42 protein-coding genes and 2 tRNA genes (2 of these 44 cut by a window edge) are annotated in these 57671 nt (G+C 56.1%); 21 read left to right on the top strand and 23 right to left on the bottom strand.

Annotated features, from left to right (window positions below):
• The 11 genes from NZ823_02670 to NZ823_02620 form a co-directional block, all read right to left on the bottom strand.
• A protein-coding gene (locus NZ823_02670) for an acyl-CoA dehydratase activase (GenBank protein ID MCS6804030.1) crosses the window boundary here: on the bottom strand, positions 1-733 show its beginning. 1436 nt of this gene lie to the left of the window's left edge; the window shows 733 of its 2169 coding nt (coding positions 1-733); its start codon is at positions 731-733; the stop codon falls past the left edge of the window.
• An 84-nt stretch (positions 734-817) separates the two neighbouring features.
• Complete coding sequence (locus tag NZ823_02665; GenBank protein ID MCS6804029.1) at positions 818-2326, bottom strand: hypothetical protein; 1509 nt, start codon at positions 2324-2326, stop codon at positions 818-820.
• A 91-nt stretch (positions 2327-2417) separates the two neighbouring features.
• Positions 2418-3032 (bottom strand): TetR/AcrR family transcriptional regulator, encoded by a 615-nt coding sequence (locus NZ823_02660; GenBank protein ID MCS6804028.1) that lies wholly within the window; start codon positions 3030-3032, stop codon positions 2418-2420.
• Between the two features lie 347 nt (positions 3033-3379).
• Complete coding sequence (gene rho, locus NZ823_02655; GenBank protein MCS6804027.1) at positions 3380-4639, bottom strand: transcription termination factor Rho; 1260 nt, start codon at positions 4637-4639, stop codon at positions 3380-3382.
• 134 nt (positions 4640-4773) lie between these two features.
• Positions 4774-5370: a ribosome biogenesis GTP-binding protein YihA/YsxC gene (gene yihA / locus NZ823_02650; protein ID MCS6804026.1), complete on the bottom strand. Its 597-nt coding sequence runs from the start codon at positions 5368-5370 to the stop codon at positions 4774-4776.
• A 129-nt stretch (positions 5371-5499) separates the two neighbouring features.
• Positions 5500-7920, bottom strand: a complete 2421-nt coding sequence (gene lon, locus NZ823_02645) for an endopeptidase La (GenBank protein MCS6804025.1) — start codon at positions 7918-7920, stop codon at positions 5500-5502.
• Positions 7921-7938: 18 nt separating this feature from the next.
• Positions 7939-9171 carry an ATP-dependent Clp protease ATP-binding subunit ClpX gene (clpX, locus tag NZ823_02640; protein MCS6804024.1) on the bottom strand — a complete coding sequence of 411 codons (1233 nt, stop codon included), beginning with the start codon at positions 9169-9171 and terminating at the stop codon, positions 7939-7941.
• 42 nt (positions 9172-9213) lie between these two features.
• A complete protein-coding gene (clpP, locus tag NZ823_02635) occupies positions 9214-9822 on the bottom strand; it encodes an ATP-dependent Clp endopeptidase proteolytic subunit ClpP (GenBank protein MCS6804023.1) in 609 nt (202 codons plus the stop codon).
• Between the two features lie 82 nt (positions 9823-9904).
• A complete protein-coding gene (tig, locus tag NZ823_02630; protein MCS6804022.1) occupies positions 9905-11221 on the bottom strand; it encodes a trigger factor in 1317 nt (438 codons plus the stop codon).
• A 72-nt stretch (positions 11222-11293) separates the two neighbouring features.
• A tRNA-Leu gene (locus NZ823_02625) sits at positions 11294-11379 on the bottom strand.
• A gap of 90 nt (positions 11380-11469) precedes the next feature.
• Positions 11470-11545: transfer RNA gene (locus tag NZ823_02620), tRNA-Lys, on the bottom strand.
• A gap of 449 nt (positions 11546-11994) precedes the next feature.
• Here NZ823_02620 and NZ823_02615 point away from each other — a divergent pair.
• From NZ823_02615 to NZ823_02560, 12 genes are all read left to right on the top strand, one after another.
• Positions 11995-13578 (top strand): hypothetical protein, encoded by a 1584-nt coding sequence (locus NZ823_02615; GenBank protein MCS6804021.1) that lies wholly within the window; start codon positions 11995-11997, stop codon positions 13576-13578.
• A gap of 659 nt (positions 13579-14237) precedes the next feature.
• On the top strand, positions 14238-14762 hold the full coding sequence (locus tag NZ823_02610; protein ID MCS6804020.1) for a DUF177 domain-containing protein: 525 nt from the start codon (positions 14238-14240) through the stop codon (positions 14760-14762).
• Between the two features lie 13 nt (positions 14763-14775).
• Entirely contained in the window at positions 14776-14958 is a 183-nt protein-coding gene (rpmF, locus tag NZ823_02605; protein ID MCS6804019.1) for a 50S ribosomal protein L32, read from the top strand.
• Between the two features lie 7 nt (positions 14959-14965).
• Positions 14966-16003, top strand: coding sequence for a phosphate acyltransferase PlsX (gene plsX / locus NZ823_02600; protein MCS6804018.1), 1038 nt, complete (start codon positions 14966-14968; stop codon positions 16001-16003).
• Complete coding sequence (locus NZ823_02595; protein ID MCS6804017.1) at positions 16000-16986, top strand: ketoacyl-ACP synthase III; 987 nt, start codon at positions 16000-16002, stop codon at positions 16984-16986. Before plsX ends, NZ823_02595 begins: the two co-directional genes overlap by 4 nt.
• Positions 16987-16989: 3 nt before the next feature.
• The gene (gene fabG, locus NZ823_02590) at positions 16990-17733 is read left to right on the top strand and encodes a 3-oxoacyl-[acyl-carrier-protein] reductase (GenBank protein ID MCS6804016.1); all 744 of its coding nucleotides are present in this window, start codon (positions 16990-16992) and stop codon (positions 17731-17733) included.
• Positions 17734-17886: 153 nt separating this feature from the next.
• Entirely contained in the window at positions 17887-18129 is a 243-nt protein-coding gene (acpP, locus tag NZ823_02585) for an acyl carrier protein (GenBank protein ID MCS6804015.1), read from the top strand.
• A 27-nt stretch (positions 18130-18156) separates the two neighbouring features.
• Entirely contained in the window at positions 18157-19404 is a 1248-nt protein-coding gene (gene fabF / locus NZ823_02580; GenBank protein MCS6804014.1) for a beta-ketoacyl-ACP synthase II, read from the top strand.
• Between the two features lie 111 nt (positions 19405-19515).
• Positions 19516-20295, top strand: coding sequence for an electron transfer flavoprotein subunit beta/FixA family protein (locus NZ823_02575; protein MCS6804013.1), 780 nt, complete (start codon positions 19516-19518; stop codon positions 20293-20295).
• Positions 20292-21287 (top strand): electron transfer flavoprotein subunit alpha/FixB family protein, encoded by a 996-nt coding sequence (locus NZ823_02570; protein ID MCS6804012.1) that lies wholly within the window; start codon positions 20292-20294, stop codon positions 21285-21287. The genes NZ823_02575 and NZ823_02570 overlap by 4 nt, the downstream gene beginning before the upstream one ends.
• A 29-nt stretch (positions 21288-21316) precedes the next feature.
• Entirely contained in the window at positions 21317-22153 is an 837-nt protein-coding gene (locus NZ823_02565; protein ID MCS6804011.1) for a lysophospholipid acyltransferase family protein, read from the top strand.
• Positions 22154-22558: 405 nt separating this feature from the next.
• Positions 22559-23491: a hypothetical protein gene (locus tag NZ823_02560; protein MCS6804010.1), complete on the top strand. Its 933-nt coding sequence runs from the start codon at positions 22559-22561 to the stop codon at positions 23489-23491.
• An 87-nt stretch (positions 23492-23578) separates the two neighbouring features.
• Here NZ823_02560 and NZ823_02555 read toward each other — a convergent pair whose 3' ends face one another.
• The 6 genes from NZ823_02555 to arcC form a co-directional block, all read right to left on the bottom strand.
• Positions 23579-24511: a VWA domain-containing protein gene (locus NZ823_02555; protein MCS6804009.1), complete on the bottom strand. Its 933-nt coding sequence runs from the start codon at positions 24509-24511 to the stop codon at positions 23579-23581.
• Positions 24502-25767 carry an NAD(P)/FAD-dependent oxidoreductase gene (locus NZ823_02550; GenBank protein MCS6804008.1) on the bottom strand — a complete coding sequence of 422 codons (1266 nt, stop codon included), beginning with the start codon at positions 25765-25767 and terminating at the stop codon, positions 24502-24504. Before NZ823_02550 ends, NZ823_02555 begins: the two co-directional genes overlap by 10 nt.
• A gap of 5 nt (positions 25768-25772) precedes the next feature.
• Positions 25773-26822 (bottom strand): hypothetical protein, encoded by a 1050-nt coding sequence (locus NZ823_02545; protein MCS6804007.1) that lies wholly within the window; start codon positions 26820-26822, stop codon positions 25773-25775.
• 62 nt (positions 26823-26884) lie between these two features.
• Positions 26885-27622 carry a formylglycine-generating enzyme family protein gene (locus NZ823_02540; protein ID MCS6804006.1) on the bottom strand — a complete coding sequence of 246 codons (738 nt, stop codon included), beginning with the start codon at positions 27620-27622 and terminating at the stop codon, positions 26885-26887.
• The gene (gene argF / locus NZ823_02535; protein ID MCS6804005.1) at positions 27622-28554 is read right to left on the bottom strand and encodes an ornithine carbamoyltransferase; all 933 of its coding nucleotides are present in this window, start codon (positions 28552-28554) and stop codon (positions 27622-27624) included. Before argF ends, NZ823_02540 begins: the two co-directional genes overlap by 1 nt.
• Before the next feature lie 12 nt (positions 28555-28566).
• On the bottom strand, positions 28567-29514 hold the full coding sequence (gene arcC / locus NZ823_02530) for a carbamate kinase (protein ID MCS6804004.1): 948 nt from the start codon (positions 29512-29514) through the stop codon (positions 28567-28569).
• A 281-nt stretch (positions 29515-29795) separates the two neighbouring features.
• On the opposite strand from arcC, the gene NZ823_02525 reads away from it, so the two are divergent.
• From NZ823_02525 to NZ823_02505, 5 genes are all read left to right on the top strand, one after another.
• Positions 29796-31151, top strand: a complete 1356-nt coding sequence (locus NZ823_02525; GenBank protein ID MCS6804003.1) for a cyclic 2,3-diphosphoglycerate synthase — start codon at positions 29796-29798, stop codon at positions 31149-31151.
• A gap of 207 nt (positions 31152-31358) precedes the next feature.
• Complete coding sequence (locus NZ823_02520) at positions 31359-32300, top strand: gamma-glutamyl-gamma-aminobutyrate hydrolase family protein (protein ID MCS6804002.1); 942 nt, start codon at positions 31359-31361, stop codon at positions 32298-32300.
• Positions 32301-32396: 96 nt separating this feature from the next.
• Positions 32397-34037, top strand: coding sequence for an aminotransferase class III-fold pyridoxal phosphate-dependent enzyme (locus NZ823_02515; protein MCS6804001.1), 1641 nt, complete (start codon positions 32397-32399; stop codon positions 34035-34037).
• A gap of 126 nt (positions 34038-34163) precedes the next feature.
• Positions 34164-35639, top strand: coding sequence for a tetratricopeptide repeat protein (locus NZ823_02510; GenBank protein MCS6804000.1), 1476 nt, complete (start codon positions 34164-34166; stop codon positions 35637-35639).
• A 218-nt stretch (positions 35640-35857) separates the two neighbouring features.
• Positions 35858-36544 carry a ribonuclease HII gene (locus NZ823_02505; GenBank protein MCS6803999.1) on the top strand — a complete coding sequence of 229 codons (687 nt, stop codon included), beginning with the start codon at positions 35858-35860 and terminating at the stop codon, positions 36542-36544.
• On the opposite strand, the gene NZ823_02500 is transcribed toward NZ823_02505, so the two are convergent.
• The 5 genes from NZ823_02500 to NZ823_02480 all read right to left on the bottom strand — a co-directional run bounded on the left by NZ823_02500 (position 36490) and on the right by NZ823_02480 (position 51516).
• The gene (locus tag NZ823_02500; protein ID MCS6803998.1) at positions 36490-37779 is read right to left on the bottom strand and encodes a SpoIID/LytB domain-containing protein; all 1290 of its coding nucleotides are present in this window, start codon (positions 37777-37779) and stop codon (positions 36490-36492) included. The genes NZ823_02505 and NZ823_02500 overlap by 55 nt on opposite strands.
• A 32-nt stretch (positions 37780-37811) precedes the next feature.
• Positions 37812-39680: a hypothetical protein gene (locus NZ823_02495; protein MCS6803997.1), complete on the bottom strand. Its 1869-nt coding sequence runs from the start codon at positions 39678-39680 to the stop codon at positions 37812-37814.
• A 19-nt stretch (positions 39681-39699) separates the two neighbouring features.
• Positions 39700-47160, bottom strand: coding sequence for a tetratricopeptide repeat protein (locus tag NZ823_02490; GenBank protein MCS6803996.1), 7461 nt, complete (start codon positions 47158-47160; stop codon positions 39700-39702).
• Positions 47157-49529: a VIT and VWA domain-containing protein gene (locus NZ823_02485; protein MCS6803995.1), complete on the bottom strand. Its 2373-nt coding sequence runs from the start codon at positions 49527-49529 to the stop codon at positions 47157-47159. Before NZ823_02485 ends, NZ823_02490 begins: the two co-directional genes overlap by 4 nt.
• A gap of 148 nt (positions 49530-49677) precedes the next feature.
• Entirely contained in the window at positions 49678-51516 is a 1839-nt protein-coding gene (locus NZ823_02480) for a hypothetical protein (GenBank protein MCS6803994.1), read from the bottom strand.
• A 400-nt stretch (positions 51517-51916) separates the two neighbouring features.
• Here NZ823_02480 and NZ823_02475 point away from each other — a divergent pair, with 400 nt between their 5' ends.
• The gene (locus tag NZ823_02475) at positions 51917-53623 is read left to right on the top strand and encodes a S8 family serine peptidase (GenBank protein MCS6803993.1); all 1707 of its coding nucleotides are present in this window, start codon (positions 51917-51919) and stop codon (positions 53621-53623) included.
• A gap of 257 nt (positions 53624-53880) precedes the next feature.
• On the opposite strand, the gene NZ823_02470 is transcribed toward NZ823_02475, so the two are convergent.
• Positions 53881-55296 (bottom strand): sodium:solute symporter, encoded by a 1416-nt coding sequence (locus NZ823_02470; GenBank protein ID MCS6803992.1) that lies wholly within the window; start codon positions 55294-55296, stop codon positions 53881-53883.
• A gap of 635 nt (positions 55297-55931) precedes the next feature.
• Between NZ823_02470 and NZ823_02465 the strand changes: the two genes are divergently transcribed.
• The 3 genes in view from NZ823_02465 to NZ823_02455 are tightly spaced (at most 21 nt apart) and all read left to right on the top strand, a layout consistent with a single transcriptional unit that may run on beyond the window.
• Entirely contained in the window at positions 55932-56324 is a 393-nt protein-coding gene (locus NZ823_02465; GenBank protein MCS6803991.1) for a pilus assembly protein, read from the top strand.
• Positions 56227-57549 (top strand): pilus assembly protein TadG-related protein, encoded by a 1323-nt coding sequence (locus NZ823_02460; protein MCS6803990.1) that lies wholly within the window; start codon positions 56227-56229, stop codon positions 57547-57549. The genes NZ823_02465 and NZ823_02460 overlap by 98 nt, the downstream gene beginning before the upstream one ends.
• A gap of 21 nt (positions 57550-57570) precedes the next feature.
• Positions 57571-57671 carry the start of a pilus assembly protein gene (locus NZ823_02455; protein ID MCS6803989.1) on the top strand. It continues 373 nt past the right edge of the window, so only the first 101 of its 474 coding nucleotides appear in the window; it begins with the start codon at positions 57571-57573; its stop codon lies beyond the right edge, outside the window.

Genomic DNA, 57671 nt, shown 5'->3' with positions numbered 1-57671 from the left:
CCACTTTTCTCTCTTGCCAGAGTTTGCTGAGGTGATGCCGCCATGCTTCCTGTAAGCCACGGAAGAAAAGATTCGGTCCACCCAGCAGCAAGACTTCCGGCAACGGCGTGTTGCCCTTGGTTAAGGTCGCCAGGTTTTGATAAACCACAGCCTCAAACAACGACGCAATGATCTCTTCAATGGAGACGCCCGCTTTCAACAACGTGTTGGCGTCGGCTTCAGCGAAGATGCCGCACTTGCTGCTGATTTTGTGCAGCGTGCGCCCTTCGTATGTCATCTGCGAGAGCTGCTCCGGTGGAATCTGGAGCTTGCGCGCCGTCTTCTCAATGAACGTTCCCGTGCCGCCTGAGCATGCGCTTTGCATAAGCACTTGCTTATTCTTCGTCCCGTTCGAGCCGGTGAAGAAGATCGTCTTCATATCTTCGCCGCCGATCTCGCTGACAAACTGCACATCAGGATGGAGCTTCTCGACAGCGGCGGCCACGGCGACCACTTCCTGAACAACTTTGCCGCCGACCAGCTTGGCAATCAATCCTGAGCCGGAACCCGTGAAGAAGACTCGATCTCGCTCCGGCGTGAGGCCGTGCTGCTGCTCCAATCGCGTCAAAAACTCCAACACCTTTTCCACCTGTTTGGTGTTGTGCCGCTCATACGCTTGATCAATGATTTCACCCTCAGACGATGCCAGCACGTATTTGCATGTGGTGCTGCCAACATCAATGCCGCAAATCATAGTACCTCCTGAGATGGGAGAGACTCCTGTTCTGTTCATGTCCATCTATGTCATGCGCGCCCACGCAAGGCGCGTTCGCTCGCGCTACCGCGTGGCCAGATAGAGCGCATAGTTGACGGCCGTGCCCGCATACCCGTAGTGTGGAACCCGGAACGTGGCGCGTCTGAGCGCCGGTTGCTTGGCTTCAAGGTCGCGCAGCTTCTCCACGGTCAGCTTATTCCGGTCGAGCACCTCGTCAAATTCCATCTGCGCCCGCTGCTTCGCTTCCGTCAAGATCATCTGGCAACGAGAGAGTGCATGCACCTCTGCGTCGCCTTTGACTTCAATCGGCGCATACAGCAGATCAGGATATTGGCCGAGCACTTTGGCCATCGCTCCAATGGACATCGTGTTCGGCATGCAGGAGTAGGGTGACAATTCGCAGATCATGTGCGCTCGTTTGTGACGATAGGCATAGAGCGCCTTGCCCACCAACATGTGACCTTCACCGCCACGTAACCGGTAATGGTAGTAAGGGTCGGCGAGCTGACGCAGCTCAAATTGGTCCGGCAGCGCATACGGCACAAAGTTCAGCGCCTTGCGCAATCCGTCATAGGTTCGGCGATACAGTCGCGCCAGAGCCTTAATCAGCGCCATCTTCACGCCTGGACGCTTTTCAAACTCTTTGCGATTTTCTAAGTCGAACAATTTCGAGTGCAGCAGATAATCTAACCAGACGGCGACCGGCGGTGGAATCACTTCAGCGCCTTCGTGTTCGAGCCACCGTTTGATGTTGTAGTTGCCGTCGCCTTCGTGCGTTTGCAGCCAAAATTCGCCGGTGATCTTCACCTTTGCTTTGACCTGCAAGCGGTCTACTTCAACGGCATCCCATTTCTTCTTGACCTCTTTTAGCGCCTCCGTGAAATACGAAGTAGTCAAATGCCAGGCTAAATTGCCCCATTTTTTGCCGCGAATCGGTCGGTTACGAAAGACCTCATAAAGATACTCGATGCTCTCCTGCATGACCTGGTCGGTTTGGCCAGGAATGACCTCATACGGCCGTGTCAGGTATTCCATGTCGGTCAGGATGTCGGCGCAGAGAATGGCCCAGACCACGCCCATCGAAAAGGGCAGTGAGAAATTCAACCCACCGCCGTTATCTCCCTGGTCGAGTTTGTTCTGAGAAAGAAGGAACAGGCGAAAATCTTGCAGTCCCAGGCCATTGAGCGCCATTGTGTAGGATTCATGATATTGCCCGAACCGACATGGACCGCAGGCCCCAGCCGTTACAAAGGCGTAATTATTGGCCACGTAGTCTCGGCCCTCTACCTGCGCTTTCTTTTTCAGATAGGTCACCAAGTTGCCTGTCGTGAAGATCGTTGGACAACAGGCCCCCACGTCAATCAACTCCTTACCGGCATCCAAATCCTCGCGCGTGATGTTGGGAAGCGGCTCGGCATTGTAGTTCAAATTGTGGAGCACGCCTTGAATGAGCCGTTCGTGTTTCCACGTGAGGCCTCCAAAAAGAATGGTAATCGTCCGCCGTTGTTCATCCGTCAGCGGCCGAGTTCGATAGGCTGTGTAGTGTCGGATGGCTTCCATCGTTTCCACCATAGTTCCTCCCTTCTCAAGTTCTCCGGCCAAGCCGGAGCCAAGCATTTACCCAACTAGACTGACATGTCAGTCTAGTGACTGAACAAAAAAATTATTGGCTCAACGGTCGAGCCAGCACACCGCGTAGACCAAAATCAATGATCTCCTCAACCAACCGCTCATGTGAGCTGACGTCCCACGTCTGCGAAGTCAAATCGTCAGCCACTTCCTTAATTGTTCCTAGAATGCAAGAGGCCACAATCCGGGTATCACAGGGTCGCACTAATCCCAGCCGAATCCCCTGTTGTAATGATCGCTCGATCAACTCCAACACCTTGGCATAAAAGTTTCGCACGATCTCGGCTGATTTTTGATCCAAGCCGGCAGCGTGATGCAGCAAAATCTGAATCAGTTGTGGATCGCGACGGACCAGCTCGATCACCCGGCGGATATTAGCTTTGAGCTGATCAAATGGATCAGGCGCTCCCGGACCAAGATCAATCGGCTTAATGCACCGGCGCAGCTCCGTGAGGAGCTCATCCAAGAGACTATCGAAAATGTCTCGTTTGCTTTGAAAGTAGAGATAGAACGTGCCGCGTGCAATATCAGCCTCGTGGATGATGTCTGACACGCTCGTATTGTGAAAGCCCTTCCTGGAGAAGACTTGTTTGGCGAAAAACTGAATTTGCTTGCGCCGCTCCGTTCTCAATTCGTCTTGATTAACCACACCCGACCTCCCAGGCTGTTGTGGGAGCAGCATGGTACGACAATCCACCACGCCATGTCAACCAACTTGAATTTCTCTGGGTTCGCTGACGGTTCCACTACTAATTGATGACGGCTGCATAATCAGATGTCAACCAACTTGAATCTCTCCGGATTCGCTGAGGGTGAGAGGTCTCTTGCTGGCTACCTCATACTACACTGCACAATCGGCATGGCAGGTTCGCGGGCCGCAATGACCGTTTAGCAGGCAACATGACCGGTTGAAGACTGGCATCGTCTCGCCATTGAGCTTGAAAACCACAAGCGGGCTGAATCGAATTACACGACAGGTTGAACACCGGAAGCATCTCACTCCAGGTTTTGCATAGACGCAAGAAACTCAGCATTGGTTTTGGTTCGACTCAGTTTGTCCAGCAGCAATTCCATCGCCTCGACGGGGGATAACTGGCTCAGCACCCGACGCAGCACAATGACGCGATTGAATTCTTCCAGCGGCATCAACAGCTCGTCTTTACGTGTGCCGGAGCGGTTAATGTCAATTGAAGGGAAGATGCGTTTGTCAACGAGCCGGCGATCGAGCAGAATCTCCATGTTACCAGTGCCCTTGAACTCCTCAAAGATCACGTCGTCCATGCGCGAACCGGTATCAATCAGCGCAGTGGCGATGATCGTCAACGAGCCGCCTTCTTCGATATTGCGGGCTGAGCCAAAGAAGCGTTTCGGCCGTTGCAGCGCGTTGGCGTCAATGCCGCCTGATAGGATTTTGCCAGACGACGGCACGGTAGCGTTATAGGCGCGCGCCAGCCGGGTGATCGAATCCAGGAGAATCACCACGTCGCGTCCATGCTCGACCAGTCGCTTTGCTTTTTCGATCACCATCTCGGCCACTTGAACGTGGCGAGCCGCTGGCTCATCGAATGTTGAACTGATGACCTCGCCGTGAACCGTGCGCATCATATCGGTGACTTCTTCAGGGCGTTCATCAATCAACAGGACGATGAGAAACACTTCAGGATGATTCTTGGCCAACGATGTCGCAATGGATTGCAGCAACATGGTCTTGCCGGCGCGCGGCGGCGAGACGATCAATCCGCGTTGCCCTTTGCCAATCGGCGTCAACATATCCAGCACGCGGCCCGACAAGTTGTCCGGCGTGCTCTCCATTCTCAGCCGCTCGTTCGGATAGAGCGGGGTCAGGTTGTCGAACATGACCTTTTCCCGGTGCACTTCCGGCGGCTCGTAGTTGATCGCTTTGACCTTGATCAACGCGAAATATCGCTCGCCATTCTTGGGTGGGCGAATCTGGCCGGAGACGATGTCGCCCGTGTGCAGATCAAATTTGCGAATCTGTGATGGCGAGACATAGATGTCATCAGGTCCGGGCAAATAGCAGTAGTCTGGACACCGCAAAAACCCGAACCCATCAGGCAGACATTCCAGCACGCCTTCCGAGTAGATCAACCCGCTGCGCTCGGTTTGCGCTTGCATAATCTTAAACACCAGTTCTTGCTTGCGCAGGCTGGTGGCCCCCGGAATCTGCAAGTCACGGGCGATCTGAGCGAGTCGGCTCAGGCTCATCTCTTTGAGTTCATGAATTTCAAATGTCATAACCAATACTCCTTGGAAAACGACCAACAGGCGCACAGAGAACACTGAGAAAAGAGCCATCTCAGCACTCTGCGGCGACCTGAGCGGTTTATGTTCATTCCTTCGTGATGTGCCGGCAGCACATGGACAGTGGCTCAATGAGATGCCAAAGGCATGGCCCTCAGCCGGCATTGAATGGCTTGCCACAGCTCGGCGACGCCTAACCGCGTCCGCGCTGAATAGGGCACGACAGTCACGTTGGGAAACACCTGGCACGCACGGCTGGTTGACCGGGCGATCTCCTGTCGCGACAGTTTGTCAGCCTTGGTCAGTGCCACGACATACGGCAGGCTCGCGCTGATCAACCAATCGCGCATCTGCATGTCTAACAAGGTCGGCTCGTGCCGCGCATCAATGACTAGCACAGCTAAGGCAATTTGAGACCGCTCGTTCAAGTACGCTTCGATCAATGCGCGCCACCAGCGCCGTTGCGCCTCCGACACGTTGGCGTACCCATAGCCGGGCAGATCAACCATGTAAAACATCTGGTTCACCAAGTAGAAATTGATAGAACGTGTTCGGCCGGGCGTCGAACCGATGCGGGCCAGCGAGCGACGATTGAGCAGGCTGTTCAGCACACTCGATTTGCCCACATTGGAGCGCCCTAGCAGCGTAATCTCTGGGCGCCGATCCTTGGGCAAATCATCGCTGCAATAGACGCTGCAAATAAACTGCGCGCTGGTCACTTTCATTCAGGCCTATGTCATGATGAACGGTGTACGCTTTGAACGACGAACACTCACCAACGACTTGCCACCCTGGTGAACGCTTCGATGACAAGCATGGGTCACGGAGCGTTCGGCATTCAGCGTGTTGATGATTCACTCAGTCAACGATGTGGCGCCCTCGCCGGACACACTTGGCCGGGCCCATAAAGCGTCCACCGGCGGTTGCTCAACCGGCGGCAATGAGCCTTCCAAGGCCAGCCGCGTCACCTCGTCCATAGACTCGACAAACTCGATGTTGAGGTCGTGCAGGACATCCCGAGGAACGTCCACGAGGTCTTTTTGATTCTCTTTCGGCAGGAGCAAAGTGGTGATGCCGGCGCGATGCGCTGCCAGCAGTTTTTCTTTGACCCCGCCGATCGGTAGGATTTTGCCACGCAGGGTAATTTCGCCCGTCATCGCCACGTCGCAGCGCACGGGGATATTGGTGACAGCAGAAACAATCGCCGTCGCCATAGTGATACCAGCCGACGGCCCGTCCTTGGGGATTGCTCCCTCAGGAATGTGAATGTGAATGTCGAAATTCTTGTGAAAATCGGTCGGAATCTGAAATAGCGTTGCCCGCGAGCGGACATAGCTGATAGCCGCTTGCGCCGATTCTTGCATGACCTCGCCCAGTTTGCCGGTCAACGTCAATTTGCCGGTGCCGGGCATGAGCGTGACTTCGATCTGAAGGACTTCACCGCCCATCTCCGTCCACGCCAAGCCGGTGGCGAGGCCAACTTCGCTGCGATCATTGGCCATGCCGGGCCGGAACTTCTCAGGACCGAGCAACCCGGCGATGTCAGCTTCACCGACGGTCTGATTGAACATCTGAGGGTCTTGCCCGGAACTTACTAACCGGCGCGCGACCTTGCGACAGATGGCGCCAATCTCGCGCTCCAGATTGCGCACGCCCGCCTCGCGCGTGTAGTACTGAATGATCCGTCGCACGGCGGCCTCTTCGATGTTGATGTGTTCCGGTTTGAGGCCGGTGTTGTTCAGTTGTTTGGGAATCAGGTGCCGCCGGGCAATCTGTAGCTTCTCATACTCGGTGTAGCCTGGCAACCGGAGAATCTCCAGCCGGTCTTGTAGCGCCGGCGGAATCGTATGGGTGACATTGGCCGTGGCGATGAACATCACCTTGGACAGATCATACTCGACATCCAAGTAATGATCGCGAAACATGAAGTTCTGTTCCGGATCGAGCACCTCCAGCAAGGCGGCAGCCGGATCGCCGCGAAAATCAACGCCCAATTTGTCCAGCTCGTCCAGCATAAACAGCGGGTTGACCGTGCCAGCCTTGCGCATCATCTGGATGATCTGCCCCGGCAGCGCGCCGATGTACGTGCGCCGATGCCCGCGAATTTCCGCCTCATCCCGCACGCCGCCCAGCGATAACCGGATAAAGTTTCGCCCCGTCGCGCGAGCAATGGATCGGCCTAAGCTGGTTTTGCCCACGCCCGGCGGGCCGGCAAAGCAGATGATCGTTCCCTTGGGATTCTCCACCAATTGCCGCACAGCCAGATATTCGAGGATGCGTTCTTTGATCTTCTCCAACCCGTAGTGATCTTCGTTCAGCACGTTCTCGGCAAACGACAGATCGCGAATCTCCTCACTCATCTTGCGCCACGGAACGGCCAACAACCAGTCAATGTAATTGCGCGACACGGTCGTCTCGGCTGACATCGGCGGCATCTGTTCCAGCCGCTTCAGCTCATTCATGGCCTTTTCGTAGGCTTCAGCCGTCATGCCGGCCTCTTCAATTTTTTGCTTCAACTCATCCAGCTCAGCTTTTTCATCTTTGCGGCCAAGCTCTTTGTGAATGGCTTTGATCTTCTCGTTCAGATAATACTCGCGCTGAGCTTTTTCCATCTGCCGTTTGACGCGGTTGTTAATCTCGCGGTCTAACTGTGACTTCTCAATCTCCAACTGAAGCACTTCAACGAGGCGTGTCAACCGTTGAGCGACCGACGTTGTCTCCAGCAGGTGCTGCTTGACCTCGACATCCAGCTTCAAACTATCGGCCAGTAAATCGGCCACCTGCGCCGGGTCCTGCGAACGAAAGGCGTGCCGCACGTCAACGTTGGGATACTGCTGCAAGTACTGGTCAACCAAAATCGTCAAACGTCCCAGCAGGGACTTCAATTTCGATGAAGGCTCAATCACGTCGGGCAGACGACGGACTGTGGCAAGCCAATACCCATGCTGCACCTGAATCTGCACCGCGCGGCCCCGTTCGCGGCCTTCCACCTCCACTTTGATCGTGCCGTCAGGCAAGGGCAGCGATTTGGTGATTTGCGCGATCGTGCCGACAGTATAGACTTGCTCGGGCGTCGGCTCATCAACGGTGGCGTCATGCTGCGTCGCCAAGAACACCATCCGATCGTTTCGCAGCGCGGCCTGAAAGGCTTCAACAGATGAGCGGCGACCAATAAAGAAGCGGGCGATACAATGGGGAAAGATGACAACGTCACGCACCGGCACAACCGGATGCCGAACAACGTCGGTGGGAGTTGCATCGCTATACTCTTTCATCGCCAATCCTCCGTGTGTCTACCCTGCCTTCTTCTCCAGCCATGGGGCCACCACACAGCGACTGTTGACCATCTCTTCGGTGACCACGAATTCCTTGATCTTCTTTTGTGACGGCAGATGATACATAGCATCCAGCATTAGCTCTTCCAAAATCATCCGTAAACCGCGCGCGCCGACTTTTCGCTGATACGCCATCTGCGCAATGGTGGTCAGCGCTTCATCAGTGAATCGCAGCTTGATATGATCGAATTCAAACTGTTTCTGGTACTGTTTAATGATGGCGTTTTTGGGTTCAGTCAGAATTTGCACGAGCGCCGGAACGTCCAGCTCATGCAATCGCGCGATCACCGGCAATCGTCCGACCAGTTCGGGGATGAATCCATAGCGGATCAGGTCTTCCGGCTGAACTTCGAGCATCTCCCCGTCGCGCCAGCGTGAGCGGCTCGGCCGAATATCGGCGCGGAAGCCAAGCGACTTTTTCCCCACACGCTGCTCGACAATGCGTTCCAAGCCGACAAACGCCCCGCCGCAGATGAATAGGATATTGGTTGTGTCAACCGGGATGAAATCCTGATGCGGGTGCTTGCGCCCGCCGTGTGGCGGGACATTGGCCACCGTCCCTTCCAGAATCTTCAGCAGCGCCTGCTGCACGCCTTCTCCTGAAACATCACGAGTGATGGAAGGATTCTCATCCTTGCGGGCGATTTTATCAATTTCGTCAATGTAGATGATGCCGCACTGCGCGCGCTGCAGATCACCGTTGGCCGCCTGCAACAAGCGCAGGATGATATTTTCCACATCTTCGCCAACATACCCAGCTTCGGTCAGCGTGGTCGCATCCACGATGGCGAAGGGCACATCCAGCATGCGGGCCAGCGTCTGTGCCAGCAACGTTTTTCCTGTGCCCGTCGGCCCAATCAACATGATATTGCTTTTCTGAATTTCGACCTCGCTTTGGTAACCGGCCATCTCGACCCGCTTGTAATGCTGATAGACAGCGACGGCCAGTTTCTTCTTGGCCTCTTCCTGACCGATCACATATTCGTCGAGGAAATTTTTAATCTCCAGCGGCTTGGGCAGTCGCGGTTGAGCCAGCGGTTCTTGGCTCGGTTCCTCCACCATGATCTCATTGCAGATATCCACGCATTCATTGCAAATATAGACGGTCGGACCAGCAATGAGCTTTTTCACTTCGTTCTGACTCTTTCCGCAGAAGGAGCAGCGTAGTAGATCATCCATCTTGCGCACCATGAGCCTTTCTCCGCATCAACTGAATACTCCCTGGCTCTGTCATCAGGGACGATGTGTAATGACCTCGTCAATCAAACCATACTCGACCGCCTGCTGGGCGTTCATAATCAAATCACGTTCCACATCGCGTTCGATCACTTCGATGGGCTGACCGGTATGTTTGGCCAGAATACTGCTGGTGAGCTTTCGCATGCGAAGAATCTCTTCTGCCGCGATCTTAATATCGGTCGCCTGCCCGGAGATGCCGCCGGCGGCAGGCTGGTGAATGAGGATACGCGAATTGGGCAGCGCATACCGTTTGCCTTTGGCGCCCGCCGTCAGCAGCAGCGCCCCCATACTGGACGCTTGACCAACGCAGATAGTGGTGACATCCGGTCGAATGAATTGCATCGTATCGTAAATCGCCAATCCAGCCGTGATCGAACCGCCCGGACTGTTGATATACAGCGAAATGTCCTTCTCTGGGTCCTCTGCCTCCAAAAACAGCATCTGCGCGATGACCAGATTGGCGATCACATCGTCAATCGGCGTGCCCAGAAAAATGATGTTGTCTTTCAGGAGCCGCGAGAAAATATCATACGCGCGTTCGCCTCGGCTCGTTTGTTCAACGACCATCGGCACAAGTGCATTGTAGATATCGAGTGATTTCATCCAGTGTTCCTCAATTGAAGGCGGTTATAATGATGAATACCATCCACGCTGATACCCGTCCATCCGGCGGCTCGCTCCTGCCTCATCGTTCGCCATCAACCACCTCTCGTTCAATCGTCGCCGCTTGCAGAACCAGGTCAAGCGCCTTCCGATTTTTGAGTTCGAGTTTCATACTACTGATGGCGCCTTGCTTTGTCAAGCGTTCCTTCAGTTGAATCGCTGACTGGCCTCGCTGTGCAGCGATCCGCTTGATTTCGGCGTCTACCTCTTCATCGGAAACAGTCAGGCCTTCCTGTTCGGCAATGCGCCGCAATAGCAGCATGCTACGCACATCTTCAAGCGCTTGCTCTCGCTCATGTTCACCGATCGCCTTCCAGTCAATCTCGTCCGATCGCGGATCAATCCCTTCCATCAGAGCCGAGCCAATCAGCTTCTTCATGCGCAATTCCCACTGACGTTGGAGCAGCGTCGGCGGCACTTCAATGACATGCGACCGCAGTAACTGCTGGAGCGCCGCCAGTCCCAATCGCTCATTGGCCTCCTGCTCATATCGTTCTTGCAGCCGCTCGGCTAACACCTGACGGAATTCAGCTAATGTATCGCACGGTTCGCCAAGCGTTCGCGGCAGATCATCATCCAATGCCAGGCTCTCCATCTGGCGCACTGCTTCCAGCGTCGCTTCATACTCAACCTCCTTGCCGGCCAACGCCGAGTAGTCATCCGACGCTGGATAGGCGACCCGAAACGTTCTGGTCTCACCAATCTGCATGCCCTGCAGATTGTCGGTAAACGCCGGCAGCACATCTGCTGCACCCAGTTGTATCTCGAGCACCTGTTCATCCAACTGCTCAGGCGAATCAGCAGGCGGCTGCATCGAGCGGATACGCAGTCGAAGCGTGACAAAATCGCCAAGCTGCGACGGTCGGCCCTCAACAGGAACCAGCTCGGCGTGCTCCTCGCGCAGCCGCTCTAACTCCGCATCCACATCAGCCGCTGAGACTGCCTTGACCTGCTTGGTCAATCGCATGCCTTTATAGTTGACCACGTCAAACTGCGGAAATACTTCGACCGTTATGCTCAACCGCAGCGGCTGCCCCTCTTGCACCGAGAGATGAGTGATTTGGGGATCGGCTGCCAATTGCAATCCATGATGCTCGAGCGCGTGGGTTACCAACCTTGGCAGCAATTGACCCGTGACATACTCACGCACTTGCTGACTAAACCTCTGCTTGATCACAGAACGAGGCGCTCTGCCCGGACGAAACCCAGCTACCTCAGCCGACCGGCTGAGGTGCGCATAAGCCTTGTCAAATTCCCGCTGAACGAGCTCGGCCGGCACTTCTACCGACAGCTCTTTCTGCGTTCCGGATAGGTGATGAATCTCAGATTTGAACTCCATTGAATACGTGCAATGGTTACGATCACCGGCCGACCACTCTGTCCATTGTGAGCTGAGTCGCCGTCATTGAGGTGGTGCGAAAGGGGGGACTCGAACCCCCACGGTTGGAAACCACCGGATCCTAAGTCCGGCGCGTCTACCAGTTCCGCCACTTTCGCATCTATGCTCAGTACAACCAGGCAAACCAGAGAGCGTGCGTCATCACGGAAAATTCTGATGGCTCCTGGCGGCTGATCGAGGCGGGATGATGGTGAGCCGTGGAGGGCTCGAACCTCCGACCCGCGGATTAAGAGTCCGCTGCTCTACCAACTGAGCTAACGGCCCACTCACCTTCAAACATCTCAACGAGAAAAATACTCTATCGCTTGAGCAACACAGTGTCAAGCAATTTGCACGCAACCATTCCCGTTGTTGCTGCTCCGTCAATCGCTCTATCAACGCAGCGTCAACCAATCTTGTGCTCCTCCAGGTCAATGTTAGTTATTAAGCAAGTGGCTTTTCGTTCGTCTCACAGAGGCAGTTGAACGTAGGCAGGTCATTCATGGCCTGCCGAAGATGACCTCCCATCCTCTGCGTCGCGCGAGTGTGACCACCGCTCGTTGACTTGATTCACGATGAGCAGTAGACTCGTCGGCGCGAGTTTTCACAGCTTGCCGCTTTTAAGGAGGAAACCTATGTCCATGGCACAAGGATTCAGGATTCATCGCTTCGTGAGGCATGCCTCAATTTCAATCTGTTTAATTCTTTTCTTCTCTTGGTTCGGAGACACGCCCGTGAAGACTGGCAACCAGAGAACCATTGAGGCGACGTTAGAAGTTACCCGGCCTCAGATCACCGAGTTTGGGTATTTCTTTTACGCCAAATCACAGGCCGCTTTGATACGCGCGTCATCGAGAACCGGCCGGGCTAAGCAAGACATAGACCCACTCGAATTCCACAATGCTATTAATGGCAGCGGGCGGCCGGGCAGCGAAGGGTACATCATGATTGAGGGGATTGGACTGTCCGGCGCAACGGCCATCACCTTTGAAGGCATAGGCGTGACCGGTGAAGTTGAATACCCCGGGCTCGTTGATCCCAATCAGTTGAATCCACCTGTCCTTGTTTACGTCCGGATTGCGCCTTGGGCAGAACCTGGCCCACGCCGGTTCACACTGACGACGCTCCATGGTGAAGTGTCCAGCGGCGACCTGGTTTTCACGGTTCGGAAACCAACCATTCTAGCGATGTGGGATGATGAAGGCGCACCTGGGACCGCTGGAGAGGTCACGATCTTCGGCGTAGGCCTAGACCAAACGCGGGAGATTCGCTTTGAGGGTGAGGGGATTCGGGTGCAAAACGTCTGGGTATGGAGAGCCCCGTTCAATCCAACTATCACTGCGCAATTGGAGATTGCCCCCGGTGCGCCGCTAGGGCCACGGCGATTTTCAGTAGTGACGGATCATGGCGTGATTGAAAGTCGAGACGTGACGTTTTCGGTCGTGAATCCCTACATCAGGGGCATTTGGGACGCCGAAGGCGCGCCCGGCAAGAGTGGTCAAATCTCGATCGGTGGGGTCGGTTTGTGCGGCGCTACGGCCGTCAACTTTTCCGGCAGCGGCGTCACGGTTGAAGATGTTTATGCTCAGCCTTGTAGCTATGCAAATGGTTCCATTTCGGCCAAGGTCACCATTGCGCCGGATGCGCCGTTGGGCCCACGCGCGTTTACAGTGACGATCCCTCGTGGGCCGGGAACTGTCTCCAGCGCGGAGACCAACGTGACATTTACCGTAACGCCTCCGCGCGTGGACTCCCTGACCACTGCGGAAGCTGCGCCGGGAGCGCGCGGCTATCTGTATATCGCTGGCATCGGCATCGGGGATGCTACCGCCGTTGAATTTGAGGATGGCGAGGGCATCACCGCCCTTGTGAGATCGGGTGGTGGCGGCGTTTCTTCTCTTCTTAACGGAAGCGTAGATGCTGAGTTGAGCATCAGCCCCGTAGCAACACCCGGCCCGCGCCGGTTTCGTCTGAGGACGCCCAACGGCATGGTACATAGTGGTGATGTCACTTTCACGGTTTCACCGCCACGAGTGACCAGCATTGATACAACCAATGGTTACTGGCAGGGAATCGCTGACCCACCAACAGCAGTTGTTCCAGGCACCAGTGGGCTGATACGAATTTATGGGATTGGATTAGCCGATGTGGTCGGTGTGCGGATTTCCGGCGAGGGCGTGACAGCCAGATTGGATCCGATGCCGCGCCAAGGGCCGACCCTCAACCCGTTCATCTTGGTGCGTGTCAACGTAAGTCCCGATGCGCCGCTCGGCCCTCGCACGCTCGAGTTAGAACTGGCAAGCGGTAAGAAAAGGTAGGCTTCTACCAAATGCCGAGTGAACATCGCGCATTGCCGCTGACTCATACCAGTAGTCCGAAGAAAGGCCCTACGTGATGAAGCGGGATGCAGAGCAGGAGCAAAGTGTCCGAAGCGGCCGTCTACGATCTTGTGTGCGCATTTGGGAGATTCATACTACGCTCGGTTCTGCTGAGCCGCGCAAGCGGTCCCGGACAACGTTGCCAGACGTGTAACGTCCGGGAAAGCAACTCGAACCATCGTGGCGCGTTGCAGAAGCGCCAAAGTAGCACATTCGCGGCCAGCGAGCAGACAGCATGAATGAGCCGATGAGGCAACAGGCGGCACCCCTTCAGGGCGCGAGGGGTTGGGGAGGACGCCTAATCAGACGTTTGACATCTGGCTATCCTATGGCGGCGGCGGCTGCCGCCCTTGCTTCAACCTCGCTTTGTTCAAAACACCACACGTCAGCAGGCGTCCACACAGGAACGCCCCTCCAACAACATGGTCTTTTCCCCACAATTGGTATAAATTCGACCGACGTTGCCATCTTCACCCCATCGTGGAAAGTCAATTCTGCTTCCGTCTATAATTGACTTGTCCGACCGCTAAGCTGTGACGGTTACCACCGTGTGTTCGTTGACACCGAAGCAAAGGCCGTTATAATTGGCCAGTTTTGGTATGCATGTTGATCTTTCACAACTTGAGGCGGATGAGCTGTACATTGCCCATCAGTATGATGAGCTGTTTGATCTGCCTGAGTCGGAGGTCAGTGTAATCGTCCCTCCGGCGGTCTGTCTGTGGCTCCGGCGCACACGAGGGCGTGAGATACGTGTTAAGGGGAGTTTAACAACGACTGTACAGGTTCTCTGCGACCGTTGTTTGGTGGCCTTCAATGTTCCCATTGAAGTCTCCTTCGACCTGTTGTATGCGCCGATTGAAACGTTGACGCCACAGCAGGACGTTCCGTTGACGGAAGAAGACCTCGACTATGGATTTTACCGAGACAACCGGCTGGAGGTGGATGGACTGGTACAGGAGCAGATTTTTCTGGCGCTTCCGTTTCGCCGGCTGTGCCGCTCAGAATGTCGTGGTTTATGCCCACAATGCGGCGCCGACCTCAATCAGCAGACCTGTTCGTGTCAGCCTCAGCGTGTCTCTGCGTGGTGGAGCGCATTGCAAGAGTTAAACAAAACGAATCATTGATTAGGAGGACCAAATGCCAAATCCGAAACGTCGTCATTCGCGTGCCCGGCGTGGTCGCCGGCGCTCGCATGATGCATTGACTGCGCCGGGGATGACCGTATGCCCGCAGTGTCGGGAGCCGATACGGCCCCACCGTGTGTGCCCCAAGTGTGGTTATTACAAAGGACGACCGGTGATTGAAATCAAAGAAGAATAGCAGGCGCATGACCACCATTGTACTGGATGCGATGGGGAGCGATGCCGCTCCGGCAAGCGAAATCGAAGGCGCACTGATGGCCGTGCGCGAGTTGAACGTGCAGGTGGTGCTGATTGGACCAGAAGCCCGCGTGCGGCCGGCGCTGGTCGGGGCTGATCCACAGTTGCTCAAAGCGATCACGGTGATTGACGCCGCCGACGTCATCAGCATGGATGAACCGGTTGTGCAGGCTATCCGTCGCAAGAAGCGATCAACCATCCACGTTGGCCTGCAATGGGTTCGTGAAGGCCGCGCCGATGGGTTTGTTAGCGCCGGTAATACAGGCGCGATCATGGCGACGGCGACGATGATCTCCGAGCGGTTGAAGGGCATAGATCGGCCCGCTTTGGCTGCCACACTGCCCACGATTGTGGGCAAGCCGCTGGTGCTCATTGACGTCGGAGCCAATGCCATTTGCAAGCCGATTCACTTACTCCAATTCGCGATGATGGGTGATGTGTATGCCCGCCTCATTCTCGGTGTGCCCTCGCCGGCTGTGGGCCTGATGTCCATTGGAGAAGAGCAACTGAAGGGCACAAAATTGACGCGAGAGGCGTTTCAGTTGCTGCAACGCTCAGGATTGCGGTTTATTGGCAACATTGAAGGTTCAGCCATGTATGCCGGGGCTGCCGATGTCATTGTGTGTGACGGGTTCACCGGCAATGTGACGTTAAAAGTCAGCGAAGGCACGTCCGAGATGCTCCTGAAAGCTATCAAGCAAGAATTACTGGCCGGTATCGTGGGTGAGCAACAGGCTCATCAACTGCGCGCTGTCTTTGAGCACTTGCTTGAGCAGTTCGGTTATGAACGGTTTGGCGGAGCGCCGTTGCTGGGCGTCAGGGATGTGTGCGTGATTTGTCACGGGCGCTCCACCGGGCGAGCCATTCGCAATGCGATCAACATGGCTGCCGAATTGTCCGAGCGGCGGGTGCCGCAACGGATTGAGGCAGAGATCGCTCACTTGAATGAGGCCAACGCGCGCCTTCACAAAGGAGCTCGAATATGAAACAGATCAACGCAATGATTGCTGGTACTGGTCATGCCCTGCCAGAGGGTGTACTCACCAATGCCGATTTGGAAAAGATGGTGGAAACTACTGACGAGTGGATTGTCACCCGCACAGGCATCCGTCAACGACACATCGCGCGCGCTGGCGAATATACGTCTACATTCGCCACGCTGGCTGCTCAACGCGCCCTTGAGATGGCTGAAGTGGAGCCGCGGGATGTTGATCTGATCATTTGCGCCACGGTTTGTCCTGATATGATGTTGCCGGCGACTGCCTGCCTGGTTCAATCGGCGCTGGGCGCAGAGCGAGCGGCCGCTTATGACATGGCGGCGGCGTGTTCGGGATTTTTGTACGGGCTGGTGCAAGCCGAAGGGGTCATCAAAGCGGGGCGAGCGCGACACGTGTTGGTCATTGGCGCTGAGCTGCTCAGTCGGTATGTGGATTACACCGACCGCGCCACCTGCGTCATCTTTGGCGACGGCGCTGGCGCGGCGCTGGTTCGAGCGACTGAAGAACCCAGAGGGATACTGTCAGCGCGCATTCGCAGCGATGGTGAATTTGCTGACTATCTGTACACGCCCGGCGGCGGAACGCGCTACCCGGCGAGTCAACAAACGATTGAGGAGCGGCTGCATTACATCAAGATGCGCGGCAACGAGCTGTTCAAGATCGCCGTTCGCAATATGGCCGATATTGCGCGACAGGCGCTGGATGATGTCAAGATGTCGCCGAGCGATATTGACATGTTCATTCCGCATCAAGCGAATCAACGCATCACGGACGCAGTGGGTGAGCGGTTGGGTGTGCCGGCATCGAAAGTTTATTCCAACATTGATCGTATTGGTAACACATCTTCGGCGTCCATTCCGATTGGCTTGGATGAATGTGTTCGGTCGGGGCGCATCCAGCCCGGCCATGTGCTGCTGCTGGCCAGTTTCGGGGCGGGCGTCACGTATGGTGGTATGGTGATGAGGTGGTAACGTATGTTTGATTTGAGTGGACGGGTCGCCGTCGTGACAGGCGCATCGCAGGGCATCGGGCAGGAAGCGGCGCTGGCGCTGGCTCGAGCCGGGGCCGATGTTGTTTTAATGGCGCGCACCTTGGAGAAACTGCAAGCCAATGCCGCTCAGATTGAGCAACTGGGGCGGCGGGCCTTGGCGCTGAAGGCTGATGTCACCCTCGCCGACGAGGTTCAGTCGGCGCTGGATGAGGCCAAGCACTCTTTTGGCCGGATTGATATTTTGGTCAACAATGCCGGCATCACGCGCGACGGCTTGTTGTTGCGCATGAAGCAAGAGGACTGGGATGCAGTCATTCGCACGAACTTGACCAGTCTGTTTATTTGCATACAGGCCGTGCTGCCTGTGATGCTGAAGGCGCGGTATGGGCGCATCATCAATATCACGTCGGTAATGGGGCAGATGGGCAGCGCTGGCACGGCCAATTATTCGGCGGCTAAGGCCGGCATTATTGGATTGACCAAAGCTGTGGCCCGCGAAGTGGCTTCACGGCAGATCACCGTCAACGCCATTGCGCCGGGTTTTGTCGAAACGGCGATGACTGATGCGCTGGATGAGAAACGGCGGCAGGAAATTTTGGGTATGGTGCCATTGGGCCGCGTGGGAACCGTTCAAGATGTGGCCGCCGGCATTGTGTTTCTGGCCTCAGAGGAAGCGGGCTACATTACCGGCCACGTGTTGAACATCAACGGCGGGTTGTACATGTAAGCTCAGGCAAATGGCCAAGTCAGCTCAATGCTGTCTGCGGGCAACGCGCTGAGAGGGGCAGGCATGGCGGCAGCGGGCTGCTGGTTGCCCCTTGCTTGAGGTGAGATGGTGCAATAGAATGAGCAGTCATCAAACACATTTTGGAGGATAGTAATGGCGAAAGAATCCATTGAGGAACGCGTGAAGCAGATTATTGTCGAAGAATTGGGAGTTGACGAATCGGAAGTGACTCCGAACGCCCGGTTTATTGATGATCTCGGCGCCGACTCGCTCGATAACGTGGAACTGGTCATGCGATTTGAAGAGGAGTTTGGCATCGAGATTCCTGATGAAGAAGCGGAAAAGATTTTGAGCGTGAAGAACGCCATTGATTATATTGAAGCGCATAAGAAGTGACCGCTTGCGGTTGATCAGGAGGGTGTTTTGAGTCCGCATCGAAGAGTCGTCGTCACAGGCATCGGGCTGCTGAGCGCCGTCGGCTTGACCCGTGAGGAAACCTGGTCGGGATTGATCCAGGGACGGAGTGGTGTGGCGCCGATCACGCATTTTGATGCGTCCACGTTTCCCGTTCGTTTTGCCGCTGAAGTCAAGGGATTTGATCCGCAGCGGTTCATTGATCGCAAAGAGATCAAGAAAATGGACGCATTCATTCATTACGCCATTGCCGCTTCGCAAGAAGCGGTTGATGATGCTGGACTGAGTATTACGCCGGAGAATGCCGCTCGCGTCGGCACTTCGATTGGTTCAGGGATTGGGGGTTTTTCGATCATTGAGCGGGAACATGCCAAATTGATGGAAGGCGGCCCCGACCGCATCTCGCCGTTCTTCATTCCGGCGACGATCATCAACCTGGCTGCCGGACAAGTCTCCATCCGATTTGGCGCTAAGGGACCGAACTTGGCGGCCGCCACGGCTTGTTCGGCGGGGGCTCATGCCGTCGGCGATTCATTCAAGGTGATTCAACGCGGTGATGCCGATGTGATGATCTGCGGCGGTTCCGAAGCAGCCATCACGCCGATGGGGATCGGCGGTTTTGCCGCGATGAAAGCCTTGTCGCGGCGCAATGATGATCCGGCCCGCGCGTCGCGTCCGTTTGACCAAGACCGTGATGGGTTCGTTGTGGGTGAGGGCGCTGGCATACTGGTGCTGGAAGCGTTGGAGCTGGCCCGCGCGCGCGGCGCTAAAATTTATGCCGAGATCGTTGGCTACGGCGCCTCGGCTGATGCGTTTCACATCACCCAACCGGCTGAAGACGGCGACGGAGCGATTCGCGCGATGGCGATGGCGTTGAACGATGCCGGCATCACTCCCGAACAGGTGGATTATATCAACGCGCATGGCACGTCCACCAAGTACAACGACCGGCTGGAAACCCAGGCCATCAAGCGGGTGTTTGGCGAACATGCCTATCGGTTGGCCGTCAGCTCGACCAAGTCTATGACCGGCCACTTGCTGGGCGCGGCTGGTGGATTGGAAGCGGGTATCACGTGTTTAGCTGTTGACCGTCAGTGCCTGCCGCCAACGATTAACTATGAGACGCCCGACCCTGATTGCGACCTCGATTACGTCCCCAACCAAGCGCGACCGGCCACGATCCGGTATGCTCTGTCTAACTCGTTTGGATTTGGCGGCACCAATGTGGCGCTCTTATTCAAACGCTATGAAGAGTAAATGAACAAAGCTAAGGATGAACGGTGAATGATGAACAGCCCTACTCCATATCATTCTACTCATCGTTCGTCTGTCCCCGCCGCTTTGCCTTAATCATCTACAGGAGGCATTGTGAATACGATTGTATGTTTGAAACAGGTTCCGAGCCGGGAATCGGTGCTCAAGGTTCGCGCCGATCAATCCTGGATTGAAGAGCGCGACCTGGGCTGGGAAATCAATGAACCTGATGTCTACGCATTGGAAGAAGCGTTGCGGCTGAAGGAAGCTCACGGCGGCGACGTGATCATTTGCTCAGTCGGGCCGTCCCGTGTGCAACAGGCCATCCGCGAAGCCTTTGCCAAAGGCGCCGATCAGGGCATTCATTTGGATGATCCGCTCTTTGAACGCCTCGATGCCTATCATGCAGCCCTTGTCATGGCTGAGGCCATTAAGAAATCGAACATCCAGTTTGATCTGATACTGACCGGCTTGCAATCGGATGACTTCGGCTATGCGCAAACGGGCGTCATTCTGGCTGAATTACTCGGCTTGCCGCACGTGACGATCGTGATGCAAATCCAGGTGCTTGACGGCAGGATCAAGGTCAAACGGGAACTGGAAGCAGGTTGGTTCCAGTGGATTGAATTGCCGCTGCCCGCTGTGTTGACCATTCAATCGGGCATCAATCATCCGCGCTATGCCACGCTCAAAGGCATCATGGGCGCCAAGAAGAAACCGATTCAGACGATGTCAGCCCACGATCTTGGGCTGAGTCACATAGGAAATTTCCAACGCTTCGAGCGCGTCTACATCCCGCAAAAGACCAAGCGAACGGAGATGATCGAAGGCAGCGCCAAGGAAGCAGTCGCCAAGCTGGTGGAAAAATTGCAGCGCGAGGCCAAAGTGATATGAGTCAGGGAATACTCGTTTTTGCTGAGCAACACGCCGGGAAGTTAAACAAGACAACCTGGGAAGCCGTTCAGGCCGGGCAACAACTGGCCGCCGCGCTAGGCGGACCGTTAACGGTTGCGCTGGTGGGGAAAGACCTCCAGTCGCTGTCGGCTGAATTTACGGACAAACAGATTGATAAGCTGGTGCTGCTGGAACATGAGCTGTTACACCATTACACGCCGGATGGATACGCGCTGGCCCTGAAATCTCTCATCCAGCAGCGGCAGCCGGCTCTGGTGGTGATGAGTCACACCTATCAAGTTCGTGACTTTGCGCCTAAGCTGGCCGCTTCGTTAGGTCGCGGCTTCATTAGCGATTGCATCGGCTTCCGGCACGAGCAAGGACGATTGGTTTATGTGCGCCAGGTGTTTCAAGGCAAGCTCAATGCCGATGTCTGCTATGAAGGCGAGCCGCCCTGCTTCGTCAGTTTTCAAGCTGGGTCGTTTCGTGGCGATGAAGTGGCCACATCGTCCACGCCGCCTACTGTTGAATCGGTGGCTGTGTCGCTTGATCCGACGATGATCAAGACCCAGCCGCTGGAGATGTTCCGTGAAGCGAAGCAGGCGGTTGATCTCAGTCAAGCCGAGGTCATTGTCGCCATTGGTCGTGGCATTAAGAGCGCCGATAACATTCCGCTGGCGCAAGCTCTGGCCGATGTGTTGGGCGCGGAGATTGGCGCTTCGCGGCCCATCTGCGATAACGAGTGGCTGCCGATGGATCGGCAAATTGGCAGCTCTGGCCAAACCGTCAGTCCCAAGCTCTATGTGGCGTTGGGCATCTCTGGCGCGATTCAACACATCGTCGGCATGAAGGGTTCCAAGACCATCGTCGCCATTAACAAAGACCCGGATGCGCCTATCTTCGACATTGCTGATTACGGCATCGTGGGCGATCTGTTTGAGATCGTGCCCGAATTGACGGCCAAGTTGCGCGAAATCAAAGAGAGCGCATAGTCTTGATTGCCGGAAATGGCGAACGCAGCGTGCCCGGGTTGAAATGTGGCATCGGTGTTTCGGGCTTCGAGCAAGTGGATGCAACGTCACCTCGTCAACCTTCCGTGTCGTCGGCTGCTACCGACGCAGTAGCGCCAGCGCGAAATGACGCGAAGCTGTTGGAGCAGGTCTACCAATTGGCCGATCTTTCCCCTTATCCGGTCAAAGAGCGACTGAGGATTCGGCTTGCCGGATTGTTGCTGGCCTGGCTCATCAAATTGATCGGTCGCACCGTGCGCTGGACTGTTGTGGACTGGCATCATCACGACGAGATCGAACGCGCGGGCAAACAAGTCATCTACACGTTTTGGCATCAGTGTATTTTTCTGGCCACGTGGTTCTGGCGCCAGCGCCGGATCGTTGTGATGACCAGCCGCAGCGCCGACGGAGAGATCATCGCGCGCGCTATTCAACGGTGCGGCTATGGCGCAGCGCGTGGCTCCTCCAGCAAAGGCGCGAGCGCCGCTCTCAAACAGATGGCTGCATGCCTCAAGGCTCGATTGCCGGCTGCTTTCACCATTGATGGCCCGCGTGGGCCTCGCTTCCAGGCTAAACCGGGCGCTGTCTTTCTGGCCAGAATGACCGGTCAAGCGATCTTGCCGTTTCACATCACGCCACGACGCTGCTGGCAACTGAAGAGCTGGGACCTAACGCAAATTCCTTACCCCTTCACACGGGCCGTTGTCCTGCTCGGGAAGCCAATCTATGTTGAACCCAGAAGCCGTGAAGAGGAACTCAGCGCCCGCCAGGCTGAGTTACAGGCGTCGCTCGAGGCATTGCGCGCGCGCGGCCAGCAATGGTGGCAGCATGAAGCATTGCTCCACTGAGCGATAGCGACCGAGTGGTCTATTGGCAGAAGATGAAAGTAGCAAGGCCAAGGCGCAGTTTGATCGCGTTACGGGCGGTCAGAAGCACGGTTGGCGCTATATCACATTTCTGGGGAATCGCCTCTATGCAACAGCGCGCCGCGGAGGATGAAAAAGAAATTCTTTGGCGTCGTTTGGGTGTTTGGTGGGCTTAGTTTTGGCGTGGTCTTGCAGATTTGGTTGTTCTGTGTTGGATATGGGTGCTGTCGCTGCATGGACGGGTGTGGCGCCGGCTTGCATGTGAGCTGACAACGAGTGAACGGTGGCTTAGCATCTGATGGTCTTGCCAGGATGAACCAAGGTGCCGCGCTACTTAATTTGGCAGTATGCGTTGTCGTCCAAATCAATGTAGTTTGAAGGAGGCGTATGAACGAAATGAATGGTCAACCACTCTCTGATCGGTCGTTACAGGATACGGCGGCGGGCGATCATGCAGTCCCAGAGAGACGCCGCTTCAGCATGGGCAAGGTGTTGACTGTGCTCGGTGTGTTGATGGCGTTATTGCTGACCTATGCTGTGTATCAGCTTCGCCAAAGTGATCTGGCGCTCAACCAGCAACTGAAAGCGCATAGCGAGCAAACCATCAAGCAACTGGCGCTAGCCACCCAGCGACTCGAAGAGAACGAAGCCCGCATCGCTGAATTGACAGCTAACTTGAACATCTCGTTGGAGCGACTCGGCATGACGCAAGCCGAACTCGATCGCACGCGTCAGGTGGCCGCGCAGATTCGCGCTGATCAACAGCGGCGGGTCGCTGAACTGGCGCAAGCCCTGGAGCAGAAGGCATCGGCGGAAGCGTTGAGTCAGCTTCAGCGACAGACGACCAGCAGCTTGGGCGCAATCAGCAGCGACGTGTCATCCACCAAGCAGGAAGTTGCTGCCGTTGGCAAAGATGTGGCAGCAACCAAAGAAGAGCTGGTCAAAATGAATCTCAAGCTCAGCGAGCACGGCACGGCCATTGCCCAGAATGCTACGGAACTGGCTTATCTGCGCCGGCGCGGCGAGCGCGACTATTTTGAATTTAATCTAGCCAAAGATCGGTCTCAACGCGTCAGCGATCTGCAGTTGCAACTCAGGGGCACCGATGTCAAGAAGCAACGGTTCAACATCGAATACACGGCTGATGATCGAAGGCTCAAGCGCGACAAGGTGAATATCAACGAACCGATTCTTGTTTACGTTGGAGGTTTGAACCAGCCGTATGAGATCGTTGTCAATCAGGTCATGAAGGATCGTGTCATCGGCTACGTGAGCGCGCCGAAGCTGCGCGGCGAAGCTCCCGGTAAGCCTGTGCCATAAAGCTCAACGTCGTGCTCAATCCGTGTCTTGAGCTGAAAGCCATGTGGAGTTTGAGTCATCTGGCCGAGGCCTGAGATTTCATTTCTGTTACGGTTTTGCAAGTGCATAATAGCCGTGTCGAGCGCGGACCGATAACCCTTTTTTCTTGACCTTGAACGTCAATCGGTGAAATCGCCCATCAGGCGGCTGCTGCAAGTAGTAACCGATGCTGTACTGACTGCGCAGTTCGTGTTGAAGCTGAGCGAATAAATCCTTTAACGGTTGCTGCGGGTCTTGCAGCAGGAAGCATCGCCCGCCGGTCATTCTGGCTATGTATTGTAGCGTCGCTGCGCCGGATTTGGTGGCGTGAATCCCGATGGAATAGATAATGACATCAGCGCGCAACGCCGCATCAACCGCCTGCCGAAGCGTATGCGCGCTGGCCGTATCTTCGCCGTCAGTGATGAGCACCATAACGTGACGACCTGCTGGCAGCGGCGCAAATTGTGTGCGGACTGTTTTAGTGACAGCATCGTAGATGGCGCTGTTGCCGGCTGTGGTCAGATGCTTCACTCGCTCTGTGAGCGCGGCGACGTCGTCACTGAACTCGTGCACGATATACAGCCCTGAATCGAAGACGGCCAGCAGCGCCCGATCATGTCCCTTGCGCATGACGGATTCCAGAAAATGAATGGCAGCGGCGCGTTCCAGGTCGAATCGCGCTTGGATGCTCTGGCTGCGATCAATCACCAGCGCGAGCGTTAGCGGCAATTCCGTTCCACGGCTGAAGGCCGTGATGCGCTGGCGTCGTCCTTCATCGTAAACAGCGAAATCGGTGGCGTCCAAACCGGTGACCGGCTCCCCATACTTGTTGACAACCGTCACGAAGGTATTGACGAGGATGGCTCCAAGCAGCACGTCTTCATGGCCTGGCTGGAGCGTGGGCGGCGTTGTGTGTTGTGATGCCACTGACCCAGTCAGTGGAGACAACAGGATGCTTATCATGCCGATGAATCCGCCGATGTAGTATGTTACCTGCATCGCCACGCTGTCCTTGTTTCTAGTGGATCACGTATCGCGCGCGTCGTCGCGTCAAGCCAGTTGCAAACAGACGAGCCTGACGCTCGAGCCAACAATGCGTGCATGACGTTGGGATGGCAACGGAGGCGATTGATCGTCCAGTGCGCCAGTGATGGATGGCGCGCCAGCTCGAGCACGAGCCGTGTGAGCCGCGCCAGAGGATCGAACATGGCTCGCCAGGCGACTTCATACGCCCTGAGCCGAGCGGCGCTAACATCGGCGGCTGAGAGAGCCTCTGTGATGACGCGGGCCGCGATTGGCGCGCTTCTCAGAGCCAGCGACAGACCCGCGCCTGTGATCGGGTCTAACGCGCCGGCGCTATCGCCAATGAGCAAAAAACCATCACCGACGATTCGGTCAACGCGAGAGCCGAGCGGCCCGGTGGCCATGACCGGCGTGATCAATCGAGCAGCGCCGATTCTCTGGCGGAGCGAAGCTATGCTCTGGAGCGATTCCCAGTATGCCGCTGTGAGGCCACGAGCGAATCGGTTCATCGCCTCTCGCTCCAATAACAGAGCAATCATCGCGGTGCTACGTCCATGGGCTGCCATATAAACTTCGCCGTGAGCATCGGTAATGACCTCAACGTGAGAGCCAAGCCCTTCAACGCCCTCCAGGTGGGCTCGCACGCCATATCGTTGTCGGCGCGGGCGACGGGCGTTGACCAATCCCGAGCGATGGAAAATCGAATGAAGTCCGTCGGCGCCGACGGTGATTGGGGCTGTGAATCTCTGTTCGCGCGATGGGTCGTCTCGACTGTGGCATCCAGCGATACCAATGACGCGGCTGCCCTGACGCAGAATACGGGTGACGCGAAATCCTATCAACACTTCGACGCTTGGTTGATTGGCCGCTTCAGATAAGATGGTCGCGTCAAGCTGCCGACGACGACAGATCAAGCCCGCTCGCTGGCCAGCTTCGGCAAATGAACCAGAAGCGCAGCAGCCGTGATGATCGCGGAAGGTGATACCATCAAACGGATGAGCGCCATGCTCAATCAAGGTGGCAAGCAAGTTCATCCGGGCTAACACGTCAACGCCTGCGGGCATGATGCCTTCGCCGCAGGGTTTGTCGCGGGGAAATTGAGCGCGATCCACCAGCAGCACGCGCACGCCGGCGCGTCCCAGCCAGTAAGCTGTCGCCGCGCCGGCAACGCTCGCGCCAACGATGATGACGTCATGCGATGGCCGACGATGTGCCGACCACCCACCAGGCATAATGCTCACCATTGCAGGAGAATCAATTCGGCGCTAAAGCCGGGTCCGACGCCTACGACAAGCCCATAGTCGCCGCGTTGCGGCTGCCCGCGTCTCATCACATCGTGCAAAATGAAGAGAACCGACGCCGATGAAAGGTTGCCATACTCACCAAGGAAGTGGCGTGACCAGTAAAGATGATGCGGTTGGAGCTCGAGTGATTCTTCATACGCGTCGAGCACTTTCCGGCTGCCAGGATGGAATATCCAAAACCGTATATCGGTCAGTGACCGATGATGGATCGAGAGAAAATCACGAATCACTGGCGGCATCACCCGTTTGACGAGCGCCGGCAATCGCGGCGACAAGACCAATTGCATGCCGTCACTGGTGAATCGCCATCCCATAATGTCGTGTGTGTTGGGAAACAAGACGCTCTGCGCTCCCACGCACAATGGACCGTCAAGGTGAGAGCTATCACCGGCCAGCAACGCAGCCGCAGCGCCATCGCCGAACAAGCTGGCCGCCACGACACCGAGTTTGCTGTGGTCGGCGGCGATGAATGTTTGCGCACAGAGTTCAACGGAGAGCAAGATGGCAAAATCCTTTGGCGACGAGCGAAGCAAATGGCTTGTGCGAGCCAGTCCGACCGCTCCGCCAGCGCAGCCGACCCCGAACAACGGTGTTCGCTGGACCTCTCGTGAAAATGGAATACGTTCGACCAACATCGCTTCCAGGCTGGGCGTGGCCAGTCCGGTTGTCGTCACCGAGATAATCTGGCTGACTTGCTCAGGCGCGACGTTAGCCTGACGCAAGCAGGAGCCGATAGCTTGTTCGCTCAACGAGAGCGCCCGTTTGACAAAATCATCATTGCGCTGCTCATACGATGGTCCGGCCAGATAGTATTCAACAGGAAAGCTCAAGTGCCTGTATTCGACCCCAGCATGATCAAAGATGGATAGGGCTGCTAGTGTTTCTGGGTGCTCTCGATGTAACGTGGCATAATGACGCTTCAGCTCCGTTTGCGAATAGCGGTAGGGCGGCACAGCAGTGGCGATGGAAACGATGCGTGGCATGGCGGGTAATTGTGGGGCTGCCTTTCGGTCAAGTCAAGCGGTCAAAGGCAGCCCGATTGCCATCATGCGCGCAGGTTCTGCGTCTTTGAGCAGGCGATGCGGAATCCATAATCGTTGTAGCGAAAGTGCGGCGGGATGCTGCTGCGGGCCGCCGAGCGGCTGACTTTGATGTGATGACGCCAGGAGCCGCCGCGCGAGGCGCGACGTGTGCCGCTTGGCGGGCCGATAGGATTTTTCTCCGGTGATCTGGCGTAGTAAGTTGGGTCGTACCAATCCGAACACCATTCGTGAACATTCTCGCCCATGTTGAAGAGGCCATAACCGTTGGGCGCCGACAAGCCCACGATCTCCGGCCCGTTGCGCCATCGGCGATAATAATCGGGTAGCGACTGGGGTGGATCATCCCCCCAGGGATACAACAAACCCTCTTGTCCACCGCGCGCCGCGCGTTCCCATTCGGCTTCGGTTGGGAGCCGGAACGGTCGTCCGGTTTGTTGACTGAGCCACTGACAATAGGCAACGGCATCAAACCAACTGATGCCAACAACCGGCTGCTGTGGATGAGAAAACGCGGCGTCTCGCCAAAAAGGAGGAGGCATGTAGCCGGTCGCTTGAACGAAGCACTGATACTCTCGGTTGGTGACTTGATAGATGCCTAACTCGAACGCATCCACCCACACGTGATGCACAGGGCGTTCATTGTCTGCTCCGACGTCGCTTCCCATCAGGAACCAGCCGCCGGGGATGTGTGCCATCAACGGTTCAATGATTGGTTGACCGATTGATTTCGGCGATGCCATCACAACACTCCCAGCAGTTTCAAAATGATGGCTTTCTGAATATGAAGGCGATTTTCTGCCTGATCGAACACGATGCTTTGCGGTCCGTCAATGACCTCGGCAGTTTGCTCGACGCCGCGCTGAGCCGGCAGGCAGTGCATGAACACTGCATCAGGTTTAGCGCGGCGCATCAGCGCGGACGTGACTTGAAAGGGAGCCAGCGCGGCATAGCGTTTTTCGCGCTCGTGTTCGGGGATGTGATAACTCATCCACGAGTCAGTATAGACAACGTCGGCATCCGCCACGGCGCGGGTTGCCTGATGATGAATCTCGACGGCGGTTCCTGCGGCTGCTGCCCAGTGACGAGCCGCCGCCAAGACGTCAGGGTGAGGTTCATAGACGGCCCCTTTGGGGCAACCGATGCTTACCGACACGCCCACTTTGGGGCAGGCGAACAATAGTGAATGGGTCACATTATTGTGAGCGTCGCCCAGATATGCCAGCTTGAGGCCCTTCAGCTTTTTTTTCTTTTCCTTGAGGGTCATCAAGTCGCCCAGAATTTGACATGGATGAGAGAAGTTGCTCAGTCCATTGATCACCGGCACGGTGGCATAGCGGGCTAGCTCCTCAATCGTGGCGTGCTCGAACGTGCGTGCCATGATGATGTCTACATAGCGGGAGACGGTGCGGGCCAGATCGGCGATGCTTTCCTTGCCTTTGCCGGCCGGCGAGGCGCTCAAGTCGTAATAGATCGCGTGGCCGCCCATCTGCTCCATGCCGACCTCAAACGAGACGCGGGTTCGCAGCGATGGTTTTTCAAACAGCATCAGCAGCGTTCTGCCACGCATCGCCTGCGAGAATTTGGCCGGATGGCGCTTCACCCGCAAACCATGACGAATCACTTCTTGAATGAGCGATGCCGGCCAATCCTTGAGACTCACCAGATGATTCATGACCTGTTCCTCCTAAATAGGATCGGGATACACATGTGTGCCCGTTGTGCCATCGAAGGCTTCGATCAGCTTTTCCAGCGTGGAAATGATCACCCGTTGCCCACCATGTTCCAAGAACTGAATGGAGGCTTCGATCTTCGGTCCCATGCTGCCGCGCGGGAATTGCCCATCGGCCAAGTACCGTTTGGCTTCTGAGGTCGTCAGACGATCCAGGTCACGTTCGTTGGGTTTACCATAATTGAGTTTGACTTTCTCCACCGACGTCAGGTCCATGATCTTGTCGGCGCCAATGGCGTTGGCCAGCGTAGCCGATGCCAGGTCTTTATCCACCACCGCCGCCACGCCGCGCAGATAGCCGTTAGCATTCATTGTGACGGGGATGCCCCCACCGCCGACAGCAATGACAATGACGCCTTGCTCAAACAACATCTTGATGACGTCCTGCTCGACAATAGCAAGTGGCGCCGGCGAGCGCACCACACGACGGTAGCCACGGCCGGCATCTTGCACCATACTGTATCCTTGCTTCTTTAGTAATTGCGCCTGCCCTTCGGTGTAAAACGGCCCGATGGGCTTTGTTGGTTTTTGCCAACGTAGCTCATCTTCTGAGACGATCACCTGTGAGATCACCGAGACCACCGGTCGTTTCAGCCCGCGCCGTAGCAGCGCGTTTTGCAATGATTGTTGGATCAGGTAACCCAACTCTCCCTGCGATTGGGCTACACACACGTCCAAGGGCAAATCGTAGGCCTGACCACGCGCCGCCTCTACGCGCAGTAGGATATTGCCTACCTGCGGACCGTTTCCATGTGTGATGACCAGTTGATGCCCACGCTCAACCAACTCAACAATGCCGTCCAAGCCGGCTGCCAGATTCGCCAATTGCTCGTCAATCGTTCCGGCTTGATGAGGTTTAATCAGCGCGTTGCCGCCAAGCGCAATGAGAATTTTTTCTGACATACTGTAGACGCAAGCAATCATAACAAACTGCCTCAACAGGGGCAAATGAGGTTCCTCATCAGCTTGCACTGTGTCAGCCCGATGCATATATTAACGCTTCCGTCGTCTGATTGATCTTTCAACGGCCACCATCCATTGGTTATTGCAGCATGGCTGGCACATCGGAGAGCGACCTATGATCGAGCCATTTCCGGCTTGCAAGAGACTATCGTGGGCGGTGCGCGCCACCGACGGGCTAATAACATGAAGCACTCAGCAATTGAGCGTCATAGGAGGGCGTTATGAATAAAACCAAGGTCCTCATTCTTGGAGCGGCCGGACGCGATTTTCATAATTTCAACGTCGTTTTTCGTGATAATCCGGCGTACCACGTTGTCGCATTTACTGCCGCGCAAATTCCTCATATCGAAGATCGAAAATATCCACGTGAGTTGGCCGGCTCGCTTTATCCGCGCGGCATTCCCATTTATCCGGAATCGGAGCTGGAGGCATTGATCGCTAAGCATGCCATTGATCAGGTCATTTTTTCTTACAGCGATGTGTCGCACGAGACAGTCATGCATCTGGCTGCGCGCTGCATTCGTCACGGCGCTGATTTTCGTTTGTTGGGCGCGCGAGCGACCATGCTGGCCTCCAGCAAGCCGGTGATCTCGATTTGCGCAGTGCGTACCGGCTGCGGCAAGAGCCCGACGAGCCGTAAAGTTTGCCGCCTTCTCAAAGAGCAAGGATTGCGCGTTGTGGCCGTGCGCCATCCGATGCCCTACGGCGATTTGCGCAAGCAAATCGTTCAACGGTTTCAGACGCTGGCCGATTTGAGGAAGCACCATTGCACCATTGAAGAGATGGAGGAATATGAACCGCATATTAACAACGGCGTTATCGTCTATGCCGGCGTTGATTATGAGAAAATCCTGCGACAAGCTGAATCCGAAGCGGACGTGATCGTATGGGATGGCGGCAATAATGATACGCCGTTCTTTGTGCCAGACCTCGAAATCGTCTTGGTGGATCCGCATCGGCCTGATCACGAACGCACGTACTTTCCCGGCGAAGTCAATTTCTTGCGGGCACAGCTCATCATTATCAACAAAGTGACGACGGCTGACCCTTCGGCAACTGAGCGGATTCGGGAGAATATCCGAGTGTATAACCCCACAGCCACCGTGATCGAAGCAGCCATGCCGTTGACAATCGAGGACGCGAGCGCCGTCCATGGCCGACGCGTGCTGGTCGTAGAAGACGGGCCGACGCTCACTCATGGGGGCATGCCTTATGGCGCTGCCTTTCTGGCTGCGCGTCGCTTCGGCGCCAAACAGATCGTAGACCCGCGCCCATTCGCTGTCGGCGATATTGCCCAAACGTATGCTCAGTATCCGCACTGCGGGCCGGTCATCCCAGCGATGGGATATGGCGAACGCCAAATCCGTGACCTGGAACGAACCATTAACCGCGCCGAATGCGACTTGGTATTGATCGGCACGCCGGTGGACCTCAGGCGCATCATGAAGATCAAACATCCAACTCAACGCGTCTCCTACGATGTGCAGGAAATCGGTCAACCTGATTTGAAAACGGAATTGCGACGCTTTCTCATTCGCCGAGGTCTTGTCAGCAACCGTGGGCGGACGCTCGCCTGAACGGCTGCTGCCGTTAGAATGACCGCATGCCATCGTGAGAGGGCATAGACCGACAACGCTGCTGGAGGCCGGCCATGCGCTTTTGGCGCACGCATCCGTTACCTGTGTGACGCTCGGTGTGTGAGCGGATATGATGAGCGCATGGCAGCTTCAGCGCCCGCTTCCAACCCGTGGGGAGAGAGCTTGTGCACTGGGGCAGTAGTCAGTATGATAAAAATTGTCATGAGAGCCGCAGACAGTGAAGTGGTGGAACCAGTCAAGGCCAGGATTCAATACATGCGCGTGTTGGTCGTTGATAACCTGCATCGTCAGATGTCTGATCTGTCGCCTCTGGTCCGAAGCTTGCCGGGCTTTCGCGCCGGTCATTGGCTGAAAGGAGAACGGACGATTGCCGGCTTGGCGTTGGCTAACATTGTGACCAATGTCAAGCAACTGGTTCGTCATCCGGTCGTGCGCGTCGTTCATTTGTCTGAAGTGAGTCAAGCCCTATTGAAGGACTTTGCTCCCGATGCCATCGTACTGAGTGGCACGCTGAGCGATTTTGATTTCTATAATCCTCGGTTGTTTGATCGGTTCGGCGACATTGTCCGCACGACAGACATCCCGATTCTCGGCATTTGTGGCGGGCATCAACTGATTGGCATGATGTTTGGCGCTGAGGTGCTGACGTTGGACGGAAAACGTCAATGGGAGAAGCGGAAGCAGCGAGTTGTTGAGTATCAGTATCGGTTTGTGAAGATACTGCGGCCCGATCCGTTGTTCGCCGGAGCGGGCCGGTGGAAGCCGCGCGATGGCCAGCCGCTGCAGAACGGCAATGGCCATCATCATCACGGGTCAGGTTCGGGAACATGGGTGCTCAAGGTGTGGCAGAATCATGCGCTGAAGGTGGATCGCGTGCCGGATGGCTTCGTCAATTTAGCCAGAAGCTATCTCTGTGAAATTCAGGCGATGGTCAAACGCACGGACGGTCAACTGATCTACACTGTCCAGTTCCATATCGAGAAATCGTTTGAGGATTGGAACAAGCGACCGGAATTTTGGAACCATCGGGTGGAAAGTCGTGATGGGCGAATCATCTTTGAAAATTTTCTCTGCCAAGCGTTGATTCACCGAGGCCGAGAGAAGCAACTGCGCCATCTGATGAGCTGAGCGGACGCCAAGCGAGGCGTTGCGCGGTCGAGCCGGCTTGTGGGTCGGCGCTGCGTCGTAGCGCATGAGTGCAACAGAATCTGGAGGTTTCAACGAATGAATATCTATGCAACAAACATCCGCGAAAATGAAGCCGATACGGCTACTTTTATCAATCCGTTCACGCAGCAGCGTTATCAGCGAGGTCGCCTCAATGTGCGTGTGGACCGCGACGAGTTACTCGGCCCGACGGCTACAGCCATTATGCGCCAGCATCAGGCTGAGGTGATTGCCACAACGCATCCTGATTTTCCAGCCATTCTCGACCCAACTCATATTGCCATTGGTCCGTTCATCAGCGGGCTGGGCGACAACCTCTTTTTTGATACGGCGCTCAATGTCGGAACACATGCTGTTTTTGGCTACAATCATCCTGCCATCTTTCCTAAGCTCCAACGACTCGGACAAGTGTTAGCCGGCTTCATCGGTGCGGGCACCGATTTTTTCTTTGTTTCGCGGCATGGCGCGCCAGCGTCACAAGATGTAGCCGCGCTGCTCAATCAATATGCTCGGGACGCCTATGGCGTTGAGTTTATGACGAACTTCAGCAACGCTGGCACCGAGGCTAACGAGAATGCTGCCAAGATCGCCATGTTTAACAAGTTTCGCCAGGTCCACGCGCAACTTGGCGAGCGGTTGTACGCCCGCATGTGTGAGCAACTGGGAATCGTCAAAGTCAGGCCGCATGTGGATGACCTGTGGTCGAATTATCCGTTTTATGTCATCGCCTTTCATGGGGCGTTTCACGGTCGCACCGGATCAACGCATACCATGTCCATGAGCAAGCGTGTTCAAAAAGAAGGCTATCAGGCGATTCCTTACGTCATCCACTTGCCATACGATGCGACAGTTGATTTCAACCGGCACATTGAAACGACGCCGCTTGAGCAGCTCATTACCACTGGCCAACTGCGTCGCGTGGTGGATCAGCGAAAAATTCCGATTGATCTGCTCAGCTTCGTCATCATGGAGCCGATTCAGGGTGAAGGCGGCTATGTCATCCCTGACGATGGATTGCTGCGCGCGTTGAACGAGTTTCTGGGTTGCTATCGCGCCAAGGGCGTATGTCTGATTTCAGACGAAGTGCAAGCCGGCCTGTATCGCACCGGTGAGTTCAGCGCCATGAGCCATTGGTATCGGCGCTACCCGCACCTGAAGCCTGACATCATGACGTTCGCCAAGCCGCTGCATGTCGGCGCAGCAGTGACGCAGCGTTGGCTGCTTGAAGATTGGCCGGGCGGTAAGTTCTCAGGGACATGGCCGGAAGGCAACTTGCTCAGTCTGGCCATGGCTGCCTATACCTTGCAAGAGCTCAAGCAAATTGATCCGGCGCTCGGACGGCCCTACGCAGACAATGCCAAACAGGCCGGTGAGTACCTACGTCGCCGTTTGTGCGAAATGGCCGAGCAGTTGGAGGCGCGCTATCCCGGCGAAGCGCTGGTCACCAATGTGCGCGGCGTTGGTCAAATGAATGCGTTTGATGTGCCCTCAAAAGAGATTCAAGAGGCTGTCGTTTACCAAGCGTTTCTGCATGGCTTGCATCTGCTGGGGACAGGTGAACGATCCATTCGCCTCTTTGGGACCGTTGATCAGCGTCAACGCGAGGCCGATTTGCTCGTGCATATTTTGCGCGATGTCATGGAAGCTGTCATGAACCAGAGGCAACAACATGCATCGGGCACACGAGCGACGGTCTAAAAACTGTGTCGAAACACAGACAACTGATTGTAAAAATCTGTCACCCTATGTTGACTTCGCGGGCCATTGCAGTACAATTGGCACGTCGGTGAGAAGATAATACATTCTGTGTGAAGGTGACGAATTATGGATGAGCAACAAGCTGCCGTCAAAGAAGTCTCTTCCGTGAAAACAGCTTCACGAACGGTCGAACGCGGTTCTGTACGAGCCATGCTTTTGATAGATGCCGGCGATTTGGCCAGCGCGCAAGCGGTCTTGGATGCCGAAACTGAAAACGGCAAGAAGGACCCCTATCGAGAGACCTTGCGAGCGGAGATTGCGATTCACGCCGGTCGCTATGCAGAGGCCGAAGAATTGTTGAAGCAAGCGGCCACTGAGCTAGCTGGCATCCGCTCGGTCGCTCGTTGGACAATGGCGCGTGGCCAGTGGCATTGCGCCCGTCATGAGGACGGCGTCGCCAGAGACCTCTTTCAGGGCGCGTTGAGGAATTATCAATATATCGGCGACACTCTTGGCGTGGCGCAGGCGTTGTATCGGCTCGGAGAATTGGAGCGTCGTTCGGGTCAGTATGATGTGGCCGCGGCCCATCTGAGTGAAGCCCGCACGTATCTTGAGGGCAAAGGCCGACGCGGCGAATATCTGGATGGGCTCATCCAATTCAATCTCGGCGTGTGCAAGCAGCACCTCGGCCTTCTGGATGAAGCCCAGCTTCATTATGAAGCCGGTTTGGCCTTGTTGAGTCGAACGGAGAACTATCGTTCTTACGCGCTGGCGCTCGACGGATTTGCCACATATTGGCGGGAACGCGGCCAATATGATCGCGCGTTGGAGCTGTTAGAAGAAGCCGCCTCGTTGGCTGAGAATTACGGAACCGAGGAGGATGCTGCCCTGATTCGCTGGAATCTAGGCCAGTGCTTATTACAGGCTGGCAAAACGGAGCTGGCCGAAGTTGTCTTGAGGCAAGCTCACGAATTAAATATCAGCATCGGCAATCAGGCCGGCGTGTGCGCTATCTTGGGATTGTTGACCCAGCTTTATCTGGATCAAAACGCTATGGACAAAGCTGAGCAGTGCGCGCAAGAAGCGCTTCAGCAGGCTGAGGCTTTCCATGACCCGCAGCAAATTCTCTCGGCCACCGTCATGCTGGGACGGATTTACATTTTGCGCGGTAAAAAAGAGGAAGCTTACGGCTTGCTCACAACCGCTGCTGCCAACGCTGAGCAGTTGCACCTGCCCACACTCAAGGCGCAATGCTTAATGTACATGGCCGAATGTTGCTTGCCCAAGCGGGCGCCGGAAGCGCAAAACTTCCTCTCTGAGTGTGCCACCTTGTTGGAGGGCGTGAATGATCAAAAAATCTTGCGCGAGTTTCAGCGTATCCGCACAAAGGCGACACATTCTCGGATTCGCCTCACGCCGGAAGGCGATTTGATCATTAGCAAATCGTTCCTGCCTGAATGGAGCGAGGCGAAGGAGGCGGTCGAATCGTTCCTCATCAAGCATGCGCTCGATCAATCGGACGATAACAACACGCGAGCAGCCAAGATACTGGCCATCTCGAAAGTCCACCTGTGTGAGAAGCGCAAGCAATATAAGCTGTGATCCCCCCAGGGGACGTGTGGGCGGCATGCTATTGGCCGGCAGGTCCGGGCGAGCGAGCCGGCGCGGCCGTGACGCCGCTGTGATGGTTTAAGCTCCTTGTTAATCGTTTCCGCAATTGCGAGTCGAGCGAGCCGGTGCGGCCGTGACGTCACTGTGAGGCATCAGCTCACCGGCATTTACTCACTGACTTGTTGCTGCTCAAACGTCGGTCAGTTGGCATGAGCTATAACAGGCGCAAATCAGACGCTCGCCGTCAGGCAGCGGTCGCCCGTTCCTGTACCGCTCAATTGGAGTGGCAACTCTCCCAAGCCGGTTATCGGTGGATTGCTGGCGTTGACGAAGTTGGTCGCGGCGCATTGGCCGGCCCTGTGGTGGCTGGAGCAGTCATCCTTGATCTTGACTGCATCCCCGATGGGATTGACGACTCCAAAAAGTTGACGGCCAACCAGCGTCAACGGCTCGCCGAAGCCATCAAGCAGTCAGCGGTGACGCTGAGTGTGGCGGCTGTGGAGGCCGAGCAGGTGGACCAGCTCGGCATCGTGCCAGCCACTCGTCTGGCCATGCAACGAGCCATCGCCGGATTAGCCCGACAGCCGGACTATCTCTTGATTGATGCGCTTCGGCTGGAAGGTCTGCCGATGCCTCAACAAGCTATCGTTCACGGCGACGCCAGTTGCCTCTCAATTGCGGCGGCGTCCATCGTCGCCAAAGTTGCCCGCGATGCCATGATGAAGGAACTGGATCGCATCTATCCCGGCTACGGCTTTGCCCGCCATGTTGGCTACGGCACACGGGAGCACCGACAGGCGCTGAACCGGTTAGGCCCGTGCGCTATTCACCGGCGTAGTTTTCACGGCGTCACCCCTGACTTGTTTTCTTCGATCAGTTGCGCCGTCGGGAAGTAGTAAAACAAAATCCTATCGTGCTTGTAACCGGCCCGCGCCTGAGCAATCGCGCCCCGCAGGCAAAGCCCGACAGTGTGTCCAAGACCCCGGCCTGTGAGCAGGAGCCAACCATCTTGTTCTTCAAGCGTGAACACATGACTCGGCAACGCATGCCAGCCCAGTTGGCGGCCAAGTAGCGAGCGCACCGTTTCGCCGGCAAGGCGATACTCAACACCTCCTTCGTTGATTCGCCATGCCCGCACAACGCCATGTTTCACTGCTTCCGTGCTGATTTCAGCGCGCAACGATGGCGTCACTCCAAGCAGCGAAGAGACCGTGCTGAGAAACACCGCCTTTCTCAACCGCCGCTGCCAACGTTCGAATGATGAGCCGCGACACCAGCGACAAGTCACAGATTGATAGACCTCATCGAGCGATGACGTATCAGAACTCCAGACCCACCCTGGTTTGCCTGTCTGACCGCCGCAACTGCCAGTGAAATAGGTCGGTCGGCAGGCTCCGTTGATCTGGAGCAGCACGCCGCTCGTTTGCTCAACAGCCGATTGCACAAGCGAGGCAAAACGATCACGTCGGTTCAGCCGATCTTCGCCCTGATACCAGAAGCAATGCGTCGTGTCGCAGAAATCGTAACCCTGCGAGCGATGCCGCGACCGACTCGCCTGGATGAATGTGCGCGTCACAACGGCCAGCGCCTTAAGCGCCTCCGGCTGCGTCACGCCGGACATCTCTGAGGCGACCACCCTGGCGACCACGCTCTCGCGGTCAGTTTCCAGCACGGTTTGAATTGCCTCGTCGGCGACACGCACGCACAGGCGACCTCGCACAACTCTGCTCAACCGATGACGATCAACTGTGATCGTCCATGTGGCCAGCGCCGATGCGAGTTGCGTCACGTTGCTGAGGGATTGAGCCAGGCGGTTCGCGCCGTGTAACCTCACAACCAAACGACCGTTTTCGCGTCGCAGGTGGAGACGCGACCGCGCATTGAGATGCCACGTGTGGGGTTGCGCCTCGTGCTCGATCCATACAGTCGTGTCGGTCTGCGGCTCCAGCAACAGGGCTTGAGGCCGATAAAGACCGAACATGCCCAGTCCAGTCGCTGAGCGAACGTGTGGTTGCGTGGCCGCCAGATGGTGATAGGAAATTGCTAGCAACCCAACCAGGAACGCTGATCTGGTTAACCATGAGGTTCGTCGGCGACGCGCTGCGTCGCCGCTGTGTGAGCGCAATCGCATACAAGAACGCGCGGCCCGCCGATGGCTTCTGCTTATCGGCGGCGTGTTCGCTGCGTCGGGCGAGTCGCTGCCGATGACTCGAAGTGGTACGTGACCATTTCTCGGAGCAGCGACGCTGCTGGCGCTGTTTCAACGGTGACTTCTGTCCAGTTCGGCACAACCTGAATCAACCCGGCGATGTTCTGACTGAAGAGGTCAACGGTGGAGCCCAATTCATCAGATGCCGCCGGCGTGGCTAGCATGCTCATGATATGTTGGTAGGCGCCGGCTCCCTGTTTGACGCGAACGCGCGCGAAGCGACGCAGGGCGACAGACTGCTGTGCCGACGGAGCCACTGACGATCTATGCGCCTGCAAAATTCGCCGAGCATACTCCTTGCTGTTGGCCAGCAGCAGATACGATCCCTGCCGCGCATACGCGCCGCCACGATCCAGCAGCGTTTGTCCTAGCCAATGCAGTTGATCCTCGGCGTTCCAACTGAGGCGCGCCGGCACACCGCGCACGATATAGCGCGTGGCGAACTCCGTTTGCACGGTTTGCTCGAATGCGGCTGTGTCAAATCCTCCCGGCCTGTTCAACCGCATGACTAAGGCTCGATGAAACTGAACGAATAACCGATTTTCACCCAGTGTCGCGTCGCCGATGAGGATAAATTCAGCCGGTTCGCTCGGCTCCAATAGGGCGGCCAGATGTCGGAGCAATCTTTCATCGAACTTGCTGTCAGGCTCGGCGACGCGACTTCGTTGCGCATCGCCAGTGAACGAGGTCGGATCATCAATATCTTTATTGAACCGGTCATCGAGTTGCAAAACGCCTGACGTTCCGCTCAACGCAGACGACTCGTTAGCATCAGCCTCGTCCCAGTCGTCGGCGCGATGCGTCGGCATCGTCGCCATCGTCAGAGCGCGTGGTGGCGCGCCGAGCAACACGTCGGCCATCAGTCGGCTCAGCAGCGGTAGATCGGCAGCCGCGCTCGCCACCATCAAGGTGGCATCGTTTGGAGCAAAACGGAGCAGTTCGTTTAGCGCGTTGAGATGTGATGAATCAGTCGGCGCCGCGTCATGGAGCGCAAACCAACGGCGCTCACGCAAGGCGGTCGGCGTCACTTCCATGTCAATCAATGCAGCCTCGATGGGCGCCAGCTCAGTTCGATTTTTGTGAATCCAGTAATGTTTGAAGTAACGATCAGTGTTAAGCCGTTTTTGATCGAGCCAGACTGTGATGTCGTGAGGTTTGAAATCCGTCAATCCGTCTACCAAGCGATTGATGGAGACTGACAGCCGATCGTCGCCTGGAGCAGTCAAGTTGGTGAGTGTTCGACGCAATAGGTTTTCGCTTGAAGCAATGATCAACATGCCTTGGGCAAAGGCGAATCCGGCGGCAGCTTTTTCTCCTGTTTCAGGATGTGTTCCTTCGCGCACGTAGTAGACCTGATTGCGCAGCGTGCGTTGACGGAATGCGCTGCGTTGCTTGAAGAGAAGGGAAGCCAGTGCGTCTGCCCGAGTGGTGACCGTGATCAACAGCATCTCCAGATTGCCGATGTCGTAAATGACCAACGCTGATTGGCTGCCGGCCAGGGCGCTGAGATGTTTCTCCGTCAGTTCGAAGCCAAGAGCCGCTTCAATCGGTTGCAAGCGGTCGAGCAGTCGCAAATAGAGCCGCGAATTTTGAAATGCCCGCCAGTTGGCGCTCTCCCTGTAACGTCGGTGAGCCGAGGAGGCCTGCCACTGGGCGAGCAGCCGATTGAGGTTCTGCGCTTCGATGTAGATCAAGGCTCCACTGGGAGCATAGCGCGCCAGTTCCAACCTCGTGCGCGGCGCCGGCTGCAACAGTAACGCGACTGTCCATCCAATCGCGATCAGCAGAACAACTGATGTGGTGATGATGATTCGGCGTCTCATACCATCTCCAGCCGCATGCTCACCCGCGTTTCAAGCGCGCGCCGAGATTCACCGCTTTGGTGGTGATCGTCATGCGTTGAGCGAGCTGACGCTGATATTGCTCGCGCTTGGCGTGTATCACGGCGAGTAGCTCGTTGGCCCGACGTTGTTCCGATTCGTCCGCTACCAGCGCTTGCATTCTCTTCAGATAACCGATGGCGCGATCATACTCATTCAGTTCTGCGGCTGCACGCGCGAGCGACTCCAGGAGCTGTATCAGATGGCGTTGTTGAGCCAGCAGATTCACTTGTTTGAGAAGCCACCGGTTTGCTTGATCGCTCGACATCAACGAGACCTGAGTGGTCTCGGTCGCCCTCGTTTGATCAGCAGCTCGATCTGCCTCCTGTTCGTATTCAGCCTGCTGTTCGTCCTCATCCTCCTCGGAGAGCCGGGCTACATCGGGCAAATACTGGGCCATCTTCAGGGCTGCCTCATATCGTGCCGCGCGGGTATAAAGTTCGATCAATTGAGCGCGTGGCGATGGCGTGGCAAAGAGAATGTAATTGGTCACGACTTGATCGGGATCGCTCCACAGCACATTCTGCCACAACGCTGGTGTGTCAGGATCAATCAAAGCGCGTTGAATTTTGGCGAGCAGGTTGTACCGATCATTCAGCAACGGACTGAGCAACTGACGAGCCTGGTCGGCATTTTTCAGCAAAGCAACGCGGGCCGAAATGAGCCTCTCGGATGGCCCCTGCAATTGCGTCAATGCGAGTTGCTCTTGACCAGCGGCAAGGCGTGGCAACAACAGCAGAGCGACTGCGACCTGTTCGCTCGGTGTCCGGCGATCCGTCAGGAGAGCCGCGAGTGTTTCGACAGCCGCCCCCAGCGAGCCGGCTGCGGCTTGAGCGCGGGCTAGTTCGATCCGGTTCTCGATCCATTCGGGATTGAGTTTGGCGAGCCGTTGCCGGTAGCGCACGGCCTCAGCAGGCCGATTGTATCGAAACGCGATTTCTCCGGCTAATGCCAATGCCGGCAGCGGATCGGCAGCGCGATTGACCATGCGCTCGAGCGTGGCTAACGCTTCTTCACCGCGCTCCAGATGAAACAATGCCTCGGCGAGGCCAACGAAGTTCACATCGTTGACCTGACCGCTGGTGAGCAATGAGGAATAGATTTCCAAGAGCAACTCATGGGCTTCTCGATGCAAGCCCGCTTCTTTCAACACAGCCGCTGCTTTGACGAATCGCGCTGGTTGTAGCGGCGAGCCGGCAGCGGCAAACTCGCGCAGTCGTTTGATGGCCGATGCGCGTTGACCTTGGTGGATTTCAACTTGAGCGAGGTTCAACGTGAACCAATCAGGAGGAGGCATGGCAGGATCACGCGCTGATTCAAAGGCTGCCAGTTCGGCTTCAGCAGCGTTCCACTGACTCAGCGCGATCAGATGTTCGATCAACCGCCGGTGCCATCGCTCGAGCGTCGGCGGCTCTGAATGTTCCTCATATTGTTCATCATCTTCGGCTGTCGGCAGCTCTATCACATGACCTTCTCGCAGAGACATGACAATGGCGCGATAAAACGGCGTCAGCATCGGCTCAGGCAACAGCCCTTCTTCGCTGAGCATGACGGCCAGGTCCATGTTCGATGGCGTTTGTGCGATGACCGATTCAAACAGCGCGGCGGCTGTTGGCGCGTCGTACAGATGGGCGATTCGGCGGGTCAGTGTGCGTAACGATTCAAATCCGCGCGCTTGGATGGCCTCAACCATGAATGCTTGCAGCGCCGCGATGGGACGATGATGTTGTTGATGAGCCGCGAGCGCATCCACGGAGGCGACATACGCATCGGCGCTCTCCGGATGATTCGTCAGCAGACGTTCCCAGGTTGCCAATGCTTCTTGTTGCCGCCCTTGCGTCCATAGGATTTTGCCAAGTGTCACGGTCACCGCAATGTCACGCGGCGCGAGTTCTTCGGCCAATCGCGCGTGCTCCAGAGCCAGCGGCAATTCGTTTTCTTCGAGGTAATGCTCGGCCAGCGCCAACTGCTCCGAAGTTTGTCGCGGACGCTGTTCCAACAACGCTGTCAGGTAATCTCGCGCTTTCGATTTGGTCGCAGGGCTCAATTCGAGCCATAGGCCATAGACGTAAGCCGTTTGATACCACTCATCGCCAATCAGCGTTTGGTTCGCGTCAGGCTTGGCGGCGATCAATTGGCCGATCGGTTCGGCGCGCAAACAGGCTGCGAATTGAGCGTTGACGTTCGTCTCTGTGTGACTGAAATGGTAGGCAATCTGCGCCTCGCGCGATCTGATCCAGGCAGGGCTCATCGGCATGGGTTGCAGCGCCGCGATGGCCAGCTCGCGCTCACCTTGGGCGATGAGAAAGTTGACAAGTTGCAGTTGATAGGGATTGTACGAAGTGGTCAGCGAGGCGAGCTCGTCGCGCTGCCCGCGCCGGTACAAGAGCGTGAAGTACCGCTCGATCAGCGCGTCATGCGTGTCTGTCGGAGCGCCCGATTGCGATCGGTAAATCTGTCTGAGCACAGCCAGCTCTTTGTCTGTGTCGCCGGCCCAGCGGTAGCGCCAAGCTAACGCGCTGCGATAATCGAAAGAGCCTTGATGCGGATCGCGGCTGAAGTACGAGTGGAGCACATCAGCAGCCTGCGCAAAAGCGCCGCGAGCATCGTAAAAATTCAATAACGATTGCAGCTCGTCGTAACAGCGCGTGTCTTGAGCGTTCTGGCGCGCGCCAAAGGCCAGATCAACGAGCTGCCGCAAGACCTGTTCCTGCACATCAGGCCACCGCGCCCGATGCGCCAGACTGGCCAGCAGCAACAGCTCAGCTTTGTTCTGCTCCGTGTAGCGTGTGAGTGAAGCCAGACGCGCTTTGAGCGCTGAGACGATCTGGGCGACTTCAGCCGGCTGACCATAGCGCGCCAAATTCGCACCGAAGCTCTCCCGCAGCGCGGTTTCAAGCTGAGATTGAAACTGCTCGACGCGCCACGTTTGATAATTGTCTTCCCGTTGTTGTTCTTGTCGCGCCCACTGGCGGGCCTTCCACAAGCGATTCCAGGTGTCTTGCGCAGCGCCGGCGCGCACCGCGGTGCGCACTAGCCCGTCAAGCTGTCTGTTGTCAATCAGCGGCTCAGCGTAAAAGTCTTTCATCAATCGGTCGAATCCGGCGATGTAGAACTTGCGCGCCTCGGCAGAAAGCCCCCATGATTCGAGCATCGCAGCATAACCGAACAGGCGCTGCGAATTGACCTGCGTTGATCGCAAGGCTGTGTTGAGCGCGTCGAGCGCGAGTTTTTGTCGGCCTTGTCGGGCCGCTGCCTGCGCGATTTTCACTTGCCATTCCGGCTGTTCGCCGCTGAGCGCGTAGCCGCGTTGGAACTGAGCAATCGCTTCGTCATATCGCTCCAGTCGCACCAACGTATCAGCATACGCCATGCGCAGGTCCAATCGCTGAGGTTCTTGCCGGGCGGCCAGTTCATACTGCTCGGCCGCTTTGTCAAGCTGACCTTGATATTCATACAACCAAGCCAGCACTTGATTCCAGCGGTAGTTGCGAAAGCTCTGCCTGGCCGTTTGCTCATAGTAGTTGATGAGCCGGTCAGTCAGGTTCCATCGCGTCGCATCGTTGATCGCTGCCGTGACGAGGTCGCGGTTCTCCGGCTCACGATTGATGATTTCGATATGCTGGTCAATCGCTGCATTGTGGTCGCCGCGCGTGTGGTACAGCTCAATCATCGCACGGCGAATCTGAGCGATGCGCTCGCGTTGCTGATCGCGTGGCAGCGGCAGCGATTGAACATCGGTAAGGCCCGCGCGATACCACTCCAGGAGCGCCTCTATTTTGCCGGCCGTGTTGAGCAATTGAGCGAGTTGAGCGAACGTCTCGCTATCCGATTTGTCCTGTTGGTAGAGGGCGCGCAAGATCGTTTCCGCTTCATCATATCGGCCGGCTTCACCCAGCCGTCGCGCCAGTTCAAGGTTGAGTTGGCGCTCATATCCGCCGCGCGCGCGTTTGACGACGCTCTTGTAGAGGTCAATGGAGCGGTTCAGGAGCCCGATGCGCCAGTAGAAGTCTGTCGCCTCGTCAATGACGCCATAGTTGGTTGGATACTTGGCGACGCACTCGTCCATGATACGGGCTGCTCGGTCGGCGTCGCCTTGTCGTTCGTGAAAAGCGACCAGTTGCAGCCTGTACTTGATCTCATCAAGCTCGGTTCGCGCCAGCGAGACAAGTCGGTTGAGCGCCCGTTCCTGAGCTGCTTGCCGACGACCCGCACGGAATCGGTCGCGAGCATACAGGAGGAACTCCTCTTGTTGACGCCGCGCCATCTCGCTTTCCAAAAACAGCCAGGCATCTTCAACGCGACCGATGGCGCGCAAGTATTGCTCGTACCCCACAGCTAGCGACCAGTTGTCAGGCCGAGCGCGCGCATAGGCTTCGACCTGTTGTTGAATGGACTGGCTGAGGTTGCGCTGTTTGGTCAGCGTGGCCAGCCGCTGGATGACCGGTTGCTGCTGGAATCCAGGCTCAGCCAACGCTTTCACGTATTCGCTGATGGCGTTACTTATGTCGCGTTTGCTCTCGTAGATGGCGGCCATCTGATAAGCGTAAGCCGTGTCGTCGCCTGACATGCTGCGCAGCCGTTGGATAGCACCAAGCGCGCCATCAAAGGCGAAGTAGTCCCAGTAAAGGCTGGCGACTTGCAAGTAGGTTTCGCGCCGTCCGCTCTCAACAACCAGCAACGCATCCCACTGTTGGCCGGCAGCAGCCATGTCGCCATACTCGGCATACGCCTCGCCCGCCTGCGTGCGAAAGTCCTGATCGGTCGGATAGGTTTTTGCCAACTGCTCATAGAGGCGAGCTGACCGAACGAGATTCTCAGGGTCGGTCTGGCCCAACGAGCGTAACAGTGTTGCCAAACGTTCGGCGTGGCGCGGATCATTCGGATAGACTTCAGCTAGTTGCCTGTACGTCTCGACCGCCTCTTCGTATCGCGCCATCCAGACGGCTGCATCAGCCCCAAACCAGCGGTAAGCGGACGATGTTGCGGCTGCATGTCGCGCTTGTTGATAACGCGCCGGCAGTGTGCCATTGCTCGACCAGAACAGCAATAATTGGTCGCGGACTTGCGGGTCGGCAAAGTAATAGCGCGTTGCCAATGCCTGCCACTCGTTTGTCTGTTTTGTCTGTTGATAGTAACGCAGCAGGCCATGAACAAAGCTCAAATTGTGCGGAAATCGCTCATGGGCCAGTCGGTAGAGTTGCCAGTAAAGCTGAGCATCGTAATTGACGGCGGCGTCAGGTTTGTCGCTGTACACGATGAATTGCTCAAGATACGGTTGTAGCTCGGCGTCATCCAGCATGCTGACCAGCTCGGTTGAATACTGTCGGAACGCCTCGCGCTGCTGTTGTCGAATGAGCCATCGCGCCAGACGATGATACCAGACTGCCGTGGGAAATTGACGAATCGCTTGTTGGTAGGCCTGTAGTTTTTCGTCGAATAGATTGGTCTCCTCAAGCCAACGCAACAACGCCTCATAGAGGCCTTCTTCATGCGGGTATTTGCGTATTTCCTGCCAATAGATTTGCAATATAGCCTCTCGTTCATTGGTCTGGGCCAAGCTGGCTAGCAATCGCTCCAGCACCGATTGGTAGGAAACCGGTGGTGGAGAGGGCCTGTCTTCTTGATAGGAATTTGGTTCGTCTATCGGTCTATAGAAATTCGCGTGTGTGGCAGTGGCGCCCGAAGCCGCCCACCGTGGTGAGAGGACATACGTCCACGGCTCCATCGCCACCGGCATCAAGGGTTGGCCGGGCAGTCGTCGGGCCGCGAGCCGATCAAGCAAGCGCCGGTAAATGAGCCGCTCCTTATGCCGGTCATTGAGGCTGCGATACGCATCGGCGATTTTCAGGCTGATCGTTTCGTATTGGTCTGAATCGCTAAAGCGGGCTAGAAATTCCTCTCCCATGTTGATCGCCAACTCGAACCGTTTGAGCTGAGCGACTGTGTCAATCAAGCTGGCATACATGGATGGCAGGCGCTCGGATTGGGGGAACTCGTTCTTGAATGCTTGGAAGATACGATAGGCCAGCAACCCGTTGAAGAGTCGCGCAGCGCGCGCTTCTCGTTCACGAAACTCTTCAGGGATGGCTGTATCAGCCAAAATCAGCGACAACACACCGTTCAGCAGTCCAGGGTGTTGATCAACGGTGGCCACGTCCTTGTAGAGCGAGAGATCACCGGCTGCCACCCGTGTCGGTTGATCCTGAGCTTGCATGAGCGCATTGAATAACTGGTACAAGCCTGACTCGCGCAGCGGCGAATTGGTTTGGAAGACGCCCATCAGGTGCAGCGTGTAGTAATAACGCGAGGCTTGATCGTAGTTGCCAATGCGCGCGTACAGAGCGGCTAGCGTCTCCAGCTCGCGGGCGGGCGGCGTTGTTCTGTCTCGGTCGGCCACGTCTTCGTAGCGAGCCAGCACACGATTGGCCTCGGCAGCATTGCCTTCCCAGACGTATAGATCGAACAAGCGGGCAAGCGTTTGCACATCGGCTGAGCCGGCTTCATAACGCTCGCGCCAATAGCGACGATAGCTACGATAACGGCCCACGCGCTTCAGCAGCTTGTAATAGGCTGAGCTGAGCGATGGCTCCCAGAGCGGCTTAAACAGTCGGTCATAGACGGCGACGGCCTGATCAATGCGGTTCTGTCGTAAATAAATGGCCGCTTCTTCGTTAAGCAACAGATGTGGCCGGTCAGCAAATCGCGAGCGAAATTCAGCAATCACCGCCAGCGCTTGTTCATAGCGACGCTGCGCCGACAGCTCCTGCACATAACTGACAATCGGCGCGAGCTCCAGCGGGTTCAATTCAAACATCGCGCGATAGGTTCGGTCCAGATCAATGCCGGCCGGGCGATGCGTGCGAATCACAGAGATGATCTGATCGAAAATATCACGATGATGATGGCGTGGCGATTTTCTTGCCAGCTCCATCAAGGTCGCAATCTCGTTGGCAAATTGCGCTTGCGAATGCTGGTAAATGGCCAGTGTTCTTAAGGCGCTTGGCTGGCGATTTTCTAATTCGACAAATTGGCGCATCTGTTCGTTGGCGCGCTCAGTCTCTCCAAGTCGCACATCCAGCTTGGCGGCGATGAGCCGGAGTTGGGCATCGCGCGGATATGATCGCATCAGGTGTGTCAGGCGCTCACGCGCTTGCTGCGTCGGTCGTTCGATGAGGGCCTGGCTGCCAAAAAATTCTTCGGTTGACAACAGCGCCTGATCTATGTCTGATTGCGGCGCGCGGTTTGGATCGGGCGGCTGCTGCGGCACAATCCGCGCGGGAGCTGATTGTGGGGAGGTTGGCGACGAGCCGGAACCGATGACCCGTCGCGCCGCTGTCTTTGAGGAAAGCGTCACAGACCACGCCAACAGCATGGCCGTGGCGACCGCAAACCAGAAGAGGTAGGCGAGGGGGTTCCTCACGGGGCGCCTCCAATGATGTCCAGTTCGAGCGTGAGGCTCGAATTATTGTGAGCAAAATCTTCGGCCAGGATGGTCATCGTGTAGTTTCCTGAAGGCAGGTCAGAGGGGATGCGCAATCGCGCGATGGAGGCTTTGGCCTGCGCGTCCCACAGCGCCGGCACAGGCTGCGCCCCGTAAAGGCGCACCATGATCCGTCGCGTGTCGCGGTCGGCGTCTACGGTGACGGTCAGTTCATCCCCAGCTCGTGCCGTGTCAGCGCTGAGTCGAGCGCGCAGTGTGGGCGGGCGACTGTCAATGATGAATGATTTTATTTCTTCATAGGTGCGCCCGTGCGCGTCGGTCAGCAGGAGGCGACATGGGTATTGACCATCGTCCATCGTCGTCGGCGCGAGGAACCGCGTCTGCCAAACGTCTTCGTCCGGCAGGTAGGTCAAGGTTTTGACCAAGCCAAAGGGAAAGACAGCCACTACCGACCGAATCGAAGGGTCTGTGCGCACGCGCAACACCGGATCACCAGGTCGAATGACCCGCGGTCGGAGCAACGCGCGCGGCGCTGCCAAGAACGCCGTGTACGGCGTGACGAAATTGAATCGCCGTGAGAGTCGAATGATTTCCTCAATCCGCTCCGCCGATTCTCCTTCCAGTTCGATCTCTCGCAGTAACGCATCAACGCGCGCTCGGGCCCAGAGTCGCGGCAAATGTTCATTGGCTGTTTGCTGTTCGGGCAGATCAACTTTTCTGACCAATTTCACCTTGCCCGGTCCATGCTGGCCCTCAACCGTCAGATCAACGTTCCGACGCGGCCGGCGATAACGACCGATGAAAGCAAACTGCGTTTGATCATAAGCCATGCGATTGATGTCAGGGTAGACCGAGTGCAGGCTATCCTTCTCACTGGATTTCAGCGTCAAGTCAGTAATCGGTTCAGCGCCGACCTTGCTCCAAAACTGACGAAGCGAAAAACGAATGTCATCGGTTGGACGCGCCGACTCGTAGTGGCCGCGACTCTGGCGGGCCAGTTCCTGTAAGAGCACGGCATTGACATCAGTGCCAATCGCAAAAATGTATAGACGGACAGAGCCAGCTTGTTTTTGCGTCACATGTTGAACAATGCGTCGAGCCGACGTCGTTCCCAGGGTGGGAAACCCGTCCGTAATCATCACGAGCGAGACGGGCCGACGATCGAACTGGTTGGCCGCCGCCATCGCTGCGTCGAGCGCAGCCAGCAGATTGGTGCCACCAGAGAGGTAACTTTGCCGCACCATCGTCAGCGCCCGTTCGATTGAAGCAGCATCGGCGCCGAGCGGCTTGTCACTGAGTCGTTGGACATCATCATTAAACAAAATCAGGTTGAATCTGTCTTGAGGCGTCAGCCCTTGCAAAAAATACTCCAGCGCCTCGTAAGCTCGCTCCAGTTTCTCCCACTGCATGGATAGCGAGGTGTCCAACATCAAGACGAGTGATCGTGGCGGCGGCGTCACCGGCTGGCCGGCCGTGATGCGCGCCTGATTAAACGTGGTGATGGCCTGGAAGTACCCATCGGGCTCAGCCTGCGCTGATGCTGGATCGCGAATCTCCCACGGACGGACACGCTCCGGCGCGCGATGCGTCAAGACGTCCAACTGGCTCGAAGCCACGCCCAATGAGTAGACAAAGGCAAAGTCTTCGGCGAACTCAATCTCTTCAGCTTCAACGCGCGCTACCACTTCATTGGCTGTTTGTCGCTCCATCGTGAGGGCTAGTTGAGTTCCTTCTTGACGAAACTCCATGATCGGCGCTTGACTACGCAGCGTCAGATTGATGCGCACATGCCGGGCGCGTTGTCGCCCATACTCAGATGGCCGCAGCGGAAATGAAAATCGCGATTGTAATCCATCAACCGGCAAGGTCTGTGTGTAGGCCATTTCCAGACGCTTGTAGCCGTATGCCGGAATGGGCACGACCTTGACGGTGAACGCGGCAGCAGCCGTGTCGTCTGTTTCGTGTTGCGCGAGTCCTGGATCAATCGCTTGCTGCCGAAGCGATTCATACAGGTCTTGTGCCTGTCGTTTCTCCAACATGACGCCGGGGATGCGCGTTTGGCCGTCCCACACGGCAAACTCAGAGATACTGGCCGAGGCAGGCAAAGCAAAGACGTATCGCCCTTCTGTGACATCGCCGACCGGATTGGCGAAGATTTGACGTAGTCGCACAGTGGCAAATTGATTGTTGATGTTGATGTCAAGCGTCATCTCGTCAAGCGAGAGAAAGTTTTCCCACGTCGGTAGATTACCGCGGCGGCCCAACAACACGCCGGCCTGACCATAGCAGAGCGAGACAGCGAATATCAGAAGGATGGCGAAGATGAGAACTTGCTTGCCGCTTGACATCTAAGGTCTGTCTCCCATTGGGTTGAGCCTACGCCGTCAAAAGAGAGCGTGATTGTAATCCGGCTGCGGTCAATCTGCCAGCGTTGCGCTCACCTGCAACGCAGTACACCGGCGCGATCTGGCTTGTTCGATGCGCGAGCACATGAGTTCATGGCGTGAGAGCCGCCATAGGAATTCGCGTCAATCCGTAATCGGTGGCCACATAAATCGCTTGCGCATCACTCGTGATAGCGGTCACATTGAGCGATCCGAGACCCCGGTTCACGCGCGACCATGTGTTGTTCGCAATGTCGAGTATCCACAGACCGTGTTCCAAAGTGCCCACGTAGAGCCGATTCCCGCTGACATGCATCGCGTTGGGGTTGACGCTACACCTTCCAATCAAGCTGGCATATCCGATCATTTCCCCAGAGGGAAGCAGCGCGTCCACTCCACCACCATACGTTCCGATATAGAGCGTGTGTCCGGCTACAGCCAACGCGCTCACCCAATTGTGGGACAGTTTTGAGTTGGATGTGTGAAACGTTCGCACCACCCGCAACCCTTCCAGTTCGTTTAATCCGTTTAGGCTGCCGACAAATAATTTGTCACCCACGCGCGCGCTTGTGTACAGATGATTGCTGGCCAGACCATGAAACGCATTGAGGCTGCGAAACCGATTGTCAGCATAGATGCTGAGGCCCCGGCCAGTCGCCACAACGATCGCCTGCTCTGAAACGAGTTGATGATCAGGCAGCGGAAAAACCATGTTCGCCGGAATCGGTAAAACATGAGCTACCGCGTTGCTGATAAGCCCATCTGCCTCGGTGTAAATCTGCTGTTTCAGCATGTCATCAATCATGACCACTCCGCGAGACGTTCCAATGAACATGCGTCGTGTCAGTTCGTCAGGATAAATGTGATTGATCTCGCGGATACTCAGGTCTTCCAGATGCGCCAGACGTCTCGGTTCATCAGGAGCGACCACATCAATGCCGCGATCAAAATAGCCGATCCATAATCGTCCACGCCAGTCCATGGCCAAGGCAGAAATATGAGCGGCTGAAAGTTGAAAAGTCGTTGAGGTGTGGTCAAATCGCTCGAGCGGTTCAACACCCGGCCGTGCCGTCACGTATATGCCGCGCGTTGTACACACCCACAAGCGGCCCGCTCCTTCAATCAACGCCGAGCAGGCGGCATTCTGAGGCAGCGTCAACGCTGTCAATTCAACCTGAGAGAGAGACCGTTGCGCTGAAGTGGGCAGTCGCATGATCTGACCCGTCACCAGTCCAGCAAACAGATGTTCGCCAAAACGAACCATCGCTGCAATGTTACTGATCGGCGTTAGCGGCACGATACCCGCGGCTACGACTTGCACCAGCCCTGTGTCGCTGCTTGCCAAAATCTTTCCGTCATGTTCGACAATCGAGGTGATGCGGTCTGACGGCAGCCCATCCTTTTTCGTCAATCGGGTCCATTGTCCGTCGCGCCACACAAATAAGCCCTGCGCAAATGTGCCTACATAAATTTCCGGATACCGGCTGAACACACACGTGACCTGCGCACTCGCAGAAGGCATCGTATAGTGGCGAAACTGATGGCCATCATACTCGAACAGGCCACCATCGAACGTTCCCACCAAGAGGCGCTGCTCCTCGGCCAGCAAGCTCGTCACATGCTGCGCTCGAGGTTGGACAAACCGATACTGCGTAAATGCACGCCCATCGTAACTGATTAGTCCACTGTGCGCCGTTCCAATGTAGAGTTGCTCTTTGAACGTTGCTAACGCCGTCAGGTCATGGCTTGGCAGGCCATCCAATATGGTATACCGTGCTATGACTTGACCTGCATCGTTGAGGACAACCAAACCACCGGCCGTAGCTGCATACTGACGACCGGCAAACCAATCCATGTCTCTCACATCCTCGGTCAAACCGAAATATGCCACTCCGTCTGCACGCATCGGGACGAGCGCAACCGGTTCCACCCGAACCGTTCGCTCCCCCATGAGTCTCTGTCGTTGATGGGAAATAGCCAGATTAACCGCTCGCACAAGCATGTAAAGCCCTATGCTTCCCAACGAAAATAAGAGGATGATAACCCAGAGGAGACGAGGCTTTGAAAGTTTATGCCGGTATCGCTGCCACCACATGGGGGCATTATAAGCTGTTGTCAGAGGCTCAGGCAACAGACATAACAAATTGCTCTGATTCAATTTGTATTGGAAATCGCGTAGCCTAGTTTATAAAAATGTATCGTTGACAAGGCTGTCTTTCTAAAATAATTGTTGACATCAATTGCAGTTTATTGTATTGTGATGGCGACTATGATTGAGGTTTATGAAAATAAACCAATCGCCTCACGATCTTCATTGCATGGCCCGGAATTGATTCAGGGAGCCATCACGAATGATACGTAGGTTGATTGTTACTGTCCTCGCAACGCATCTCGTTATCCTCAACGCAAGTGTAGTAAGCAGCTTTGAGGGGCCTGACCCATTACTCAAGAGCGAGGCGGCGCCTGGGCAAATTCTGGTTAGGTACCGCGAGGCGGCGCCTCCACAGGTTATCCACTCAATTGCTCAGCGTCATGAATTGAAAACCATTCGTCATTTCGCGGGAGTGAAGAGGGGCCTGCGCCTACAGCAAGTTCCCGCTGGCAAGACGGTCGCTGCAACCATCGAGGCTTTGCGGCGCGACCCGAATGTTGAATATGCTGAACCGAATTACATCTATCGGGTTTCGGTCGCTGAGCCTGAGGATACCTATTTCAGCTTCCTTTGGGGATTGCACAATCGTGGCCAATCAGGTGGCATCGCTGGTGTGGATATAAGCGCGCTTAAAGCGTGGGACATTACAACAGGCAGTTCTGATGTTGTCGTTGGAGTGATTGACACCGGGATTGACTATTTTCACCCGGACTTGGCAGCCAACATGTGGATCAATGTTGGTGAGCGGCCTGACAATGGTCTGGATGATGACGGTAACGGGTACATTGATGACGTTCATGGGTGGAATGCGCAGATGGACAGTGGCGACCCGCTCGATGACAACAATCATGGCACGCATGTAGCCGGCACCATTGGCGCCGTAGGCAATAACCGATTGGGTGTGACTGGTGTCAACTGGCAGGTCCGGTTGATGGCATTGAAATTCCTCAGCGCGCAGGGCGTCGGTTACGTTTCCGACGCCATTGAGTGCATTGAGTATGCCATCGCGATGAGGCGTCGTGGCGTTAACATCCGTGTGTTGAATGCAAGTTGGGGCGGGCCGAACGCTTCTGCTGCGCTGCGCGAAGCGATTGAAGCGGCGGGCCGTGCTGGGATGTTGGTTGTAACGGCGGCTGGAAACAACTATGATGGCGCCGGCCTACGTGGCACGGATAATGATGTACAACCGATTTTCCCAGCCAGTTACGATCTAGCCAATACCATCTCGGTGGCGGCTGTGGACCGTCGCGGTCAGCTTGCTGCCTTTTCCAATTACGGCAAGAGTTCGGTTGACTTGGCTGCTCCCGGTGTGTCCATTGCCAGTACGGTGACGCTCGATCGTTATGGTTTCTTCAGCGGGACATCTATGGCAGCGCCGCATGTTGCTGGGGTTGCTGCATTGGCGCTGGCGATCAAGCCGAACCTGACGGTGGCAGCGATGAAGACAACGTTAGTGCAAGGAGTCGTGCCGCTCTCATCGTTACAGGGTAAGACGCGAACGGGCGGCATGGTGAACGCCTTCAACACGCTTCAACTGGTTGAACAACTGAACGAGCCGGCTTCAGAGTTTCAACTCTCCTTGGACGCGCGACCGGTCACGCTTCGGGCTGGCGAGTCAGTTGATGTTGATTTGGGCGTTCGATCAGTAGCCGGGTTTGTCGGAGCCGTCACCCTGTCAACGTCATTTGAGCCGCGCGTTAGCAACGTGTCACATCGTTGGTCGAGCAATCCGGTTTTGCTTGCGCCTAACGATCAAGTCACGATCCGGTTGACGTTGACTGCGCCGATAGATGTAGTGCCAGGCAGCTACCGGCTGACAGTCGAAGGTGTGTCTGGTGATGTGAGTCGAACGGTTAGCCTGCCGGTGATGATTGAACCCGTGTTCCCTGACCCCGGATCGGGGTAGCACTGGCGGCTAGCCGTCACGCTGGGCCATTGGCGAATGATATTCCGGTCTGACCAGGTTCTGAGTCATTAACATGTACACCGCAGGCTCTTCGGAAAGCTGAAACGTCCTAAAATACCGGGCTGGGGCGGGCAGCTTACCGAGAACCCACGCGGGCCACACACTGAAAGTTGACTCAGGGCTGCGTCGGGCCGGAATATGATTCGCCGATCGGTCAACGCGGTCAGCCAACCTATGTGCATTGATGAACTCATTGCTTACACAGTGATCAGCAAGCCGGCTATCAGATACGACACCGCAGAGAGTCCTGCTGCGACCAGCGCATACGGCAACTGTGTGTTGAAGTGATCCACGAGATCGGCCACAGAAGCCATCGCCGACACGATCGTCGTATCCGACAGGATAGACGCATGATCGCCGAATACGCCGCCTGAGAGGACAGCGCCGACGGCCAGCGGCAAATGCACGTCCAACGCCGTTGCTGTCGGCACGGCTACCGGAATCATGATCGCGAATGCCCCCCACGAGCTTCCCGTTGAAAAAGCAATCACGCCGGTCACCACAAAAATGACCAGCGGCAACAACCATGCTGGCAGCGCGCTGGAGAAGAGTTGAGCAACATAAGGGCCTGTTCCCAGGTCCTGACACACTGTGCCGATGGCGAAGGCCAAGACCAAGATGACGTTCAGAGGCGCCAGCCCAGCTATGCCCTTGAGCACTAGCTCTGAGACCTCCTCCAGCGTCAGGATTCGTTGAGTAAATGCCATCAAGATGCTGACCAAGACAGCCGTGCTCACTGCCCACAGGACCGAGGTTGAGCCAGAGCCTTTCATCAGATTGCCTTGACCGGTCACGTAGAGTCCAACGAAAATCATCACCACCATGACCAAGATCGGTACAACCATATTTCTCGCTCGCGGGGTCACGCCCGGTTTGGTTTCCAACGCGGCGACGTCTTCGGCCATCAACGGCACGGCTCCGTCCCGAAGCAATTTTCCTTCTTGTTGTGCTCGTTGTTCAGCCTGTTTCATCGGCCCGATGTCCCGCTCTAGCAAGATAACCGCTAGCAACACCAGCAACGCTAGGTAAAGATAGAAACTGAGCGGAAGCGACCACGCCAGCACGCGCACAGGATCACTGACTTGTTGCACCGTCAGTAACGAGACAATCAACGCGCCCCACCCGTTGAGTGGAATCAGCATACAGACAGGCGCGTCCGTCGTGTCTGTAATCAGCGAGAGCTTTTCGCGGGAAACGCGCCACCGGTCACACAGCGGTCGTGCAACAGAGCCGGTCAGCAACGCTTTGATGTTTGACTCGACAAAGATGACGATGCCGACGACGAAACCGAGCAACTGCGCCCCGCGCCGCGTGCCAATCAGGTCCCGGCTGACAATGTAATTGACCAGGCCTTGCAGCCCGCCTGAGCGTTCGATCAATGCAATCAGACTGCCAACGAGCGAACAAAAGAAGATGACTTGAACGTTGCTGCGGTCCTGAAACACGTTCACCAGTCGCGCCAGCGTATCGGCCAAAGCCTGCGTCGGATGTCCGTGTAGAAGGATCAGTGAGCCGCTCAAAATGCCCAGCAATAACGACACAAAGACCTGTCGAGTGCGAACAGCCAGCAGGATGGCCAGAATGGGCGGCAGCAGTGAAAGCCACGTATTCACGCCGGCTTATTATTCAAAAAAACGCGGTGAAATCAATCCGAGAAGACAAACTCACCGGCTCATCAACATCGTTCGCCGATCAACCTCCGCAGATATGATCCAATCGTCTCGGCCAGATAAGCATAGAAAACGGTTAAAGCCTCGTTCGCCGATCAACCGCAACCCAAGCAGATGCGATGGCTGCTGGCTCGGCGTCAAAGCGTAATCAGAGTTATTGCCGATGAGAAGGTGTGGGGCGCTGATCGAAGACAAAAAATCGTGTCAGCGCTTATGCCCTGGCCATCCGCTCAGCTTCAGAGTGACTCGGCAGGCCGCGCCTCATGACGCCACATATCATTGTTGAGACGTTGCATGAAAAACTAATTTCATGTTTGATTGTTTCAATTCCGTTTCAACCTTGCTACATCCCGGCTGGGCAGAAAAGTAAGTTATCGAAACCGCGCCAGTTGGTTTTTGGCTAGGATTTCGCCGATTGAAACAGTATAAGTGGCATAACAATTGCAAATGATTCACCGGGTCGAAAAAATTTTTCACACTGCCTGGAGGCAGTGGGTTATGGGTTAGTTGGCTTCGCATAGTCTGTTGGGCGATGCGGGGTTTGAGAAAGAGCGAAGACCTTGAGGAGGGTCGAACGTATGAACAAACGAAAAGAACGAGGGCATGCCCTCATTGAGTTGGCGCTGCTCTTGCCGATTTTGACGACGTTACTCATCGGGGTCGTTGAAGTCGGCAACGCGCTGAACGCGTACCTGTCCATCTCGGAAGCGAGTCGAGAGTGTGCTCGGTTGATTGTGCGTAAAGGCCCTTCATCCGACTATTATGGAGTGGCGCAAACGCTGACCACACGATTGCCGAGTTCTTCGTTACAAGTCAATCCGATGTATGGCACAGATTTCAAAGGAAACCAAAAAGTGACAGTGAGGGTGACGTATGCGTACAGATTTATTTTTGCCAATTTTCCAATTCTTTGCCACATATTTCCCGAACAATTCACGCTCACCGCGCAGACGACCATGCCCATCCCCTAACAAGCAAGGGGGCGCGCGCGGGCAGGTCTTGATTGCCGTGGCCATTGCCATGCCGGTATTAGCCGGCATGACAGGGCTGGCTGTTGATATGGGGCGGTTGTACACAGCCCAGGCACGGCTCCAGGGCGCTGTGGATGCCGCAGCACTGGCCGGAACGCTCTATTTGACCAGTGATCCAAACATCAACAATGGCACGATTGCCAACGTAGTGGCGACGTACCTTGACGAAAACTTTCCGGAGGCCTCCGTTGTGAGCCTGGGGCCAGGCACGACCGTCCGCACTGTTTGTCTGACCGGCCAAGTCGAAGTGCCGATGACGTTCATGGGAGTGTTGGGTATTGAATCGGAAACCGTTTCAGCCTCTGCCTGCGCTGGCTTCAATGATCTGGAGGTCGTGCTGGTCATTGATAATTCGGGGAGTATGAACGGCACGCCGATCAACTCCGTGAAAACGGCGGCCAATAAGCTGGTTGACTTGATGATACCGGGCGGCACGGCTCCCGCTATAAAAGTCGGACTAGCTCCGTTTCGTGGCAAGGTGAGAGTGGGTGCTAATGTTGACGGATTACCGGCAGGCTGTCGAAATGCTAATGGCACGGTGAATAATTCAAATGTGAGCCCACCGGATGATTCCTGTAAGGATGCGGCTCTACCCCCAGTAGCGGCGTTGTCGTTTTCCAAGACAACAATCAAGAACGCCATCAATAGCATGAATGCCGGTAGTGGCACGCGCTATGCCTCGGGAACGATCATCTCGGAAGGCATCAAATGGGGCCGACACGTGCTGACGCCGGAACCACCCTTTACTCAAGGGGGCCAACCTAACAAGGTTCGCAAGGTCATGATTGTACTGAGCGATGGCGATAACGAGGATGGCACTTGCAGCGGAACGTTTGGCAGTTGTGATCCGAGAACCAGCTCCACATGCGCGTATCGTCGCAATGCCTATTTCCAACAATCGCCGCCGGTGACCAACTGCAACTGCAATAACTATGGCTGCCTGGATCAAGCGATGCTCACGCAGGCGCAACTGGCTAAGGATGCCGGCATTGAGATATTTGCCATTCGCTATGGCGATTCCGATTCCGTTGACATCGCGCTGATGAAAGCCATTGCGTCTTCCTCGCCCGGCACCGACGATCATTATTTCGATGCTCCTTCCACATCTGACATTGGGAAGGTGTTTGAGAAAATCGGGCGGCAGTTGGGCTACCGATTACTGTAAGCTGCTGCTAAGGAGGCAGACATGGCTCACGAACGATCTCAGCAGAAACGCAGTCGTGGTCAGGGGATCACGGAGATGGCGTTGGCCGCCCCGATCATGTTTCTGTGCGTGTATGGTGTTAT

The organism is Blastocatellia bacterium (assembly GCA_025054955.1).
Lineage (GTDB): Bacteria > Acidobacteriota > Blastocatellia > HR10 > J050 > JANWZE01.
This window is presented reverse-complemented; position numbering and strand designations above follow the sequence as displayed.

What these genes read in the sequence shown, in the direction of transcription:
- NZ823_02460 (MCS6803990.1), top strand. Translation starts at nt 56,227, where the DNA reads ATGCGTACAGATTTATTTTTGCCAATTTTCCAATTCTTTGCCACATAT.
- NZ823_02540 (MCS6804006.1), bottom strand. Translation starts at nt 27,622, where the DNA reads ATGGCATCGCCGAAATCAATCGGTCAACCAATCATTGAACCGTTGATG.
- NZ823_02595 (MCS6804017.1), top strand. Translation starts at nt 16,000, where the DNA reads ATGAAACAGATCAACGCAATGATTGCTGGTACTGGTCATGCCCTGCCA.
- lon (MCS6804025.1), bottom strand. Translation starts at nt 7,920, where the DNA reads ATGAAAGAGTATAGCGATGCAACTCCCACCGACGTTGTTCGGCATCCG.
- NZ823_02475 (MCS6803993.1), top strand. Translation starts at nt 51,917, where the DNA reads ATGATACGTAGGTTGATTGTTACTGTCCTCGCAACGCATCTCGTTATC.
- NZ823_02560 (MCS6804010.1), top strand. Translation starts at nt 22,559, where the DNA reads ATGAACGAAATGAATGGTCAACCACTCTCTGATCGGTCGTTACAGGAT.
- arcC (MCS6804004.1), bottom strand. Translation starts at nt 29,514, where the DNA reads ATGTCAGAAAAAATTCTCATTGCGCTTGGCGGCAACGCGCTGATTAAA.
- NZ823_02515 (MCS6804001.1), top strand. Translation starts at nt 32,397, where the DNA reads ATGAATATCTATGCAACAAACATCCGCGAAAATGAAGCCGATACGGCT.
- NZ823_02550 (MCS6804008.1), bottom strand. Translation starts at nt 25,767, where the DNA reads ATGCCTGGTGGGTGGTCGGCACATCGTCGGCCATCGCATGACGTCATC.
- NZ823_02485 (MCS6803995.1), bottom strand. Translation starts at nt 49,529, where the DNA reads ATGTCAAGCGGCAAGCAAGTTCTCATCTTCGCCATCCTTCTGATATTC.
- NZ823_02570 (MCS6804012.1), top strand. Translation starts at nt 20,292, where the DNA reads ATGAGTCAGGGAATACTCGTTTTTGCTGAGCAACACGCCGGGAAGTTA.
- rpmF (MCS6804019.1), top strand. Translation starts at nt 14,776, where the DNA reads ATGCCAAATCCGAAACGTCGTCATTCGCGTGCCCGGCGTGGTCGCCGG.
- NZ823_02500 (MCS6803998.1), bottom strand. Translation starts at nt 37,779, where the DNA reads ATGCGATTGCGCTCACACAGCGGCGACGCAGCGCGTCGCCGACGAACC.
- clpP (MCS6804023.1), bottom strand. Translation starts at nt 9,822, where the DNA reads ATGAAATCACTCGATATCTACAATGCACTTGTGCCGATGGTCGTTGAA.
- NZ823_02505 (MCS6803999.1), top strand. Translation starts at nt 35,858, where the DNA reads ATGAGCTATAACAGGCGCAAATCAGACGCTCGCCGTCAGGCAGCGGTC.
- NZ823_02480 (MCS6803994.1), bottom strand. Translation starts at nt 51,516, where the DNA reads ATGGGGGAGCGAACGGTTCGGGTGGAACCGGTTGCGCTCGTCCCGATG.
- NZ823_02465 (MCS6803991.1), top strand. Translation starts at nt 55,932, where the DNA reads ATGAACAAACGAAAAGAACGAGGGCATGCCCTCATTGAGTTGGCGCTG.
- NZ823_02520 (MCS6804002.1), top strand. Translation starts at nt 31,359, where the DNA reads ATGATAAAAATTGTCATGAGAGCCGCAGACAGTGAAGTGGTGGAACCA.
- NZ823_02545 (MCS6804007.1), bottom strand. Translation starts at nt 26,822, where the DNA reads ATGCCACGCATCGTTTCCATCGCCACTGCTGTGCCGCCCTACCGCTAT.
- tig (MCS6804022.1), bottom strand. Translation starts at nt 11,221, where the DNA reads ATGGAGTTCAAATCTGAGATTCATCACCTATCCGGAACGCAGAAAGAG.
- fabG (MCS6804016.1), top strand. Translation starts at nt 16,990, where the DNA reads ATGTTTGATTTGAGTGGACGGGTCGCCGTCGTGACAGGCGCATCGCAG.
- acpP (MCS6804015.1), top strand. Translation starts at nt 17,887, where the DNA reads ATGGCGAAAGAATCCATTGAGGAACGCGTGAAGCAGATTATTGTCGAA.
- argF (MCS6804005.1), bottom strand. Translation starts at nt 28,554, where the DNA reads ATGAATCATCTGGTGAGTCTCAAGGATTGGCCGGCATCGCTCATTCAA.
- NZ823_02510 (MCS6804000.1), top strand. Translation starts at nt 34,164, where the DNA reads ATGGATGAGCAACAAGCTGCCGTCAAAGAAGTCTCTTCCGTGAAAACA.
- NZ823_02555 (MCS6804009.1), bottom strand. Translation starts at nt 24,511, where the DNA reads ATGCAGGTAACATACTACATCGGCGGATTCATCGGCATGATAAGCATC.
- yihA (MCS6804026.1), bottom strand. Translation starts at nt 5,370, where the DNA reads ATGAAAGTGACCAGCGCGCAGTTTATTTGCAGCGTCTATTGCAGCGAT.
- clpX (MCS6804024.1), bottom strand. Translation starts at nt 9,171, where the DNA reads ATGGTGCGCAAGATGGATGATCTACTACGCTGCTCCTTCTGCGGAAAG.
- plsX (MCS6804018.1), top strand. Translation starts at nt 14,966, where the DNA reads ATGACCACCATTGTACTGGATGCGATGGGGAGCGATGCCGCTCCGGCA.
- NZ823_02610 (MCS6804020.1), top strand. Translation starts at nt 14,238, where the DNA reads ATGCATGTTGATCTTTCACAACTTGAGGCGGATGAGCTGTACATTGCC.
- NZ823_02665 (MCS6804029.1), bottom strand. Translation starts at nt 2,326, where the DNA reads ATGGTGGAAACGATGGAAGCCATCCGACACTACACAGCCTATCGAACT.
- rho (MCS6804027.1), bottom strand. Translation starts at nt 4,639, where the DNA reads ATGACATTTGAAATTCATGAACTCAAAGAGATGAGCCTGAGCCGACTC.
- NZ823_02525 (MCS6804003.1), top strand. Translation starts at nt 29,796, where the DNA reads ATGAATAAAACCAAGGTCCTCATTCTTGGAGCGGCCGGACGCGATTTT.
- NZ823_02495 (MCS6803997.1), bottom strand. Translation starts at nt 39,680, where the DNA reads ATGAGACGCCGAATCATCATCACCACATCAGTTGTTCTGCTGATCGCG.